At 47.1% G+C, this 57,671-nt stretch carries 59 protein-coding genes and 1 riboswitch (2 of these 60 running past the window's edge); of the genes, 20 read left to right on the top strand and 39 right to left on the bottom strand.

Annotated features, from left to right (window positions below):
* The 15 genes from EGM68_RS23610 to EGM68_RS23680 form a co-directional block, all read right to left on the bottom strand.
* Positions 1–43 carry the beginning of a serine hydroxymethyltransferase gene (locus EGM68_RS23610; protein ID WP_016324828.1) on the bottom strand. Its footprint begins 1,208 nt before the window's first position, so only the first 43 of its 1,251 coding nucleotides appear in the window; the start codon lies at positions 41–43; the stop codon falls past the left edge of the window.
* Positions 44–164: 121 nt separating this feature from the next.
* The gene (locus EGM68_RS23615; protein WP_058711477.1) at positions 165–752 is read right to left on the bottom strand and encodes a TIGR01440 family protein; all 588 of its coding nucleotides are present in this window, start codon (positions 750–752) and stop codon (positions 165–167) included.
* A gap of 207 nt (positions 753–959) precedes the next feature.
* Positions 960–1,041: riboswitch (ZMP/ZTP riboswitch) on the bottom strand.
* A 78-nt stretch (positions 1,042–1,119) separates the two neighbouring features.
* Positions 1,120–1,704: a low molecular weight protein arginine phosphatase gene (locus EGM68_RS23620; protein WP_129550118.1), complete on the bottom strand. Its 585-nt coding sequence runs from the start codon at positions 1,702–1,704 to the stop codon at positions 1,120–1,122.
* A gap of 83 nt (positions 1,705–1,787) precedes the next feature.
* Positions 1,788–2,348: a manganese efflux pump MntP gene (locus EGM68_RS23625; protein WP_013373449.1), complete on the bottom strand. Its 561-nt coding sequence runs from the start codon at positions 2,346–2,348 to the stop codon at positions 1,788–1,790.
* A gap of 143 nt (positions 2,349–2,491) precedes the next feature.
* A complete protein-coding gene (locus EGM68_RS23630; RefSeq protein ID WP_129550119.1) occupies positions 2,492–3,775 on the bottom strand; it encodes an L-threonylcarbamoyladenylate synthase in 1,284 nt (427 codons plus the stop codon).
* 180 nt (positions 3,776–3,955) lie between these two features.
* Positions 3,956–4,648: a stage II sporulation protein R gene (spoIIR, locus tag EGM68_RS23635; protein WP_129550120.1), complete on the bottom strand. Its 693-nt coding sequence runs from the start codon at positions 4,646–4,648 to the stop codon at positions 3,956–3,958.
* Positions 4,649–4,862: 214 nt separating this feature from the next.
* Positions 4,863–6,056 carry an FtsW/RodA/SpoVE family cell cycle protein gene (locus tag EGM68_RS23640; RefSeq protein WP_040102696.1) on the bottom strand — a complete coding sequence of 398 codons (1,194 nt, stop codon included), beginning with the start codon at positions 6,054–6,056 and terminating at the stop codon, positions 4,863–4,865.
* 75 nt (positions 6,057–6,131) lie between these two features.
* Positions 6,132–7,031 carry a peptide chain release factor N(5)-glutamine methyltransferase gene (gene prmC, locus EGM68_RS23645; protein ID WP_129550121.1) on the bottom strand — a complete coding sequence of 300 codons (900 nt, stop codon included), beginning with the start codon at positions 7,029–7,031 and terminating at the stop codon, positions 6,132–6,134.
* Between the two features lie 3 nt (positions 7,032–7,034).
* Positions 7,035–8,102 carry a peptide chain release factor 1 gene (gene prfA / locus EGM68_RS23650; protein WP_013373454.1) on the bottom strand — a complete coding sequence of 356 codons (1,068 nt, stop codon included), beginning with the start codon at positions 8,100–8,102 and terminating at the stop codon, positions 7,035–7,037.
* A 336-nt stretch (positions 8,103–8,438) separates the two neighbouring features.
* The gene (gene ychF, locus EGM68_RS23655; RefSeq protein ID WP_013373455.1) at positions 8,439–9,539 is read right to left on the bottom strand and encodes a redox-regulated ATPase YchF; all 1,101 of its coding nucleotides are present in this window, start codon (positions 9,537–9,539) and stop codon (positions 8,439–8,441) included.
* A 146-nt stretch (positions 9,540–9,685) separates the two neighbouring features.
* On the bottom strand, positions 9,686–10,177 hold the full coding sequence (locus EGM68_RS23660; protein ID WP_129550122.1) for a GNAT family N-acetyltransferase: 492 nt from the start codon (positions 10,175–10,177) through the stop codon (positions 9,686–9,688).
* On the bottom strand, positions 10,174–11,274 hold the full coding sequence (gene fni, locus EGM68_RS23665) for a type 2 isopentenyl-diphosphate Delta-isomerase (RefSeq protein WP_129550123.1): 1,101 nt from the start codon (positions 11,272–11,274) through the stop codon (positions 10,174–10,176). Before fni ends, EGM68_RS23660 begins: the two co-directional genes overlap by 4 nt.
* Before the next feature lie 307 nt (positions 11,275–11,581).
* Complete coding sequence (locus EGM68_RS23670; protein ID WP_129550124.1) at positions 11,582–12,073, bottom strand: DMT family transporter; 492 nt, start codon at positions 12,071–12,073, stop codon at positions 11,582–11,584.
* Between the two features lie 51 nt (positions 12,074–12,124).
* A complete protein-coding gene (locus tag EGM68_RS23675; protein WP_129550125.1) occupies positions 12,125–12,835 on the bottom strand; it encodes a Crp/Fnr family transcriptional regulator in 711 nt (236 codons plus the stop codon).
* A gap of 56 nt (positions 12,836–12,891) precedes the next feature.
* Complete coding sequence (locus EGM68_RS23680) at positions 12,892–13,317, bottom strand: DMT family transporter (protein WP_013373460.1); 426 nt, start codon at positions 13,315–13,317, stop codon at positions 12,892–12,894.
* Positions 13,318–13,553: 236 nt separating this feature from the next.
* Here EGM68_RS23680 and EGM68_RS23685 point away from each other — a divergent pair, with 236 nt between their 5' ends.
* A complete protein-coding gene (locus EGM68_RS23685; RefSeq protein ID WP_064961662.1) occupies positions 13,554–15,050 on the top strand; it encodes a phospholipase D family protein in 1,497 nt (498 codons plus the stop codon).
* Between the two features lie 42 nt (positions 15,051–15,092).
* Here the strand turns inward: EGM68_RS23685 and cls are convergent, their stop codons facing one another.
* The gene (gene cls / locus EGM68_RS23690) at positions 15,093–16,604 is read right to left on the bottom strand and encodes a cardiolipin synthase (RefSeq protein ID WP_129550126.1); all 1,512 of its coding nucleotides are present in this window, start codon (positions 16,602–16,604) and stop codon (positions 15,093–15,095) included.
* Between the two features lie 196 nt (positions 16,605–16,800).
* Between cls and EGM68_RS23695 the strand changes: the two genes are divergently transcribed.
* From EGM68_RS23695 to EGM68_RS23710, 4 genes are read left to right on the top strand one after another with little or no spacing between them, the layout of a single operon-like run.
* A complete protein-coding gene (locus EGM68_RS23695; protein WP_013373463.1) occupies positions 16,801–17,394 on the top strand; it encodes a TetR/AcrR family transcriptional regulator in 594 nt (197 codons plus the stop codon).
* Positions 17,395–17,440: 46 nt separating this feature from the next.
* Positions 17,441–17,782, top strand: coding sequence for a DMT family transporter (locus EGM68_RS23700; RefSeq protein ID WP_016822861.1), 342 nt, complete (start codon positions 17,441–17,443; stop codon positions 17,780–17,782).
* Positions 17,782–18,096, top strand: coding sequence for a DMT family transporter (locus EGM68_RS23705; RefSeq protein ID WP_013373465.1), 315 nt, complete (start codon positions 17,782–17,784; stop codon positions 18,094–18,096). The genes EGM68_RS23700 and EGM68_RS23705 overlap by 1 nt, the downstream gene beginning before the upstream one ends.
* Positions 18,097–18,109: 13 nt before the next feature.
* Positions 18,110–19,042 (top strand): 1-phosphofructokinase family hexose kinase, encoded by a 933-nt coding sequence (locus tag EGM68_RS23710; RefSeq protein WP_129550127.1) that lies wholly within the window; start codon positions 18,110–18,112, stop codon positions 19,040–19,042.
* A gap of 99 nt (positions 19,043–19,141) precedes the next feature.
* Here EGM68_RS23710 and EGM68_RS23715 read toward each other — a convergent pair whose 3' ends face one another.
* Positions 19,142–19,576, bottom strand: coding sequence for an Lrp/AsnC family transcriptional regulator (locus EGM68_RS23715; protein ID WP_013373467.1), 435 nt, complete (start codon positions 19,574–19,576; stop codon positions 19,142–19,144).
* Positions 19,577–19,921: 345 nt separating this feature from the next.
* On the opposite strand from EGM68_RS23715, the gene EGM68_RS23720 reads away from it, so the two are divergent.
* Entirely contained in the window at positions 19,922–20,386 is a 465-nt protein-coding gene (locus EGM68_RS23720) for a DUF3592 domain-containing protein (RefSeq protein WP_013373469.1), read from the top strand.
* Positions 20,387–20,397: 11 nt separating this feature from the next.
* Here EGM68_RS23720 and EGM68_RS23725 read toward each other — a convergent pair whose 3' ends face one another.
* Positions 20,398–21,012: a LysE/ArgO family amino acid transporter gene (locus EGM68_RS23725; RefSeq protein ID WP_013373470.1), complete on the bottom strand. Its 615-nt coding sequence runs from the start codon at positions 21,010–21,012 to the stop codon at positions 20,398–20,400.
* Positions 21,013–21,058: 46 nt separating this feature from the next.
* Positions 21,059–21,688, bottom strand: a complete 630-nt coding sequence (mobA, locus tag EGM68_RS23730) for a molybdenum cofactor guanylyltransferase (protein WP_013373471.1) — start codon at positions 21,686–21,688, stop codon at positions 21,059–21,061.
* A gap of 194 nt (positions 21,689–21,882) precedes the next feature.
* On the opposite strand from mobA, the gene EGM68_RS23735 reads away from it, so the two are divergent.
* Entirely contained in the window at positions 21,883–23,115 is a 1,233-nt protein-coding gene (locus EGM68_RS23735; RefSeq protein ID WP_013373472.1) for an MFS transporter, read from the top strand.
* Positions 23,116–23,241: 126 nt separating this feature from the next.
* Here the strand turns inward: EGM68_RS23735 and EGM68_RS23740 are convergent, their stop codons facing one another.
* The gene (locus EGM68_RS23740; RefSeq protein WP_013373473.1) at positions 23,242–24,921 is read right to left on the bottom strand and encodes a glutamine--tRNA ligase/YqeY domain fusion protein; all 1,680 of its coding nucleotides are present in this window, start codon (positions 24,919–24,921) and stop codon (positions 23,242–23,244) included.
* 206 nt (positions 24,922–25,127) lie between these two features.
* Between EGM68_RS23740 and EGM68_RS23745 the strand changes: the two genes are divergently transcribed.
* Entirely contained in the window at positions 25,128–25,853 is a 726-nt protein-coding gene (locus tag EGM68_RS23745; protein WP_064961654.1) for a hypothetical protein, read from the top strand.
* An 84-nt stretch (positions 25,854–25,937) separates the two neighbouring features.
* The gene (locus tag EGM68_RS23750; protein WP_013373475.1) at positions 25,938–26,486 is read left to right on the top strand and encodes a GNAT family N-acetyltransferase; all 549 of its coding nucleotides are present in this window, start codon (positions 25,938–25,940) and stop codon (positions 26,484–26,486) included.
* Positions 26,487–26,592: 106 nt separating this feature from the next.
* Here the strand turns inward: EGM68_RS23750 and EGM68_RS23755 are convergent, their stop codons facing one another.
* From EGM68_RS23755 to EGM68_RS23810, 12 genes are all read right to left on the bottom strand, one after another.
* A complete protein-coding gene (locus EGM68_RS23755) occupies positions 26,593–27,087 on the bottom strand; it encodes a GNAT family N-acetyltransferase (RefSeq protein WP_016822850.1) in 495 nt (164 codons plus the stop codon).
* A gap of 125 nt (positions 27,088–27,212) precedes the next feature.
* Complete coding sequence (locus EGM68_RS23760) at positions 27,213–28,442, bottom strand: MFS transporter (protein WP_129550128.1); 1,230 nt, start codon at positions 28,440–28,442, stop codon at positions 27,213–27,215.
* 46 nt (positions 28,443–28,488) lie between these two features.
* Complete coding sequence (locus EGM68_RS23765) at positions 28,489–30,621, bottom strand: molybdopterin-containing oxidoreductase family protein (RefSeq protein WP_129550129.1); 2,133 nt, start codon at positions 30,619–30,621, stop codon at positions 28,489–28,491.
* A gap of 356 nt (positions 30,622–30,977) precedes the next feature.
* Positions 30,978–31,823 (bottom strand): formate/nitrite transporter family protein, encoded by an 846-nt coding sequence (locus EGM68_RS23770; protein WP_025677556.1) that lies wholly within the window; start codon positions 31,821–31,823, stop codon positions 30,978–30,980.
* A gap of 384 nt (positions 31,824–32,207) precedes the next feature.
* The gene (locus EGM68_RS23775; protein ID WP_129550130.1) at positions 32,208–33,569 is read right to left on the bottom strand and encodes an FAD-dependent oxidoreductase; all 1,362 of its coding nucleotides are present in this window, start codon (positions 33,567–33,569) and stop codon (positions 32,208–32,210) included.
* Positions 33,570–33,961: 392 nt separating this feature from the next.
* On the bottom strand, positions 33,962–34,438 hold the full coding sequence (locus tag EGM68_RS23780; protein ID WP_129550131.1) for a glutathione peroxidase: 477 nt from the start codon (positions 34,436–34,438) through the stop codon (positions 33,962–33,964).
* A 116-nt stretch (positions 34,439–34,554) separates the two neighbouring features.
* Entirely contained in the window at positions 34,555–35,448 is an 894-nt protein-coding gene (locus tag EGM68_RS23785) for an ABC transporter ATP-binding protein (protein ID WP_129550132.1), read from the bottom strand.
* Between the two features lie 227 nt (positions 35,449–35,675).
* Complete coding sequence (locus EGM68_RS23790; RefSeq protein ID WP_129550133.1) at positions 35,676–36,695, bottom strand: LLM class flavin-dependent oxidoreductase; 1,020 nt, start codon at positions 36,693–36,695, stop codon at positions 35,676–35,678.
* A 137-nt stretch (positions 36,696–36,832) separates the two neighbouring features.
* Positions 36,833–37,978, bottom strand: a complete 1,146-nt coding sequence (locus tag EGM68_RS23795; RefSeq protein WP_016822839.1) for an AI-2E family transporter — start codon at positions 37,976–37,978, stop codon at positions 36,833–36,835.
* A gap of 150 nt (positions 37,979–38,128) precedes the next feature.
* Positions 38,129–39,142: an LCP family protein gene (locus EGM68_RS23800; RefSeq protein WP_129550134.1), complete on the bottom strand. Its 1,014-nt coding sequence runs from the start codon at positions 39,140–39,142 to the stop codon at positions 38,129–38,131.
* A 113-nt stretch (positions 39,143–39,255) separates the two neighbouring features.
* Positions 39,256–40,200: a cation diffusion facilitator family transporter gene (locus EGM68_RS23805; protein WP_129550135.1), complete on the bottom strand. Its 945-nt coding sequence runs from the start codon at positions 40,198–40,200 to the stop codon at positions 39,256–39,258.
* Between the two features lie 203 nt (positions 40,201–40,403).
* Positions 40,404–41,981, bottom strand: a complete 1,578-nt coding sequence (locus tag EGM68_RS23810) for a DEAD/DEAH box helicase (protein ID WP_129550136.1) — start codon at positions 41,979–41,981, stop codon at positions 40,404–40,406.
* Between the two features lie 323 nt (positions 41,982–42,304).
* Between EGM68_RS23810 and EGM68_RS23815 the strand changes: the two genes are divergently transcribed.
* The 7 genes from EGM68_RS23815 to EGM68_RS23845 are packed head-to-tail and all read left to right on the top strand — an operon-like array spanning position 42,305 to position 46,248.
* Entirely contained in the window at positions 42,305–42,922 is a 618-nt protein-coding gene (locus tag EGM68_RS23815) for a hypothetical protein (protein WP_129550137.1), read from the top strand.
* 39 nt (positions 42,923–42,961) lie between these two features.
* Positions 42,962–43,606, top strand: a complete 645-nt coding sequence (locus EGM68_RS23820; protein ID WP_129550138.1) for an immunity 50 family protein — start codon at positions 42,962–42,964, stop codon at positions 43,604–43,606.
* The gene (locus tag EGM68_RS23825) at positions 43,599–44,006 is read left to right on the top strand and encodes a hypothetical protein (protein ID WP_025677547.1); all 408 of its coding nucleotides are present in this window, start codon (positions 43,599–43,601) and stop codon (positions 44,004–44,006) included. Before EGM68_RS23820 ends, EGM68_RS23825 begins: the two co-directional genes overlap by 8 nt.
* Before the next feature lie 49 nt (positions 44,007–44,055).
* Complete coding sequence (locus tag EGM68_RS23830) at positions 44,056–44,562, top strand: HEAT repeat domain-containing protein (RefSeq protein WP_129550139.1); 507 nt, start codon at positions 44,056–44,058, stop codon at positions 44,560–44,562.
* 29 nt (positions 44,563–44,591) lie between these two features.
* On the top strand, positions 44,592–45,221 hold the full coding sequence (locus EGM68_RS23835) for a hypothetical protein (protein ID WP_064961643.1): 630 nt from the start codon (positions 44,592–44,594) through the stop codon (positions 45,219–45,221).
* Between the two features lie 29 nt (positions 45,222–45,250).
* Positions 45,251–45,811 (top strand): hypothetical protein, encoded by a 561-nt coding sequence (locus EGM68_RS23840; RefSeq protein ID WP_064961642.1) that lies wholly within the window; start codon positions 45,251–45,253, stop codon positions 45,809–45,811.
* A gap of 2 nt (positions 45,812–45,813) precedes the next feature.
* The gene (locus EGM68_RS23845) at positions 45,814–46,248 is read left to right on the top strand and encodes an immunity 26/phosphotriesterase HocA family protein (RefSeq protein ID WP_013373496.1); all 435 of its coding nucleotides are present in this window, start codon (positions 45,814–45,816) and stop codon (positions 46,246–46,248) included.
* Between the two features lie 68 nt (positions 46,249–46,316).
* On the opposite strand, the gene EGM68_RS23850 is transcribed toward EGM68_RS23845, so the two are convergent.
* The gene (locus tag EGM68_RS23850) at positions 46,317–46,856 is read right to left on the bottom strand and encodes an SMI1/KNR4 family protein (RefSeq protein ID WP_129550140.1); all 540 of its coding nucleotides are present in this window, start codon (positions 46,854–46,856) and stop codon (positions 46,317–46,319) included.
* 368 nt (positions 46,857–47,224) lie between these two features.
* On the opposite strand from EGM68_RS23850, the gene EGM68_RS23855 reads away from it, so the two are divergent.
* A complete protein-coding gene (locus EGM68_RS23855) occupies positions 47,225–47,884 on the top strand; it encodes a hypothetical protein (RefSeq protein WP_129550141.1) in 660 nt (219 codons plus the stop codon).
* A 165-nt stretch (positions 47,885–48,049) separates the two neighbouring features.
* Here the strand turns inward: EGM68_RS23855 and EGM68_RS23865 are convergent, their stop codons facing one another.
* Positions 48,050–49,684, bottom strand: a complete 1,635-nt coding sequence (locus tag EGM68_RS23865) for a DUF6138 family protein (RefSeq protein WP_129550142.1) — start codon at positions 49,682–49,684, stop codon at positions 48,050–48,052.
* Positions 49,685–49,842: 158 nt separating this feature from the next.
* Between EGM68_RS23865 and EGM68_RS23870 the strand changes: the two genes are divergently transcribed.
* Together EGM68_RS23870 and EGM68_RS23875 are read left to right on the top strand one after the other, a co-directional pair.
* Positions 49,843–50,619: a hypothetical protein gene (locus EGM68_RS23870; protein ID WP_040102675.1), complete on the top strand. Its 777-nt coding sequence runs from the start codon at positions 49,843–49,845 to the stop codon at positions 50,617–50,619.
* 17 nt (positions 50,620–50,636) lie between these two features.
* The gene (locus tag EGM68_RS23875) at positions 50,637–52,055 is read left to right on the top strand and encodes an SMI1/KNR4 family protein (protein WP_129550143.1); all 1,419 of its coding nucleotides are present in this window, start codon (positions 50,637–50,639) and stop codon (positions 52,053–52,055) included.
* 65 nt (positions 52,056–52,120) lie between these two features.
* Here the strand turns inward: EGM68_RS23875 and EGM68_RS23880 are convergent, their stop codons facing one another.
* Positions 52,121–52,735, bottom strand: coding sequence for a TetR/AcrR family transcriptional regulator (locus EGM68_RS23880; RefSeq protein WP_013373502.1), 615 nt, complete (start codon positions 52,733–52,735; stop codon positions 52,121–52,123).
* Positions 52,736–52,760: 25 nt separating this feature from the next.
* Positions 52,761–54,245, bottom strand: coding sequence for a phytoene desaturase family protein (locus EGM68_RS23885; RefSeq protein ID WP_129550144.1), 1,485 nt, complete (start codon positions 54,243–54,245; stop codon positions 52,761–52,763).
* Between the two features lie 409 nt (positions 54,246–54,654).
* Between EGM68_RS23885 and EGM68_RS23890 the strand changes: the two genes are divergently transcribed.
* Entirely contained in the window at positions 54,655–55,890 is a 1,236-nt protein-coding gene (locus EGM68_RS23890) for a PHB depolymerase family esterase (RefSeq protein ID WP_129550145.1), read from the top strand.
* A gap of 114 nt (positions 55,891–56,004) precedes the next feature.
* Here EGM68_RS23890 and EGM68_RS25840 read toward each other — a convergent pair whose 3' ends face one another.
* From EGM68_RS25840 to EGM68_RS23900, 3 genes are all read right to left on the bottom strand, one after another.
* Complete coding sequence (locus tag EGM68_RS25840) at positions 56,005–56,112, bottom strand: putative metal homeostasis protein (protein WP_016822819.1); 108 nt, start codon at positions 56,110–56,112, stop codon at positions 56,005–56,007.
* A 240-nt stretch (positions 56,113–56,352) separates the two neighbouring features.
* Positions 56,353–57,228, bottom strand: a complete 876-nt coding sequence (locus EGM68_RS23895; protein ID WP_090737900.1) for a cysteine ABC transporter substrate-binding protein — start codon at positions 57,226–57,228, stop codon at positions 56,353–56,355.
* A gap of 18 nt (positions 57,229–57,246) precedes the next feature.
* Positions 57,247–57,671 carry the 3' portion of an amino acid ABC transporter ATP-binding protein gene (locus tag EGM68_RS23900; protein ID WP_090737898.1) on the bottom strand. 331 nt of this gene lie beyond the right edge of the window, so the window shows 425 of its 756 coding nt (coding positions 332–756); its start codon lies off the right edge, out of view; the stop codon is at positions 57,247–57,249.

Consider the following 57,671-nt stretch of genomic DNA (forward strand, 5'->3'; position numbering starts at 1 on the left):
CTTCCATCACTGCCGGGTCACTTTTACGCAGATGTTCCATCATGATTGATTACTCCCTCTCCATGGTCAAATTGTTGGGTATACAAGCAAATGCCTGTTCCTCTGTTGGGTACCTCATCATTAATGCAAAAAAGATCAGTACTAACATGCCGACATGACAAATGCTAATCGCAGTTTCCGCCGGCTTCTTGTTCCAGACTGTACACTGCCCGTTGTCCGCCAATAAGTGGAGGACGAGTGAACGCAGCTGTCACACGTGCTTCACCAATCCAGCGAAGGCTTGGGCGAAACGGAACGGCAATTGGGCGCAGATGCATGCCAATCAGCGTTTCGCCGATGTCTATCCCGGCATGAGCCTGCACGTTCGCCGCCAGACATGCATCATCCATAGAGCGATAGGCAACGGTAGCCATAGAGCCTCCTGCTGTACGAATAGGAACAGCCGCAACCTCCATCAGTCCTAATCGCTCCAGTAGAGAACGCTCAACGACCAGTGCTCGGTTCAAGTGCTCACAGCATTGAAACGCCACATCAAAGCCATACTCTCTGCGAACGGATTCTACTCCAGACAGCACTTGCTGAGCCACATCGAGCGCTCCTGCTGTGCCGATCCGACTTCCAGCCACTTCACTCGTGCTTGCGCCAATAACCAGCAGGCGACCAGCTTTGAGACTGGCCGCTTCTGCAATTTCCCGCACGACAGAAGCGGTCTGTGCTTCGAGTGAAATCTCATGATCCAATTGTTCTACCATTGGAACCTCCTTTGGTTGAACAGCCTCTCAGAGACTAGGCACGGTTTCATGCCCCAAGTTCAACACACTCTCTCCTGATCACAATCTGACTATATTATAGCCGATGTTTCAGATTTCGAGCAGAAAAAATGGAAGAACAAGAAGGCAGCAGAAGATCTGCTGTAGCTTGTATACGAAAAAAGAGCAGTCCACACCTATGTGGAATTGCTCTTTTGCCCAGGCGACCGGCCGTATATCCGATGCTCCATCGTGGTTGATCCCACTTTTGTCGCCAGTTACACCGGATTCTCATTTTTCCACCTTATCTTAACGGATTAATCGTCGAAAATCAACAGATTCCGTACAAAATAGAGGAACGGTACCGATTTTATTCGGAAGAATCTTTTAGCTTGTCCAACAACTTATGCAAAGCCGTACGGATTTCTGCCGCTGTGACATCGTAGTCCTCACGCGAACCACCAAATGGATCTGAGATATCGAAGCCCGGAATCCGTTGGTGTAATTCAATCATTCGTTCACGCTCCTGCGTCGATAGCTCTTGTCCGAGTGAAGCCATCAACTGCTGTGAAGCATACAAGCCATCTAACTCCTGTACGTCATTCAGCACTGCGTCCCGGTCCTCCACATATTCCTTCAGCGTAAATACTTTGCCTGCCGTTTGGGGGAACCGCTGTACGACATGCTGTTTATGTCCTTGTGTCAAGGTTAAGATCAGATGTGCCCACTCGGCAAGCCCGTCGCTTAAAGGAGTTGAAGTGATCTGATCGGATATATCGTGATCACGCAGAACCGCCTCTGCATGTCGGGATATCGGCGTGCCGTCCATCGCAGCTACTCCAGCGGAACGCACGTCCAGTTCCAGACCATGCTCAGCAGCCAGCTTACGCAGCATTCCCTCAGCCATTGGACTGCGACAGGTGTTCCCTGTGCATACAAATAAAATATTCTTCAACGTCTTCACCCCCCGTATGTTGAAAATATATAAACAGAGGATTACTCAAATCCTGTATTTATTTTACACTGTCTACGTTAAAATCAAAACATAAACATAAAGCCGAATGCCAGCAAAATAGCACCGCCCACTGCTTCTCCATAATCCCCAAGATTACGGCTGACCTTGCGCCCCAGTAACAGCCCCAGCATCGCCATCGCTCCCCCGCAAAAACCAAAGGCCAGAACAGTCAGCACCAGGTCACTCTGGAACATTCCCAGTGACACTCCCACAGAAAATGAGTCAATGCTCACCCCAAGCGCAAACAGCAAAAGACCCAAAGGCGACCGATGATCCAAAACGTGTACGCCGTCCCCCTTGAAGGAATTATATACCATATGCCCGCCCAAAAGGATGAGTAATCCCCCTGCGAAGTAGGTCGTCACATGGCCTAATAAAGAACTCATATAATGGCCTGTGAACATTCCCAGCAATGGCATCAGGATGTGAAAAAAACCAATCACAGTGCTGATGCGCAGCACGTCTCGCAGGCGTATCCCCTTCATACCGATCCCTACGCCCAGCGATAGCGCATCCATCCCTAGCGCTACCGCCATGATCAGAATCGTTACAACCTGCCCAGCATCGGCAGAGGCTGCCAGCATACTCCATCCCTCCATTATCCGTCTGTTCTTGTACACGTTATGCGGACAAGGGGCAAATCAGTACAAGCAGGCACTGAAAATACCCAAAACAGAGATAAGGAGCGAGGAGAAATTAAAATAAGAGACTCAATTCTTTACAGAAGCTACAGACGGATGATTCGATGACCTGCCGCTTTAAGCAGTCGATTCATGACGGCGTCTCCCAATCCTTTCGGCGGACAGGCTTCCGCCAAAATGTAGGTGACGCCGTCCTCATCGCAGCGGCGCAGTACGCTGTATAGGCGCTGCGCCGCCTCATGAAGCGCGTCCAGCTTGCCCAGCGTGTAGACTCGTTCTCCGGCGTAGCTGGCGGCATGGTCGTCGAACGCGAGCACCGCCGTGCGCTCCCCGCGCGCGGTAGCCTCCGCCAACGCGGTGCGAATCCAGCCCGTCACTTCACCAGACGACGGGCCTTGTACCACACTCAAGCGCCCTCGTGGCGCATAGTGCGTATACTTCATGCCCGGCGAGCGTGGCGCCAGGCTATCGGCGTCCTGCCCGGGTGTGTCAGCCAGCGCCGGGTCCAGTACGACAGAGCGAGCAACCGTAGCGAGCTGTTCAGCAGTCACACCGCCTGGGCGCAGAATGGTGACGGTTCCGTCGTCACCGACTTGTACTACCGTGGACTCCAGCCCCACGCCCGTGGGACCTCCGTCCAAAATGCCGCCGATGCGGCCCTCCAGGTCCTCCAGCACATGCTGTGCTAGGGTCGGACTAGGTCTTCCCGAGCGGTTGGCGCTTGGTGCAGCCAGCGGACAACCAGCTTCTGCGATTAAGCGTAGCGCTATCGGATGATCCGGCATGCGCACACCGACCGTGTCCAGTCCTGCGGTCACACGCGATGAAAGTGCCTGCGACACTACTGGCAGTACGAGAGTCAGCGGTCCTGGCCAAAATGTATTCATCAGCGCTCGGGCTGTATCGTTTATTTCCGCTACCATGCCTTTTAATTGAGCAGCATCGGAAATATGTACAATGAGCGGATTATCGGACGGACGCCCTTTAGCAGCGAATACCGCCTCTACCGCTTTAGTGCTGCGCGCATCGGCCCCCAGTCCGTACACGGTTTCCGTAGGAAAGGCTACCGTCTCTCCAGCCTGGAGAAGTACGGCGGCCTCCCGTATGCCCTTTTCCGCAGTGATTAGAGCCTGTCCAGCTGAAAGCTCGTCAGGATCATCCCCGTCTGTGTTGTTCACAGAACCAACGGGAGCCGCTTTTTCCACCTCAAAAGACGAGGTAGCAGGTATAGTCGTGTCCTCATCAGGAACCAGACATCTTACATCCCACCAGTGTGTGTGAGAAGGCTGTAATGCCTGCTCCTGCCCTGCTCTCTCTTTTTTCACAAAACCTGCGTGCAAGTCATGCATTTGGTTCACTTTATCGCTCATATCAGATCATCCCATATCTTATTGTCATACAGGCCATTTCATTGCCCTGATCTCCAAAAACCCACTTTAACAAATCAGATCAATTTGGCTCTGCTATCTGCATATCTATCGTAAGTTCCATTATAACATATGGGGAAACTTACACTCGTTGTTCTCTTTTCCATAGCTCTAACGAGACGTTTAGGCAAACAAACCACTCACCCAGCTCCACAGACCCGTAAGGGCATCCCACAGGAAAAAACGTACTTCCGGCTCTTTGTCAGCAGCATTCGTTCGATTGTCTTCATGACTTGTTTTTGCCGATACAGTTTGTGCTGCTGCTTCACCGCTACCTGCATCAATAAAGCACAACGGCGGGAACAGCACACACCACCAATTTTGTCCTTTCCCTTGCCCCAGTGTAACTCGAAGCGCCTCATAATTCCCTGCTGGGTAAACAAGGCCACCGTACATTTTCGTCGGAAAAGGTACACTTGCCAGTTCCACCTGATGATCATACGCTATACCGCGTCGAGCCAGTTCCGCACCTACCAAGCGATCAATTTCAGGCAAATGTGCATCAATCAACACTCTGGCTTGATTTAGGCTTTGTGGATTATCCAGCTCACCCACCCACGCATTCATCTGCTGCACAATGGCATCCCGTATTTCGCGCTTAACCAACTGATCCTCTGGACGATCCGAATTAGCCAAAATGCGCAGTCGGATGGAATCGTGCGGAATTACCTTCAACCCTGTGGTGGCCACTCCAGACGCTAAAGTCCCTCTTGCTCCCGTGGTCATCGCAGCGTCCGTTTTTTGACCTTCCCAAGACATCATTAATATCGATATACAAAAGAGTATCATTGCAGCTTGCTTCATCCAACTTCTCATTTTCGTCCCCCCAAACCCAAACTCTATCATGTCTATCAGTCTGTCCGGTTTGGGAGAGTTTAAACCTATGAATCTCGTAAAAAATTCAGGCTATTGCAAGCTTGATCGTCACCTAGGAATATAAAAAAGCCCAGATTTCACAATCTGGACTCTTTCGTCGCACCGTTTCAACTCGCACAAATAACCATCAATATTTAGTCACAATCCGCCTGTACTAGGCTTTTTTCGCCTTCGTCAAGCTTACTCTGGAAGGCTGCGGCAGGTCATCCTCTAACTCCTGGCCATGCACCTTAATACTCATAACCAAGCCAATACTAGCCATGTTAATAAGCAACGAGGTACCGCCATAGCTTATGAATGGAAGCGTAATCCCTGTAAGTGGCATAATGCCCAGAAACGCACCAATGTTCTCAAAAATCTGATACAGCAACATGGACACAATCCCGACAATTATATACGGGCCAGCCCGATCCCGACATTCCAGCGAAATCAGGATCATTCGGTGAATCAAAATAAAATATAGCAATAGTAGCATTGAAGAGCCTACAAACCCAAACTCCTCTGCTACAACTACAAAAATAGAATCCGCATACGTATAGGGAACACGCCCGGACTGTACCGAGGTTCCTTGCAAAAAGCCCTTGCCCATCATCCCGCCAGAAGCTATTGCCAGTTTGGCATTTTTCGTATGATAAGATGCCTTCGCGGTTGCTTCTTCCGGTACCAGCCAAGGGTCCAAACGCTCTACCCAGTGACTACGGCCAATACCTTTCATAAAGGAATCAATCTCATCGTGAAACGAGATATACGCTTTGATCCCTCCACCAACGGCGACTGCAAATACGATAAATCCGATTAGCGCATGGGATGCCTTCACATTACCAATCCATAGCATACCAATGACGATGACAATGTAACCGAGCGCATTACCCAAGTCATTTTGTGCCATGACCATGGCAAACGGGACAAAGCTCACCAGAGCAACTGGAAGAACATCTTGAATAAAATACAGCTTGCTCTTGCGCTTTTTAATCAGCATATACGCCAAAAAAATGATAAGAACCAGCTTGAATACCTCGGCAGGCTGAAGATTTAAGCCACCAATTTTCAAAAAGCCTTGAGAGTTATTAACCGTCCCGCCAAAAAAGCCGAGAATCAACAGGAATATCCCGCCTCCATATACATACAAGGCTTTTTTAATGAATATCCGAAAATCGACTATCGCTAAACCCAAGATCGCTACAAAGCCCAATATATAATACCCGATCATCTTCTGGTAGTCGTTGCCGTGCTCTGCCAAGTTCGTAGGACCCCTACCAGCACTGTATACCGTTATGATACTAATCGCCATGAGCAAAACCAGAATAAAAATAACCGGACCATCAATTTTTTTCAATTTCTGAAGCATGATTTCCCCCTGAGCCGTTTCTCGGTCATACTCCTCTTATTCTAAAGGAAAGACTCGCAAAAAGAAAATGCAGCACTACTCCGAGACGCCTAGGACATGTCGCTCGATCCCCGCAAGGTCAGGAATGATTAGAATGTTCTTCCAATGACCTGCCTGTTCCAGCAGGCCAGCCACGTCTCTGGCCTGTCCCATCCCCAGCTCAAACCCGATTAGCCGGGGTGGGGCCTGAAGGAGCCCCAGCTGCTCCAGCATTGCCCGATACGGGCCAAGCCCGTCAGGACCTCCATCCAGCGCCATCCGCGGCTCATGGTCGCGCACCTCCGGCTGCAAGCCAGCGATGTCAGCAGCTGGAATATATGGCGGGTTGGACACGAGGATGTCCACCACTGTTCCCGTAAACGGCGCCAGTAGATCGCCCTCGCGGAATTCTACGGCTGCGCCGTTTGCGGCAGCGTTCTGGGCCGCCATTTCGAGCGCAGCGGCAGAAATATCCCCCGCCGCCACGTGCCAGCGCGGCCGCTCAGCCGCCAGTGTCACGGCAATCGCGCCGCTGCCCGTACCGATGTCGAGCGCGTGCGGAGCACCGCTCGGCCACAGCCGGTCGCCGTGCTGGAGTATCGCCTCGACGAGCAGTTCCGTCTCGGGGCGCGGAATCAGCACCGACGGTGAAACCGCGAACGGGCGGCCGTAAAATTCCTGCTGTCCGATAATATACTGCGCCGGTTCACCCGCAGCTTTGCGGGCGATGATCCGTTCCCATGTGTCCTTGACGGAGGAAGGGAACGGATCGCCCAGAGCGGCGTAAAACCTCGTACCTTCCAGTCCAAGCACATGTTCCAGCAGCAAGCGGGCATTATGCTGCGGCTCCAACACGCCGCAACTTCCTAAAAAAGAAGAAGCCTCAACTAAGGCTTCTCTGACACTCATGTTCCGTTCCGGCGGCATCCGATACACACAATCGCGTTCGTTCCCCAAAACTTAAACCTCTTGTTCCATCAAATCAGCCTGCTCTGCAATCGTGAGTGCTGATACGATTTCTTCGATCTCTCCGTTCATCACCTGGTCCAGCTTGTGCATGGTTAAACCAATGCGATGATCCGTTACACGGCTTTGCGGGAAGTTGTAAGTACGTATACGCTCACTGCGGTCTCCAGTACCTACTTTGCTCTTACGCTCGCCTGCATATTTGGCTTCCTCTTCCTGGCGCATCATATCCGAAATACGGGCACGTAAAACTTGCAGCGCCTTCTCCTTGTTGGAGTTTTGGGACTTGCCGTCCTGGCAGGTTGCCACAATACCTGTTGGCATATGCGTTACACGCACCGCCGACTTGGTTGTATTAACGGACTGACCGCCCGCACCGCTGGAGCAGAAAGTATCCACGCGGATATCCTTGTCTAAAATTTCGATATCCACTTCCTCTGCCTCAGGCATCACGGACACCGTGGAGGTAGACGTATGAATACGTCCGCCAGATTCAGTTGTCGGAATCCGCTGTACACGGTGCGCGCCACTTTCGAATTTCATTTTGCTGTATGCACCGCGTCCGTTAATCATGAAAATAACCTCTTTAAAGCCTCCAAGGTCATTCATGTTTGCATCCATCAGCTCTACACGCCAGCCTTGGGTATCTGCATAACGCGTGTACATCCGGTACAAGTCCGCTGCAAACAGCGCGGCCTCGTCCCCACCCGCAGCACCACGAATTTCGATAATAACGTTCTTATCATCGTTCGGGTCCTTCGGCAGCAGCAAAATACGAATTTTCTCGTCCAGCTCCCGCTTACGGGCACTCAGCTCTTCAATCTCCATTTTGACCATTTCACGCATCTCGTCGTCCAGCTTTTCTGCCTGCATGGCTTTAGCAGCGTCCAGCTCCTCAACGACAGTTTTATATTCGGTATATGCTTCATAAGCAGGCTGTAAATCAGACTGTTCTTTGGAATAATCTCTAAGTTTTTTGCTATCGTTCGCCACATCCGGATCGCAGAGCAGTTCGCTCAGTTTATCGTAGCGGTCCGCCAATGATTGCAATCGGTCCAACAAGCGATTCACCTCTTCAGTTAAATTAATATGAAACCAGCTTTAAATTCACTGGCTACAGCTCTTTATTATAACAACTATTCGATTAATTAGCTACATAAAATACTTGCTAATTTAGGATTTTGCAAAAATCCGCAAATCAATTGAAGTCGAATAAACAAAATCTCGCTAAAGAGTTGAATAACAAACTCTCAACTAATAAAAGAAATGCGAATCAAATATAAAAAGCCGCCGCCCGGGACAGGCAGCGACTACGTAATTGGTACATGCAGGCAACACATATATCATTACTTAATATGTTTGTATATAAACTCTGTTTGTTATACGCCGAGATGCATACTAAACATTAAAACGGAAATGCATTACGTCTCCGTCCTGCACCACATATTCCTTGCCTTCCAAACGAAGCTGACCACGTTCCTTGGCCCCGTTCATAGATCCAGCAGCGACCAAATCATCATAGGATACAACCTCAGCGCGAATAAATCCGCGTTCAAAATCCGAGTGGATTACGCCCGCAGCGCCAGGTGCTTTTGTTCCTTTGTGAATAGTCCATGCGCGTACTTCCTGCACACCTGCTGTGAAATACGTATACAGTCCCAACAAGCGGTAAGCTGCTTTGATCAGACGGTTCAGACCGGATTCAGCCAGCCCCAGCTCCTCAAGGAACATTGCCTTGTCTTCGCCTTCCAGCTCAGCAATTTCAGCCTCTACTTTGGCGCTGATCGGTACCACTTCAGCATTTTCCGCCACTGCAAATTCACGTACCTTTTGCACATATGGATTGCTATCAGCTTCCGTTACACCATCTTCGCTGACATTAGCCGCGTACAATACAGGCTTCATTGTAAGCAAATGAAGGTCGCGTATAATCAACTTTTCGTCTTCTGACAATTCTACGCTACGTGCAGGTTTGTCAGCATACAGCGATTCCTTGATCCGTTCCAGTACTTCAACCTCTTGGGCATACTGCTTGTTGCCGCCCTTCATGTTTTTGCGGGAACGTTCAATGCGCTTGTCTACACTTTCGATATCCGCCAGAATCAATTCCAGATTAATCGTCTGAATATCGCTGATCGGATCAATTTTGCCGTCCACATGGGTAATATTCTCATCTTCAAAGCAGCGTACCACATGAACAATGGCATCTACTTCACGAATATGAGCCAAAAACTTGTTGCCCAAACCCTCGCCTTTGCTGGCACCTCGTACAAGTCCTGCAATATCAACAAATTCAAAAGCCGTTGGTACCGTTTTGTTCGGTACTACCAGTTCAGTCAGCTTATCCAGCCGCTCGTCCGGTACTTCAACGACCCCTACATTAGGGTCAATTGTACAAAATGGATAGTTTGCGGATTCCGCCCCCGCCTGCGTTATTGCGTTAAACAGTGTTGATTTGCCCACGTTCGGCAGACCTACGATCCCCGCTTTTAAAGCCATAATCAGAACAACTCCCGTTTATATAAAATATGCGTTATACCATCTGTTAGTTTACCAACCCACATTATATAGGAGAACCTATACATGCGGCAAGCATATGACTGTGAATTTAGGGTTTTGCTGCATCCCTATTTAGATTTCTTTATTTAGATTTCCTTGCTCATCTGGATATCCGTAACCCGATAACCAGACTTGCGATATACATGTAAAGCCCGCTCATTATGCCCAAATACATGCAGACCGATGCGAACCGCACCCAGCCTCCGAGCTTCTTGTTCCAACGCCTGCATCGTCAACGTACCCAGGCCTTGCCCCTGATATGAATCGTAAACGAGAATATCCAGCAAAAAAGCTTCTTTGCCTTGCGCACTTTCTGTAATGTTGAACCATATATATCCCGCTTCCTCGGGGCACTGCCCCGCACTACCCGAATACTCAAGCATGTACAGGTGAGCGTGGGGTGTATCCAGTCTTTGCGGCAAAAATGTTGCAAAGCTTTCCTTTGCCCGTTCCGGTGCCTCTTCCACCGTCCACGCGCCTGCCTGGATTTTCTCCTCCGCATAATCCGCGAGTGAGCGTTGCTCAAAGCGTTCATACTGCTCTGCGTTCATCGGAACCAACTTAATGAACCCACTCATCCGTTCGCCTTCTTTCTTAGTCTGGTCGTGTCTTTAAGACCTTCGATCCCAGCAACTCCGATGCCAAACATGACTGTGCGCAATTCCAGCTCTACTTGCTCCAATCGCGCTTCCAACGCCTCGCTGGAGGTGACCGCCGAGCCAAGCAAAGAGCGACCGAAGCCTGCCATGTCGGCGCCCAAAGCAAGTGCCTTCGCAGCATCGACACCGTTTTTCAGTCCACCGCTACCGATCAGAGTGCCATTAGGCTGGGCTGCTCTAACCTCCACGATACAATCAGCGGTCGAATTGCCCCAATCCGCAAACGCCTCCGCCGCTGCACGGCGCACAGGATCAGGATTACGAAATTTCTCCACTTGGCTCCAGCTTGTCCCGCCTGCACCAGCGACATCAATAAAAGCGGCGCCTGCATCATATAATCTCGATGCCGTCTCACCATCTATGCCCCAGCCTACTTCCTTCACGCCTACTGGCACCGAAAGACGATGACACAACTCTTCGATGCGCTCAAGTAGCCCGCTGAAATCCAAATTCCCTTCAGGTTGGAATATCTCCTGCAATCCGTTCAAATGCAGCACCAACATATCCGCTCCGGCAATTTCCACTGCACGTTGGCAATCATCCACGCCAAATCCGTAGTTCAGCTGCACTGCACCCAGATTAGCAAGGATCGGGATGCTGGGTGCCAGACGGCGAACCGCAAAAGTTGAGGCCAATTCTTCTTTTTCCACCGCAGCTCGTACCGAGCCGACACCCAGCGCCCAGCCACGTCTCTCTGCTGTCTCTGCTAATCGCTCATTAATCGCTCCTGTCTCGGCGCTGCCGCCTGTCATCGAACTGATGAGCAGCGGTGTCCGTACAGTACGTCCCATAAATTTGGTATCCAGACGCACCTCGTCAAAGTGTAGCTCCGGCAATGCGCAATGCTTAAAGCTATATCGCTCCAGCCCACTGGTGATACCATGTCCGGCCACATCTTCTTGCAGACAAAGGCGGACATGCTCAATCTTCCGTTCACCTGTCTGTGCGGCAGGTAACAAAGAGCCGGATCTGTTCGAGCCGTCAGGTGATCCTTTTTTATTTTCTGTATTACTCATCTATGTTCCACCTCATCCAAAGTCACTCTGTTTACTCCATCAGGTTCGTGAAGCACAAATAAGACCGTTCCCGAACACGGTAACCGATCTATTTATCGTCTCATATATCAAATATCTAAGCCCTTAAAGCACTATTTTAAGATATTTTCATTGTATCATGGATGGAAAAATATATACATGACTGTGAACATTTTTTCTTGCCTATGGGATGAAAAGCAGCACCTGCTTAAGATGCAGCTTTTCTACAAAATGCCCCTGCGAAAGCGGGACCCCAATCATAGCAGGATAAAGGTCATCACAACCTCCTTTAGCTCTTCATCGAATCAGGTATAGGTGTAATATTTTCTTGTGGCTCCTTCGTCCGCCCATGTCCAAATTTGAAAACGAGAATACCGCCAATAATGACGATTACACCGATCAACTTATTGAAGGTAAACGGAATCTTTTCTAATCCCAGCCATCCTAACGAATCCCACAACAGAGCGGTACCTAATTGTGCCGTCAATACGATGGAAATCGCATAGGTTGGGCCCAGTCGCTTCATTCCTTGCACCAGACAGAACACAACGCCAACACCAATCATGCCACTGAACCAATACCATAGCTGCATATGATGTAAAACAAATGTATTTTTCCCTTCAAAAATAAGACTCCCGAGCAAGGAAGCCAAGAAGCCCGTTCCCAGTACCAATGTCGTTGTGGCCCATGAACCTGTCCGCTCATTCACCTTATTATTGAATATCGTTTGCAGACTGACCAAAGCACCTGCGATAACTGCCAATATGAGCCCTAATAACATGTTTACCTCTCCCTTGATAGTCCCTTTATTGTGCTGCTCTACTTCAAAGCACTATGATTGCAACGATTCATAAATATTATGGCCTGCAAGTTCACTCAAACCTTTTCTGTCCTTAATGACAATATAGCCTTTTGCCCGTTCAACCAATCCCTCTTCAATCATTTTGCGAATGACACGGTTAAGGTGTCTGTAACTGGTTCCGATCAAATTCGCCACATCCACCAGACTGGATGCCCGTAGTTCCTCATGAAAGGCAGAATTGGATTCGTCAAAAGAAACAGATAGCAGGTAGCTCGCCAGCCTGACTTCCACCGGATACATAAGGTTGAAACTGGAGAAATCAGAGTCCAGACAAAACTTTCGCGTGACAATATCCAAAAGAAATTGCAGCAAAGGAGCATAATCTCTGCCGTACTTATTCATCCATTGGTGATGGACACCAATCACATAGATCGGCGACACTGCCTCTACTGTATTGATGACGTGACTATTACGAATATATTCAACATCTCCTATGACCTCGATCGGGGTTTTGAAGCAAAGGATCAGAGTCTTCCCTTCTGTAGAGCTGGTAAAAATTTTGACCTTGCCCTGCACCAGAATATACAGATGTTCAATGGCGTCTCCCTGCGAACAGAGTTTTTCCCCTTGCTCCAAACGATACAGCGACAAATAGGGATGTAGTGGCTCGTAGAGTATGGATTCCAACTGATGCAGATGCAAAAAATACTTTAGCTGCTCTTGATCCTGTATTTCCCTCATTCCTCAGTTCACCTTCAATTCTACGTTCTAAGCTTTTTCTATAATAAAGTTTTATTTTAGAGCTTTAGAATAATGACACCCGCGATCATCATACCAATACCTATAAATTGTGGCAGCTTCATCTTTTGCTTCACGATGCCAAACCATCCCTTGATGTCTACCAGAAATGTTAAGCATAACTGAGCAATCAACAGCGCCGAGATCGTGAACGTAACCCCAATATGTTGAATGGCGGTGACTTCACTAAATATAATGATAGCCGCAAAAGCACCACCCCAAAGATACATCGGCTTTACCTGTTTCATTTCAGACACACGGCCATCCTTTGTAAACATCCAAACTAATGCAGCCAAAATAAAACCTATTAGCTGAGTAACGGCAGCCGCCTGCCATGTCCCGATATCCTGACTAATCCGTGTATTCGCTACCCCCTGTAGCGTAATACAAGCGCCTCCCAGAAAAGCAAACAAGATTCCTCTCATAAATCGTTATTCTCCCCATGTAAATGACTTTTGTATCTATTTAAGTATAGGTCAGCCTGCCTATAAAGGACATATGTCCTCAATTAATTAATAAAACGTTCTCCATTTCATTCTGTTCAGCATTCCGCTTCAATCCTGTGGACTTGCGGTAATAATTAAACAGTATCTATTTCATAATCTGCATGTTCGGACACGATAAGATGAATGCAGCATTTAATTAAGGAGCTGATCGTCGTATGACTAAACAAAATCCGCTGCATTCTGTGCCGGAATATCAAAGAAAAACCGTGCACAAGGGCCGTGCTCTTAAAATCGCTATTCTGCTGCTTATCCTCTGGCTGATTGGCGTCATGCTGTATCAGACTCATAAACCCTTGCCTCCGTTCGTCTCTTATGAAAGTCAGGAGTATTCAACAAACGAGGTAAACTTTTGGACGGATTTGACCTACCCTACTGGGGTTGGAAGCACTGTACAACATGAAGGGCAAATTTTGAATCGTATGCTCGGCATCATTGATGAAGCCCAGCAATTTATCGTCATTGACCTGTTTCTGTTCAACGATTATAAGCATAAAGGCCAGCATTTCCCCGAAGTTAGCGCACAAATGACTAATCATCTTATCGCCAAAAAGAAAGCTTATCCTGAGATGCCTATCTTTTTCATTACAGATGAAGTCAATACCAACTATAATTCTGCTCCCAATCCTTTGTTGGAGAATATGAAGCAAGTAGGAATTCAGGTCGTACAGACCGATGTAGACCCGTTGCGGGACTCCACGCCTATCTATTCAGCGGTGTGGCGTACCTTTTTCCAGTGGTTCGGGCAGCATGGCACAGGCTGGATTCCCAATCTGATGGCCAGTGACGGACCTGACGTTACGGCTCGCTCTTATTTAAAGCTGTTAAACGTCAAGGCCAATCACCGAAAATTGGTTGCCAACGAGCAAACTGCTCTCATTTCTACAGGTAATGTTCACGATGCAAGTGCCTATCATTCCAATGTTGCCCTAGAAGTGAAGGGACCGATCATCGGAGATATTTTACAAACAGAGCAGGCGGTATTGGACTTCTCGGGCGGAGGGCAACTTCCTGTCTACACACCTCAAGCAGAGCCCCTAGTCCCATCAGGTAAGGACAGCTACCGGATCAAATATCTCACTGAAGGCAAAGTGTATGCCTCCGTTCTGAATGGCATTAAGCAGACGAAGCAAGGTGACAGCATTCATATGGGCATGTTTTATTTGGCTGATCGCAAAATATTGAATAGCCTGCTGGATGCCTCGGCACGCGGCGTAAACATCCAATTGCTGCTAGACCCCAATGAAAACGCGTTCGGGCAGGAAAAAATAGGCATCCCTAATCGTCCTGTTGCCCAAGAGTTGTCCGATAAATCGGATGGAAACATTCAAATTCGTTGGTATCATACTACCCATGAGCAATTCCATACGAAGCTGATTTATATTGCCAAGGCACAAGGAGAGCATTTGATTTGGGGGGGCTCTACCAATTTGACTCCCCGTAATTTGGATGATTTAAATCTGGAGAATGAACTGTGGGTGGCCGCTCCGGCGGACAGCAAGCTGACCCGACAGGTGGCGGCCTATTTTGATAAGCTGTGGAATAACCGGGGAGCTGAATACAGTCTGGATCTGGCGGCTTACGAGGATCATTCAACATTTTGGAAAGATATTGTATACCGTCTCCAGGATATTTTGGGCTTTACTACATTTTGACTATAGGATCTGCTACCTTATCCACAGCTCTTCATTTGTGCATTACAGCAGCGGTGAAAGCAGCCGAGCCAGCGATTCCATCAAACGTTTGAACAGACGTTTTTTCATGAATTCCTCGCGTACGATCAAACTGGCATTCTGCAAATCTCGCTCATAGTCGGTCACCATCTGCTGCACACTGTGTGTTTGAATCAACAGAGCGTTCACTTCAAAATTCAGATGGAAGCTGCGCATATCCATATTGGCTGTCCCAATAGTCGCAACTTCCCCGTCAATAATGAGAAGCTTGGAGTGAAGAAATCCTTTTTCATATTCATATACCTTGACTCCCACCTCCAGCAACGATTGGAAATACGAGTGGGATGCGAGAAAAGGCAGCCATTTATCCGGTTTCGCGGGAAATAGAATACGCACATCCAACCCGGATAGAGCAGCCATCCGTAAAGCAGTCAGGATATCTTCATCCGGGATAAAATAAGGAGTGGCAATCCAGACGGATTTTCGAGCGGATGTGATCATGGAGAAGAATAGATTTTTAAGCACTCTCCGCTCATTGTCTGGTCCGCTGGCAATAATCTGTACGCCGCCATCCGTGATCGGTTCAATATCGGGAGACAGATATTCGCTATCCAGTACCGATTCACCCGTCATATGAAGCCAATCCTGTAAAAATATAAGTTGCAACGTCCGCACAGCTTCGCCCTTCACAATCATATGCGTGTCACGCCAAAAGCCGTAGGCTTTGTTGCGGCTGAGATACTCATCTCCCACATTTAGGCCACCGATTAATCCAATATTACCGTCGATAACTACAATTTTACGGTGATTACGGTAGTTTACCCGACTGGAGAAGAACAAAATCCGAGCGCCTCCGTATGCAACAACCTCTACTCCTGCATCTTTCATTTCCTTCAAAAATGCCTTCGATAACTGAATACTACCGACTGCATCGTACATAAACCGAACCTTAACACCCGCTTTAGCCTTTTCAATCAAAATTTTCTGAATGCTGGTACCGATATCATCCGAGCGGAAAATGTAATATTCCATATGGATATGATGCTGCGCCTTGCGCAGTTCTTCGAGCAGCGTGGAGAAGGTTTCCTCTCCATTATTCAGAATCTGGGTTTCTGTCGCAAAATAAATCGGGGAGCGGGCCAATCTCCGGGCCAGGCGCATTAACTGCTGCTGCTCATCTGTAAAGCAGGTCAGATCTCGTTTGACCCGCAAAGCATCCTTTTCGATACGCTCATACGCCTGTTGGTCACGCAATGCCTTTTTGTCATACTTGCGGCGCTTGAATACATTTTGCCCAAATAAAAAATAAAGAGGAAGTCCAACGACTGGCAACAACGCCAGCAGCAAAATCCATGACATGGTGGTGGAAGGATTACGATTCTCCGTGAAAATAATCAGACTTATGGAAATAACCGTCAGAGTAGAGAAAATACTGATGACAGTTCCTTCATTTTTACCGATGTAATTAAACAAGCCAAAATAATAAATAATAAACACCATAGCCGCGATCAATACGGCCAGTAAGCTTCGCCTCATAACTAACCTCACTTCCAATGGACTGCATTTGAACAGATATTCCTCATTATATTGTACATGAGCCCCTTATTTCTTCCCACTTTTTTATTTAAATGTTGAATAAAAAAATCCAGAGTACATAACGAAATGTCGATGGGTTGACACTTACTTTTTTTCATGTGAAAATAAACTAACGAACGTTAGGTAGGTGATGATAATGGGAATGGAAGAGATTCGAAAGGCCGCTCTTTTCCAATTTGCCGCCAATGGGTATGAGGGAGCATCCTTGAGCAGTATTGCCGCCGAGGTTGGAATCCGAAAACCGTCTATATATGCGCATTTTCAGGGTAAGGAGGATTTGTTTTTGCAGGTGGCAAGTTACGCGTTTCAAGAGCAGAATTTACGTATTTTTGAATACTTTACGGAACGCAAAGAACAGTCGCTGGAGCATACACTGCATAATTTCTTGTTCTGGATGGAACAGGAATATGAGGGCAACAACTCAGCCAAGTTTATGCTTCGTTTTTCCTTTTTTCCACCTGTATCTTTATATAACGAGGTACTGAATATTGTGAATCCTTTCCTGGAACAAATGGAGCGAAAATTAACTCGTCGCCTCCGAAATGTACGGGATCGGGAACCCTTTGGACATATGAAGCCAGCGGATGTGGCTTTAGCCTACATGACGCTGGTGGATGGAATCATGGTAGAGCTGCTGTACAGCGGAAGCACCAACTACCACCGAAGGCTAAACGCTGCATGGCCTATTTTTTGGCGTGGAATTACGTTAACTTCACCTCGTGAAAGGTGAAGTTAATGTAATTGTAAAATTATACTAAATTGAGGAGAAATTCATCATGAATCGCAGTTGGATTTACGTTTTTGTTGGAGGCCTGATTGAGGTCGTATGGGTATCAGGCTTGAAGCATGCAGATTCTGTACTCACCTGGGCTGTAACTGTGCTGGCTGTGGTGGCCAGCTTTTATTTAATCATGAAGGCTGCAAAGCGTCTGCCTGTAGGCACGGTGTATGCTGTATTTACCGGATTGGGCACAGGGGGAACCGTCGTAGGTGAAATGCTGCTATTCGGGGAGCCGTTTCAATGGTCCAAAACACTGTTAATCGCCCTTTTGCTAGCGGGTGTGATCGGCTTGAAGTTAGTTACCGATCGTGATGCTCAGGAAGGGAGCGGTGCATAATGGCTTGGATTGCATTGGTTATCGCGGGATGCTCGGAAGTGCTTGGAGTCATCGGCATGAAGGGAGTTACGGTCGGCAAAGGGTGGAAGGCTTTAGCACTTATGATCTTATCCTTTATTCTTAGCTTCTCTCTGCTCAGCTACGCCATGAATAGTTTGCCTATGGGAACTTCCTATGCCGTATGGACAGGCATTGGGACCGTCGGCAGTACGATTACAGGCATGTTCCTGTATGGCGAGCAAAAAAGCGTACTGCGTGTTTTGTTCATCGCCATGATTCTTGCCGCAGCATTGGGCTTAAAGCTGATTTCTTAAGGAGTGATGCCTTGTGATTACCACCGTAACACTTAACGCGGCAGTAGATAAAATCTACACGGTTGCAGGCTTTGGATTGAATGCCGTCCACCGCATTGAAGGCGGCCTGACGGTGCCAGGCGGCAAGGGCGTGAATGCCGCTCGTGTCATTCGCACACTAGGTCAGCCTGTACGAGCGACCGGATTTGTGGCCGGACACACCGGACGGCTGCTCATCGACGGCTTGAGCGCGGAAGGCGTAAACGCCGATTTCATCGAAACGGCACACGGGGAAACCCGTCTCGCCATAACCGTGCTCGACCCGGCTGCCCGCACGCAGACCGAGCTAATTGAGAGCGGCCCGACCGTGGGGCCGTTTGAACTAGCCGCGCTGCGGCGCAAAATCGCGACCCTTGCCGAGGATTCGGCTTGGGTCGTTCTCTCCGGCAGCCTGCCACCCGGCTGCCCGCCCAATCTATATGCCGAGCTGTGCACGCTGGCGAAGTCGCGCGGCGCGCGGGTGGCGCTGGACGCGAGCGGCGAGGCGCTGCGCTTGGGGCTGCGCGGAAAGCCCGACCTCGTGAAGCCTAACGAGGACGAGGCCGCCCGCTTCGCGGGAATCGACGCAGCGCGCCCAGATGCCGCTGAAGCGGCAGCATCGCAGCTGCTGGAAGCAGGAGCGCAGCTGGCCGTCATCTCGCTCGGCGCGCGCGGGGCGCTGGCGGTAACGCGCGATGCGCGCTACCGTGTGAGCCTGCCGGAGGCGGACATTGTCAGCGCACTCGGCAGCGGTGACGCCATGGTCGCCGGAATGGTTACCGGCGCGGCGGCGGGGCTGGATCTCCCTGCCATGCTGCGGCAGGGAGCGGCCTGCGGCACAGCGGCGGCTCTGCACGCCATGGCCGGCAAGATCGAGCTCCAGGACGTGGAGCGTCTGGAGCAGGGAATTACGGTGACGCTGGTGTAATTCAGCGTCACTTTTTTCATCCAACCATTCACCTAATTTAATGTCACGAATAACAGCTTTACTGAATGTTTTGTTCCAAATATGCGTTTCTCTGCTGACCTACAACAAAACCCTGTTTTCCAGTATATTTTTCATACAAATATGCGATTTCGAGGGGCCCAGCTTAACTAGAGAATCCTGAAACTCTGCAATTTCCTCTACAGACGAACTTTGTACCTTAATGAGATAATTAAATTCCCCACTGATGCGGAATAAATCGGTAACTTCCTTCGCCGCCTTACAAAAATCAATCAGCTCTTGGCAATGTTCTGTCTTTACCAGAATAAACGTTGTTGTCCCCCGATTCAGTTCCCGTAAATTAAATACAGCATTATATCCAGAAATAATCCCTCGTTCTTCAAGCTTGGTCATTCTTTCTTTAACGGACGGCTGTGACATTGAAATTTCTTTACTGATTTGGGAAATCGTTATTCGGGCATCATGCTGTAGCAATTTCATGATTTTGTGGTCTATATCGTCCATCTGATGCTGCATATCAAGCACCTCCTGATCGAATTTAAAAAGTAATGCTTTTCATCCAAATTAGCTTTTATTTAATAACTAATATCGTATAAAAATCTTATTTTAAATATATATGTAGCACATAATAATTCATATAATAAGGTTATCGAGGATATTGATTTTGATATGTCTCTATTGAGCAATAAGTAGTCCAAGTAGCTATTGAAAAGATCCACTTCCCTGGAAAGTGGATCTTTTTTGTATTCCATTCCTCTGCGCCTTATTCCCTATGGAAAAATTAAACTATTCGTAAGTATATCCGATATATTGTTTATCGCTTGGTTAAAGGAGTAGATTATCATTTCAATTGATTTCAATGTGTACTGGTTTCATTTTAGCTCCGATCTGCTCATGCCGTTGTTTAGCTTGATCGGTCTGTTGTTCATCTATTTTGGATTCAAAACGATCCGTCGCCATCGTTATCGTAAACGCCACTGGGTCCGTACCAAAGGGCAAATCGTTGACGCGCATATCGAAGTAGATATCGATGTCGTTCCCTTTGACCGTGATGATCCGGTAGATACCAGCTACACCCGCCGATTAAAGGTACGCTTCTATACAGCTTCAGGTGAAGTCGTGGAATTCTGGAATCCTTATAGTACCAATCTCAGCCTTAACCGGGTTGGCAGCAAGACTAAGGTATTATACAATCCGGCTAACCCTCGGGACGCCCGAATTGCAGGCGGCGTAAATGGTGCAGGCTGCCTGGCCTTTATGTTGTTTTTGATTGGTGTCCCCTTTGCTTTGAGCGGGGTATTCGCTTTATTGAAGTTTTTCTTCTAACAAGGATCGGGTCACATACTGGTCATAAAATTTATCGCCATATAAATGGCCAGACCCAAAATAATCAGTGCCGATATTTTGTTGAGCACAGTACCAAACTTTCCTTCTGAATCCATACGTCCTACAAGGCGTCCCGCCGTTGCCAGACCCACAAACCATATCCACGATACTGACACAGCGGCCAGACCGAAGGCCCAACGTTCCACGCCGTTATATTGCAGGGAGCTGGTTCCAATTACACCAACCGTGTCGAGTATAGCATGTGGATTCAGTAGTGATACCGAGGCGGCAAAAATCATCTGGCGTTTCGGCAGCATCGGCTGACTTTCTCCCGAGGAAGCAGCCTTCGATCTCCAAAGAGTCCAAGCCATATACAGCAAGAACAAACAGCCCGCCGCATAAAGCACATTCGTGAGCCATAGAAATTGCTGCAAAACAAGGGACACACCTCCGACAGCAAGCGTGATCAGAATGGTGTCACAGACACCCGCTGTAATGACAGCAGGCAGTGCATTGCGAAACCGCGACTGGGACGCCCCCTGATTAAACACAAATACATTTTGTACCCCTAAAGGCAAAATCAATCCCAATGCCAATAAAACGGCATGTATAATAGCTTCCAGCATGTTATGTACTCCCCCAAATTCATTGCTTAATATTCTCTAAATGCTTCTAATCCTTCCGGAACTGCTCTAACACAAACTTGTAATCCTGAGGATTATTCATGTTGAACACGGCATTGTGCCATATATTCTCAGTCACTCCCGGCATATCCGCTATGGTTGCATACCGAACATTCAACGTTTCCAACCATTCGGTGAGACGAAGCCGTTTATTCCGCAAACGTTCCTCAGCAGATGGCAATACGCTCCGATGATACACTCCCAGCAAAGGGTGCATACGTCCGGCCACAGAAGCAATTACCGCTTGCAGTGGTGATTCCGCTGCTCCTTTGGATGCCGCCCACTTCTCAGTTAAAACAAGCAAGGCTTGCAGCACTTCCAGCTGTACAAAAGGCATATCACAGGCCACGACTATTCCCCATTCCGTAGTAGATGCAGATAATCCTGCATGAATACCACTCAAGGGCCCCATACCCGGATAGATATCAGATACAGCTTCCATACTGTCCTGTTCATATCCTTGATCGTCACGGGTGACTACTATCACCCGTTGGGTCGCCTGCTGCAATGTAATATATGTCCGTTCAAGCATAGTAGCTCCTTCAATCTCTAGCAGAGCCTTATCCTGTCCCATTCGGCTGGAACGTCCTCCTGCGATGATAATACCAGTCACTTCCATTAAAAACTCCTCCTTTTTTTAAAAAACAATCACATATATGCATATGGAATTTTGGACAAAATTGAAATTTACATAATTGTAATTTTATTGGTTTGTTAACCCTTTCAACACATGATACATTGGAATAAAGAACATTCCCACAGATCGACATCGGTGCGTAGTTCTCTATCGGGCTAAGAAAGGAATGGCTTGTCTTGCAAAAGAGAGAAATTCAAGAGACTCCCCTATATTCCCTAAAGCTATATAACTTTTTTCTATATGGAGCTATGGTCATCTTTTCCAGCTTCTTCCCGTTGTATTTGCAAGATATTGGTATGGACAAGCTGGAAATCGGGAGTCTGATGGCCATCGGACCTTTTGTATCTGTATTCGCGAACCCTTTTTGGGGATATACAAGCGACCGGAGCCGAAATCTCCGACGTATTCTACTATTTATGATTATAGGTACACTGTTACTGCTACAAGCTTTATTTCATGTTCACACGTATGTCATGATTTATGTGTCGATGATTGGCTTTTACTTTTTTCAAAGTCCGTTATTTGCCCAAAGCAATACCCTGATTCTCAGTTATATTGAGGGCACAGACCGGAAATTTGGTTCATTTCGCATATGGGGTTCCTTCGGTTGGGCTGTGACTGCGGCAGTTGCCGGCATCGTTGTTGACCACACAGGAGTATCCAGTATATCCACCATCTTTACGATACTTCTTCTGGCTGCATTGATCTGCACTTTGGCAATTCCACCACTGAAAAGCACTGTGGAGACGGCAACCATTCATTTACGTGGCTTTGGCAGTATTTTATTAAACGGATACTTTATATCCTTCATTTTGTTAGGCATCCTTGTATCGATTCCTAATTCAATCAACGGCGCCTTTATGTCCTTGTACATCACCGAACTGGGTGGGTCCAAGCTGATGCTTGGTTTTGCCGTTTTTATGTCATCGGTATTTGAAATTATTGTCTTTTTAATGTTTGATCGCTTCTTGAAGAAAAAAATGACCGTGATGGTCGGCTGTTTGGCACTCGTCAGTTTGCTGTTTGCCTTACGTTGGGAACTCATGGCGCTGGCTACAGATCCGATTCAGATCGTGTTCATTCAAGCACTTCATTGCGTCACCTTCGGTGGATATTTCTATGTAGGCACCCAGTTGACCGTCCTGTTCACGCCTGCAGCATATCGATCATCCGGACAGGCCGTATATACCTTGACCTGGAGTGGTATATCCGGTATCGTAGCAGGTTTTGCGGGAGGTTGGCTATTCCAGAACTTCGGTGGTGAAATGATGTACCATGCAGGTGTCTTCTTCGCCCTGCTTGGCTCCGCGGGATTTGCTATCATGTGGTATATGCTGTACAAGAACGGTTACCAGCCAGGACATGGCGGCGAGCACAAACCAATAGATGAAGCACCACAACGACAATAGAGTGTCTTCACGTCAATGGTCATGTTCTGAAGAACGGGTATGCGTAAAATAAAGGAGTCTGCCGTTGGCAGACTCCTTTTTCACTTGGCCGCACGAAGCAACCATCCGTCCCACTTTTCCAACATCTTATTGCTTAGGCAATTGGAAAGAGCTTTTCAATGATACCACACGGTTAAATACAGGCTCACCCGGTTTGGAAAGCTTCGGATCTACACTGAAATAACCATGACGGAAAAATTGGAACTTGTCCTGCGATTGTGCTTCTTTCATATTCCGCTCCACATAGCCATGAGCAATTTCCAAAGAGTTCGGATTTAATTGATCAAGGAATGTTTTTTCCGATCCATCCTCTTCCAGCACTTCTGGTTCCTCTGCGTTAATCAATGGCTCATACAAACGGAATTCGGCCGGAACAGCCTGAGTAGCCTCTACCCAATGGATTGTCCCTTTCACTTTACGTCCCGTAAAGCCTGATCCGCTCTTGGTTTCTATATCGTAGGTACAGTGAATCTCCGTTACATTACCTTCCGCATCCTTAATGACATCGTTGCATTTAATGAAGTAAGCATGCTTGAGACGCACTTCATTACCAGGGAATAAACGGAAGTATTTGCTCGGCGGATTCTCCATGAAGTCCTCACGCTCGATATAAATTTCACGAGAAAACGGAATTTGGCGTGTTCCAAGTTCCGGATTTTCTGTATTGTTCTCCGCCTCCAGCATTTCCACTTGTCCTTCAGGATAGTTCGTAATGACCACTTTCAGCGGATCTATAACTGCCATCGTACGGGGTGCCTTAAGCTTCAGATCCTCACGTGCAAAATGCTCCAGCACCTGCAAATCAATGACTCCGTAGGCTTTGGAAATGCCTGTTTCATATACAAAACTGCGAATGGCCTCTGGCGTATAGCCGCGACGACGCAAACCAGAAATGGTCGGCATCCGCGGATCGTCCCAGCCGTCTACGTGTTTTTCATCAACCAGAAGCTTGAGCTTACGTTTGCTGGTTACCGTTTGAGCTAGATTTAGCCGTCCAAATTCATATTGATGAGGTACGTTTTCCATCTCGCATTCAGCTACAACCCAATCGTACAGTGGGCGTTGATCTTCGAACTCCAGCGAACAAAGCGAATGCGTTACGCCCTCAATTGCATCTTCCAGCGGATGAGCATAGGAATACATCGGATAGATACACCAGGTATCGCCTGTATTGTGATGGGCTGTGTGTGAAATGCGGTAAATAACCGGGTCACGCAAATTGATGTTTGGCGAAGCCATATCAATCTTGGCACGCAGCACCTTTTCACCATTCTGGTATTTGCCTGCACGCATCTCTTCAAACAGCTTCAAATTGTCTTCCACGCTGCGATCCCGATAGGGGCTGTTTTGTCCCGGTTCTGTCAGTGTTCCGCGTGTTTCACGAATTTGGTCCGCGCTTTGGTCATCTACGTAGGCTTTCCCCTTTTGAATCAGCAGGATAGCACGCTTGTACATCTCTTCAAAGTAATTGGAGGCAAAATGTTTTTCCTCCCATTCATAACCAAGCCACTTCACGTCCTCCTGAATGGAGTTAACGTATTCCGTGTCTTCCTTCGCCGGATTGGTGTCATCAAAACGCAGGTTCGTGCGTCCTCCGAATTCATCTCCCAACGAGAAATTGATCCAGATGGCTTTAGCATGTCCAATATGCAAATATCCGTTTGGTTCAGGTGGAAAGCGTGTAACAACTTCCTTTACCTTACCCGTACGTAAATCCTCTTCAATAACATTTTTAATAAAATTGGGGGGAGTAATCGGCTTCTCCACGCTAATCAACCTTTCTTCCGTATAATCTGTGTATAACCTGTTCCCTTAAATATACCCTTTCACACCGCATAACTCAATAAAATGAAAATCGGGATGCTCTCTTCAGCAAAAAAAGATGCAAGTTATGAAAAAGAGTTAACATTTTCGGCAAATAAATTCGTTATAGTGTATATATCTTTTATTTTACCGGAAAAGGAGACCCACCCGTGTTTAAGCTGTTGATCGTCATCCTGCTGTCTATGCTGCTGTCCTCTTCCGTTATGACTTCCGATCATCCTTCTTCAAGCATGGTGACCGAAACTGCATTATCTCATGCGCTGGCTAGCGCACCAGAAGACTCAACTGTCCGCCTATACGCCGTGAGCCCTTCCCAGGGACTCTTTCATTCAGCCGTACTGGAAATCGGCCAGCAGCGCCGCACATTCCAGTGGTCGGGCTCGGCGGATATTTCCACCGCACCACAGTTATTTTACAGAGATGTAAACGAAGATGGGATCCGTGAAGCCGTTGTAATTCTCACACGTGCCTCGGGAACGGGTGTGGAATTGCAGGAGTTGCATATTGTTAACGTACAAACAATGGAGGAATATGCAGTTGAATCAGCAGCAAATGCTGTATCTCAGCGAGTACATAGCTCCGTGGAGCTACGTGACCACAACCGCCAGGTGCATATCGCTGTTATGATTGACGGTACTACACACACGATGGACCCCAAAGCGTCCGTATTTTATGATGATCCAGCCCAATTTACAAAGCATCTCGATTTTAGCTCTGTTGTAATGTATGACGCCGAACAGTTCCCACTGCATGCCACAGTGTCTGGTAGCGTATCGCCAAGCGAATTTGTAGGGGATTTGGATCTGAAATATGTATATGAGCAGGGGCGGTTCCGGGTGGGACCTATAAAATTTGAAGCTTCCTCTCCCTTTTGACGACTCTCGCAGAATAAGGTAGCATGGGATTAAATGCTAGACTGGCTGGTTTAGCGATTTTCCGAGTGAAAGAGGGGATTAATCATGTTTACATATGCGTTGGACGAACGCACAGTCCTTCGGCCGCTCACCAAGGAGCATGTGCAGCCTCTGTTTGAGCTGATCGAAATGTCCCGTGACCGCCTGCGTCAATGGCTTCCATGGGTAGACTCCACCACGGAAATCAGCCATACAGAGCAGTTCGTGCAAGGCGCCTTGAAACAAGCCGCAGAGAACGGTAGCCTGACCGCTGGAATTTGGATAGACAACGAGCTCGCTGGCATCATCAGCTACCATGAGATCAATTGGGCCCACCGGTCGGTTAGCATCGGATACTGGCTTGGGCACGGTTACGAAGGACAGGGTCTCATGACCAGTGCCTGCCGCGTATTCGTCGAATATGCGTTGATGGAGTTGGACTTGCATCGGGTCGAAATCCGTTGTGCAACGACGAACCGCCGCAGCCGCGGTATTCCAGAACGCCTGGGCTTTGTGCTCGAAGGCATTGTACGCGAAGCAGAGTTGCTGCCAGATGGCTATATGAACCACGCAGTGTATGGTATGCTCCAGAATGAATGGAAGCAACTTCGATAACATAGTACTGCACAACAACGCCGCAGGCCTGATCAGGTCTGCGGCGTTGTTGGTTATGAGCTGGACATCACATCCGAAATGTTGCTGCCTGTCTGTAGCCTCCGGTCTATTTTAAGAAATAGGCCATTAGAACATCATCCACGAATTGGCCTGCGATATAAAACTCCTCATGCAGGCGCCCTTCAATTGCAAAACCGCACTTTTCATAAAACATAAGGGCTTCCGTGTTACAGGAGAGTACACGCAAACTTAACTTGCGTATGCCCTCCGCAGCTGCAATCTCCTTCATGGAGTTCATGAGCGCCGTCCCAATACCTTTGCGATGATAGTCTGGACGTACAGCTATATTTATTTCGAGTACATGACAATTACTAGCCAACAGCGTTGGAGGACGAAATCCAATATACCCGCAGAGCACTTCCTGTTCGATGGCGACCAGTTGAGAGCCTGGAGGCGTATTGCGCAGAAACTCTCCGCGCGACTTCCATGACAGCGAAGCAGGAGCCGTGCGTTCATTCCATACCAGTTCATCCAGCGCAATCAGATCAGGAGCATCCTTCATCTCCGAATGACGTATCGTCAAGGGTTGACTTGTAAACAATTCCTTTCAATCCTTCCTGTGAAGGCTTTCCTGAAGCAATAACTGCAACCAGCTGTCACCTATTGTACCATAATAAAAGCTCATTACTGAACTTTTATTGGGACTTAAGGACTGGGAACATCCACCTAAGAAGGAGTAGTATCCAAATTATCCAAATCATGCCGAAAACGGTTCGACCAGCTATGCAGAATGAAAAACAGAATGGATAATACGGCTACGCCTAATGCCAGCCAAAGTGTGGGCGGTAACCCACCGCCATCATATAACTTCCCCATAATATAAGGTCCCATCACCCGTCCGGCTGCGCCAATGCCCCCTACAAGTCCAATGTAAAAAGGTGCACCCCGACCTCCATGATCAGACAGGAATGCTGGAACCGCAGGTGCGATCAGCATTTCTCCCAGAGTCGCCAGTACCATAGCGAATATCATCCCAGTATAGTTCTGTGTGCCCAGTATGACAATATAAGCTGCCAAATAAAATCCTCCAGCCCATGTCATTTGTGCCGAAGCGTGATGAGCGTACAGCCGTTTGATCCAGAAAATAATAGGTTGTGCGGCAAAAATAAGAATACCATTCAACGTCCATAGTAGCCCATACATCGTTTTAGGCAAGCCCTGCTCAATAATATAGGGAGAGACTCCCGTATTCCAGATCGAATTACCGAACCACAAAAAAAGTGAACCTAACCCCACAAAGAGATACAGCCTGGTATCACGAAACAGCAATCGAGCTGGTATTTCTTCTCTTTTCATCACAGACTTGCTGAGCTGAACTTCCCCCTCTTCCCGATCTACCCTGCTTAGATACGACCAGAAGAATCCGGCAAATACCGCAGAAGTCACCCCGTTCATGACAAAGCTGAGCTGATAGGAAAGGTCGGCCAGAACGCCGCTCAGTCCCGTTCCGAGTGCCACCCCAATATTGTTCGCGACATAAATGATATTAAACAGCTCTCCACGTCGGTCAGAAAAACGAAAACCTACAAAGGCCTGAATCGCAGGCACAGATACCACATTAAAAAAGCCGATAAAGCCCATCATGATGACAAAAGCTACCCAATGACCACTGGTAAATGGAAGCGAGAGAAGTCCCAACGCATTCATGGCCAGTGAGCCGACAATCAGTTTCTTGGCTCCAATACGATGATAAAGGGCTCCGCCCAGCACTTGACCAAAAATCCCGCCTAAAGACTGCACTAAAATCGCAATCCCCGCATCTCCCATACTACGGTTTAGTTCGTCGAATACATACATGCTAACGAGCGGCCACATGAGGGAACTTCCAGCGGAATTAATCAGGCTGGCAATGAGAAATACTTTTACTTCTTTCGGATAAGACTCCAACCATTTCATATGTTTTGCTTCTCCTTTTGCACCTGACGCCATTAAAGGCATATTCTCATTGGCGCTTCACATTCACCACCGTTGAGAAAAAAGTAGCCCCCTGCCCCATATCCGACAGCCGGTCAGAGGTTAACGCATTGGCACGCTGTCTGCGTCCTTTGCCTTTCCACCATAATCCTTGGCTAATCACCGTGCCGGGCAGCATCAGATCGGTGACCTTGGCTTTCAATTCATACATTCCCCTGTCATTCCAGACGGTAACCGGATCACCATCTGCGATGTCTCTTGCCTGAGCATCCTCCGGGTGGATTTGCAGCAAAGGCTCCCGCTCCAATCGCTGATGCTTGGGCAAATTAGCAAATGTAGAATTCAAAAAATTATGGTTTGGCGGTGAAACAAACATCAATGGAAAACGGTCATCCGCTTGCGGCCGATGCTCTCCGTCATACCCTTCGATCAGTGGTACATAGGAGGGCAATGCAGGCAGACCTGCTTGTTTCATTTTTTCCGAATACAACTCAATCTTGCCTGAAGGCGTAGTTAGACGCTCCAAATAAGTAGCCTTTGGCGTCATATCAAGCTTTACAAAAGGCGACTTTTTTAAGGCATCCAAGGTTACACCATTGAGATAAGGGTTCGTTGGATTATCAAGCGCGCCTGCGATCATATCCTCTTCACTTTCTGTAAAGGCAGCTTCATCAAAGCCCATTGCCTGTCCGAGCAGGCTAAATAGCTCATAATTGCTTTTGCTTTCCCCAAGCGGATCAATGACGGGCTTCTGCATCTGGATATAGTGGTGCCAGTACGATTTGTATAAGTCTGTTCCTTCAAAAGAAGACGCAGCAGGCAGCACAATATCTGCATAGCAGGCCGTATCGGTAAGGAATAGGTCATGAACAACCGTAAACAGATCCTCTCGTTCAAATCCCTCCGTCACCCGTTCCGAATCGGGTGCTACAACTACCGGGTTACTACAATATACAAATAACGCCTTAATCGGTTGTTCCTTCTGTAGCAGCGCCTCTCCAATCCGGTTCATGTTGATCACCCGGGCATCCGGGTTCTGTCGCAGATCAGGACGCTCCAGATGGGCGCTGTTAATCTTGGCATAAGCACCATTGGAGCGCGAAGCTCCCCCGCCGTGTTTCAACCATTGTCCAGTGAGTGCAGGCAAGCATGTAACTGCACGTACGTTCATACCGCCATTATCATGATGCTGAAGCCCATTTCCGATATTGATATAGGCCGCTCGCGCCTTCCCGTACATTTCCGCCAAACGGATAATATCCTCTTCCGGCACGCCGGTGATCCGCGACACCCGTTCTGGTGTATAATTCTTAACATGCTCGCGCAGTTCCTCGTGACCTACGGTATAGCGACGTAAAAATTCGTCGTCTGTCAGCCCCTGATCAAACAGCACATGCATAACCCCCAGCGCAAGCGCCGTATCCGTTCCCGGATATAAGGGAATGAACCAATCCGCCCATTGCGCCGTCCGGTTGCGATGAACATCAATAACGACCACCTTAGCACCTTTTTTACGTGCTTTCTCAGCCAATACGACCTGATGCATGTTGGTGCTGATGACGTTTCCGCCCCATACAATAATGAGCTCTGCATCCTCTGTGTCCTCCGGGCTTGTGCCGCCCTTAAATCCCATAACGGATGCCCAGCCTTCATTCCCAGCCACACTGCAAATCGTCTGATCCAGTTGGCTTGAACCCAGCGCATTGAAAAAGCGACGATCCATTCCATCCACACTCAATACACCCATATTGCCATAGAAGCTGTAGGGGAGAATGGATTCCGGTCCATCCGTACGTATCAGCTCCTTGAACCGACCTGTAATGGTATCGACCGCCTCCTCCCAGCTAATTCGTTCAAACTTCCCTTCCCCTTTGGCGCCTACACGCTTCAACGGATAAAGCACCCGATCCGGATCATATACTCGCTCGGTCATATTCCGTACTTTGTTGCATATAGCCCCTTTGGTAATGGGATGATCCGGATTACCAGTCACCTTGACTATCTTTCCATTTTCCTTGTGAAGCAGGAGCCCACACGTATCCGGGCAATCCAACGGGCATACGGCCGGAAAAATACCGTTCTGCTGCTCCGTCATCCGCTGTCCTCTGTGTAAGTTGTGTTGAAGTGTGGCCTCAAGAGGCGCGCTATTGCGATGATCCATGGTGTTAATGCTCCTTTCCGTTACCGTTTCCAAAAATTACACTGTTCTTATCATATCTACAGCTTTGGCCTATGGCAAGAGAAGGATTTTACCACACAGCATCTCTCCAAAATATATAAAAATCCGCCTGCTGTTTAGAGCAAAACGGATTTTAAAAATCATAATTATTTTTTTATCATCCTGTTTCATCATTACATACCCAGGGTAAAAGAGATCAAGGCATTATGGACGAGAGCACACTCATCCTCCATGCCAAATCATGGACCACTCCCAAAAAAATCCGCCATGACAGGTTTCGTTCCCCCGGGCCCGTCATGGCGGATTTGCTTTGTTCATTGCTTCATAAAGTAACGTGATTATGCATGATCACTCAACGGATTGGATGCAACGGAAGGAGTAATTTGAGATTCATTCACGGAATGTGTGTTGGTTTGAGTTTTTTTCAGATAGGCCAGCCAGTAGGCTCCAGCCACAAACAGACTGCCTCCTACCAAATTCCCCAACCAGACCGGAATGAAATTCATAACATACGCTGCCCACGAAAAATGACCTGCAAAAATAGCCGCCGGAATGAGAAACATATTGGCTACAACGTGCTGAAATCCGATAGCAACAAAGGCCATGGTCGGGAACCAAATTCCCATAATTTTGCCGCCGATGGAGTCTGTGCTATAAGCCATCCATACAGCCAGTGCTACGAGCCAGTTACATCCTATACCTGATATAAAAGACTGCAAAAAGCTTTCATGCAGCTTATGCCCTGCCATATCCACCACTTTATCCAGGTAAGGACCCGTTTCGGTCAAGCCCAGAACATGCCCGAAGAAAAATGCAACAAATAATGCACCTGCAAAATTACTGAGCGTAATAATCGCCAAATTACGAAGCATGGCTCCTGTCTTAATTCGTCCTGCCCATCTCGCCAAAGGCACTGCCATCATATTACCGGTCAGCAATTCCCCACCAGCGATCAAAACTAACACCAGACCTACAGGGAACACCGCAGCTCCAATAAAGGTAGCAATGCTTCCCCATTCTTTAGGTGCACTTGCAATAACGCGTATATCCAGCAAAAACCCGAGTGCAATAAATGCACCTGCCAAAAATCCCAATACTACCGCCACAGTCCACGGGTTGTTCGCCTTGGCCACTCCTGTTTCCACCGTCTTTTCGGCAATTTGCCCCGGTTTATAGCTTGCCATCTGCCCCCGCTCCTTTAATATCTTTTAAACAAAATATTCTTCTTTTATATTTTATTTAAAATCAGTGATTTTGTTTGTGAAAAAAATCACTTTCTAAAGTATAAAAAACAGCCCTTGGATAAAGGACTGTTTTTCTATTTTATTACATCTACTGCGCTACTACGCGCTTTACATTTAATTGTATTCTTCCTTTTCAACAGCTCTCAAGAACCAAAGAACCCCGCCCAAACCGACGGCTGCAACAACTACAAGAAAAAGGATATAAAACAAATCCATTATAAAGTCTCCCCCTAATCCTTATGCTCTCTATATTGTACTATAAGGATTCATCCGTACGCTTCAGATTGTTGACAAACTTATGAACAATGTCACAGACAAATCGAATTATACAGTAACTGGGTTCCGTTCGGATATTGTAGGCAATGCTTGCAAACCTGCCGCGTTCAGGAAATTCCAAGGCTTGTTATAGTGCGGCTGGAAGAAGAAATCGACAAAAGCCAACTGGTCAATGATCATATGATTTTGAATGGCTACAGACAGCGTGTTAATGGATTGCGTCAAATCGACCTTCGACATAATTTGTGCCCCAACAATTCTCCGTGTCTCCTGCTCATATACAACCTTCAGCAATACCTTTTCAGAGGTTGGCATAAACTCAGGACGGTAGCTATCCTCAATGGTTACAGCTTCTACAGTCATCCCCTCGTCGGTTGCTGCGGCTTCTGTCATTCCTGTTCCCGCAATATTATCTTCGTAAATTTTGATACCTGAGGTTCCTTGTGTTCCCATGTAGGCAATGGTCGGCTGTACCAGATTGCGTGCCACCAGCGTCCCCATTCGAACCGCATTCGTCGCCAATGGGATATAAGCTGTTTTGCCAGTCGGATTATAACGAATTGCACAACTGTCGCCTGCTGCAAACACATCCGGGCAGCTACTTTGCATATAATTGTCCACAATGATCGCACCGTTAGGCAACATATCTACCTGACCTTTGAGCAGATCCGTTTGAGGTCGGAAACCGATACAGAGTATAACAAGCTCTGTTTCATACTCTCCTTTGGAGGTCACGACCTTACTTACTTTACCGTTAGTCCCCTCAAAACGACTTACTGTCTCGCCAAGTACCAGCTTAATGCCATGTTCTCTCAGGGAATTCTCAATCCGGTCTGTATACTCATGGTCTAAATACTTATTCAATATACGATCAGCACTGTCGATCAGCGTTACGTTCTTACCGTTCATTTGAAAAGCTTCTACCAGTTCAACACCAATGTATCCAGCTCCGACGACTGTAATGTTCTGTACGTGCTGGGCTTTCTCAATGATTTCATTCGAATGATTATAGTTTTTGCAGAGCAAAATATGATCAAGTTCAATGCCTTCCAGCTTCGGAATAATTGGCCACGATCCAGTAGTCACAATCAATTTATCAAATGTGTCCGTAAATTCCTCACCTGTTTGGAGATTACGTGCATGCAGCGTTTTGCCGGCTGTATCCACACTCGTTACCTCATGAAGCATCTTGGTCACTACACCCATATCAGCCAGTTGATCTGGGGACGAATAAAACAATCCGTGCGGATCTTTGACGACACCACCTACGTACAGTGCAATACCACAAGATAAAAATGAAATATTGTCATTACGCTCATAAACCGTAATTTCGGCATCTGGATAACATTTAGCTGTGTTGACTATGGCTGCTGTACCTGCGTGTGTACATCCGATAACTGCTACTTTCATGTTGAATTCCTCCTTGGTGTGTGGGCATAAAATGTATAATAATTGTGAATACTTTCACTTAGGTAACTCGTTACTTCTTGTGATTTATTTCACTTCATGCGCTTATTATAGTGTGATATTTTTCACATTACAATAGCTTTTTATGATATTCACAGTTTGTCCACATTTAAAAAGGTAAGGATGTCTGAGATCAGCCGTTTGCTGAAATCTTTTTTTGCTCCATTCAGTTTTCCCTGTCTGCCCCCTGATTATGCCCTTGGAACAGACTTTCCACACGATGCGTCAATTCTTAGGTAAATGCTCATTTAGAGAATAAAAAAAGGTCTGTTTCCCCTGAGACAGGCAGAAATCAGACCTTGTTTATACATATACTTTGGAATTACACGAAGCTATTATAACAACTGCTCAATGGCAGCTTTCATCGCTTCCGGTGACTCCTTAGGCTCAAAACGCCCCACAGGCACACCTTCACGATTCACAATGAATTTCGTAAAATTCCACTGAATTGTACCATCTTCCTGTTCTCCAGGCTGCTGCTTCTTCAAATATTCAAACAGAGCTGCTGTATCCGGTCCGTTCACATCCACTTTGGCGAATACCGGGAAATTAACCCCGTAATTCAATTGGCAAAATTCAGCCGCTTCCTCGCTGCTGCCCGGCTCCTGACCGCCAAATTGGTTGCAAGGGAAGCCTAAAACAACGAGTCCCCGATCCTTATATTCGTCATAAAGCTTCTGCAAATCCCCATATTGCGGGGTAAGTCCGCACTTACTGGCGGTATTCGCAATAACCAGCACTTTACCTGTGTAAGTTTCCAGAGAAACCTCCTGATTGGCTGGTGTTACGGCATTATATGAATAGACAGACATACAGCATCCTCCTTCATGTCGCTTGGTTTAGGTTCTTAACCTATTTTACCCAAAACGTGACGGACATGCCAATATCCACAGACCCTTTACCGCTGATGCTGCCACTTGATGACCCTCTAACCTCTTGCTGCTACTTGTGGTCTAGCATCACGCCGCTCGGCAACAGAACCCACCGTTTGCTTCTCTTCTATATTCATTCCCTTTACTGCTTGGCTTACCGCAGGCTGACCAGCCAAAGCATACGGAAGACAGAGTGGTACCCCTGTACGAGGATCAGTAACAATATCCGCCTCGATCCCGAACACCTCACGCAGCACATCGGGGGTCATAACCTCAGTCGGGGCTCCTACCGCCTTCGCTTTCCCTTTTTTGATCGCAATCATATGCTGAGCATACCGGGCTGCATGGTTCAAGTCATGCACGACCATAACAATAGTGCGTTCTGCCGAAGTATTCAGATACTCTAACAGATGCAGCACTTCCAGTTGATGCGCCATATCTAAAAATGTAGTCGGCTCATCCAAAAACAATATATCCGTATCTTGCGCAAGCGCCATAGCAATCCAGGCACGCTGACGCTGACCACCAGAAAGCTGATCAATCGGACGATCGTGAAATTCGCTCATTCCCGTTACTTGTATTGCCCACTCTACCATTTTGCGATCTTCCGCTTTCATGGAACCAAAACCTTTTTGATAGGGGAAACGTCCGTAAGATACCAGTTCCGTCACGGTCAACCCTTCCGGCGCAGTCGGATTCTGCGGCAAAATAGCCAACTGCTTGGCTACCTCCCGGGTGGATTGCTTATGAATGGATTTACCATCCAACAGAACGCTACCGCCTTTAGGATTCATGATGCGAGCCATCGTTTTCAGAATGGTCGACTTACCAGAGCCATTTGCACCCACCAATGCTGTGATTTTCCCTTGCGGTATTTCTACGTTCAGATCTTCTACTATCAATCGATCTTCATAAGCAATATCCAGATTTGCCGTTTTCAGACGAAACATTTGGAATCATTCCTTTCCCTAATCCAATATATATAGTCACGGGCTTAACGCACGACATTCATCAAAACTTCATTCTATCTTTATATAATAAAGATATTGATAATCATTATCAAGTGTTAACTGGCATATTCCTTCTAATTTACAATGCGTAACGTTCAATATTTCCTCAAAAATCAAAAAAAGATCACAGCCCTAAAGCTGTGATCTTTTAATTCTGGCCATTCGCATTAAGCCTGTACAGAGGACAGTCCAAATGCCTCAGCCATGAGGCGTATAGATTTCATTTTGGCATCAAAGTCGTGAATGATGCTCGCAACCATGATCTCCTGTGCATTATAGTCCTTGCATAATTGCTCAAGCTGACGCTTGACCTGTTCGGGTGAACCGACCACCATACGCTTGCGATTCTCACGAATGCGCATCCGGTCATATGGCGTATACGGATACGCAAGCGCCTTTTCGACGGAAGGTGTTCCTGCGGTACGCGTGCCCTGTTCTAAAAGCACCAGGGACAAGTCCATGCTGGATGCCAAACGATTGGCCTCCTCTTCGGTATCCGCGCAGATCGCAAATACGGCAACAAGCGAACGCGGTTGCTCACTATGCTGGGAAGGCTGGAAGCTTTCCTGATATCCCTTCATAGCACCTGTGCCGCCTTCACCATTAATAAACTGCGCGAACGCAAAGCCTACGCCACGCTCGGCGGCCAGACCGGCGCTATCACCGCTGGAGCCAAGCAGCCACATTTCCGGCACGGTCTCTACGAGCGGCATCGCCTGTAGCGAACCGAAGCGATGCTGGTTTCCTGTGCTATCGTGCAAATAGGCTAGCAGATCATCTAGCTGCTCGGGGTACAGATCAACGCCGCCCCGCATTTTCCCCTCCTGCAAAGCTCTGGTAGCAATCGGCATTCCTCCGGGTGCTCGCCCCAGACCCAGATCAATGCGTCCTGGATACAATCCCTCCAGTACCCGGAAGTTTTCCGCTACTTTATAAGCGCTATAATGAGGCAGCATCACACCACCCGACCCCACTCGAATGGTAGAGGTACGGGCGGCCAGGTGTGAAATCAATACCTCCGGGCTGGAGCCTGCAAGGTTAGAGGCTGCATGATGCTCGGATACCCAGAAGCGATGATAACCCAGGCGTTCCGCCTCTATAGCAAGCTCAGCAGTCTTTTGTAATGCCTGTGCATGCGTCATGCCTTCCGATACCGGAGATTGGTCAAGAATGCTGAGTTTTATCATAAAAAGTCTGACCTTTCTATTTTGGAATACGAATAGGCATTAATTATAGCACGTAAAGCCACAGTTAACCAAGAGGGGCAAAATAGCAGATTTACCGCACCAATTAGCCATGTTTACTTTTTATAGAGACTTGCTTTTTACTTTACTTTATCTGCTTCATAAAGATGTGAACGCTTTTGAAAAAAACTAAACAGATGGGTCACGATTACTTTCAAGACGGCATAACCTGGAACAGCCAGTACAATTCCTACCACACCAAACAAATTGCCAGCTGTCAAAATAACAAAGATAATCGTGATCGGATGTACTCGAAGAGATTTACCCATAATTTGTGGTGAAATAAATTTACCCTCAATAAGCTGGACGACTGTCCATACGATAACCATTTTGAGCAACATGATCGGTGAGGTAACAATAGCTACGATTAACGCGGGTGTAATGGCAATTACAGGACCTAAGTAGGGAACCACGCTCGTAAAGGACGCAATGACCGCAAGCGTTAAAGAGTAGTCCAATCCAATAATCAGATAACCAATATACAGCAGCACTCCAATACAGAAGCTGACAATAATCTGTCCACGAATGTACGAGCTGACCTGATGATTCATTTCGGTCATGATACGATCTGTCTCTTTACGAAACATAGGTGGAAGCATTTTTAGAATCCACTGCGGCAGCTTGTGTCCATCTTTCAGCAAATAGAACAGAATGAACGGAACCGTAGCGATCGCAAGCACAGTTTCCGTAATCACACCCAAAAAGCTTCCCACACCCGTCCATGCATTATTGATAAAGCCAGATAACTTTTCAGAAGCTTTGGAGGCCAGTTCAGATGGATCTATTTGAATGGTGTTCTGGAACTGGTTGACAAAGTTACTGCCAATCAGTCGCTCAAACTGTTGTTTGACTTGCTCGGTATAGGCAGGAACATTTTGGATAAGGCCCTGTATCTGATCACGGATCACAGGTACCACCGATGTAACCACAATAGCGATAATCCCTATAATGAGCAAAAACAGGACAACAATGGAGTATACCCGCTTTACCTTATTCCGCTCCAGTACATCTACCAACGGATTGAGCAGATAGTACAATACACCGGACAAAATGACCGGGAGAATGATCGTTTTCAGCAACACGATGACAGGCGTAAATATGTATGAAATTTTGGTAAGCACTAAGATATTCAAGCCGATCAGCAGCAATACCAACAGGAATAACACAAACTTATTGTTCAGAAAAAACTTCTTAAACCGGTCTTTCCATGCCGGAGTTATCTCCACATGACATTCCCCTTCTCTTTAGACAGATGAGTATACGTTCTTCATAATTACGATATATTTTTGCAACAAAATATACAAGGTTATACCCAAATAAACACAAAAGCAAACAAAGTTGTACGTTATTGTACGAACTTCGCTTGCTTTAAATAGTTATGGAGTATCATTTGTCGTGGTGGCAGCCTCCACCGTCGTAGTCACCGGTTTGTTTTCTTGTTCAAAAAGATTCTGTATGAATCGCTTGAGCTTCCGCTCGTCCACACCCAACACCTGTGCGCCCTTGATGGTTTCCCCGCGCACCAGTTCGTTTGGCGGGATTTGCTGCTTCGCTACTGTTTTAGCATCGATATTAAAACCCAATGAAGCCAACTGCAGCATTTCCGTTGTACTTAGATTCGTTTCAATATAAGGAGAAATGCTATTTAAAATACTTGGCAGTTTAATGAGCGACGAGGTCGATTGTATTTTACTGCCCAGTTCGGTAATGAATTTGCGCTGTCGCTCCGTACGTGTAAAATCCGAAGTCGCATCATGACGGAAACGTACATATTGCAGTGCTGTTTTGCCGTCCATGTGCTGCATTCCCTTTTTCAAGTCAATATCAAACTGGTGTTTGTCTGCCTTGGACGTATAATGCATATCTTTTTCGACATCCAGGTCAATACCACCTACAGAATCAACCAACGCAATGAAACCATTAAAATCAGTATATACATAATATTGAATCGGTATCCCCAGAAGGTCGCTCACAGTCTGTCTGGTCAAATCAGGCCCACCGTAGGAAAAGGCTGCATTCAATCGACTTTCCCCATGACCCGGGATCTTGACGTACGTATCACGAAGAATCGACATCAGGGTGGCCTTTTTCGTAACCGGATCAACAGAAGCAACCATAACCGAGTCAGAGCGCCCTGAATCTTCTCCACGAGAATCGCCGCCAAGCAGCAGAATATTCACTCTCTCTGTTCCATCCCATTTTGGTGGGAGTGATACCTCTACAGGTTGTACATTGGTTGATGTTTGGGTTTGCGGTTTAAATTTCGAGTCCTGGCCGGAAGCAACCGAAATTTGATTCGTAAAATGATATATAGAATAAGCATAATATCCGCCCACTAAAAGGACTGTAGCAGTCACAGAAATACCTAGCCATTTTAAAAATTTTCGCATATTTTCGGGTAACCTCGCTTTTATTCATCATCGTTCGGCTTTTAAAAGCATACCCTTCCGGCAAGTTATCTGTCAATTCGAGGCGTTTGTTCTAGGGGCGTTATTCGTATCGGTTACACCTTATCTTCAGGTTCTTTTTGTGTTGATTTTACAGCATGGAGGTCGTCTGCATACCACGGATTCAAATGGACAAGCACCTCATAAACCCGTGGCTCCCGCTGCATGACGGCCCTCTTGATCAGCCGGATAATATCGTGTCCCTGCTGAATCGTCAAAAAGGCATCCACTGAAGCTCGGATATCTACAATAATATAATGACCGTGCTCACGGGCACGGATACGGTCAATACGCTGAACCTCGGCTACACTCAGTGCGGCTGCTGCGTAGCTTTCGATTTCCTCGGTTGCAATAGCCTTCTCCATGAGCACATCTATGGATTCGCGGCCCATTTCCCACGCCAATTTCAGAACCAGCAACGCCACTACAAACCCCGCAATGGGGTCGCCGTAAGATAAAATCGGAATATCCCAGTGTTCCCCGATCAGTCCTAATCCGATGCCCAGTACAGCGGCTCCAGAGGCATACACATCAGCGAGGTGATCTTTTCCCGTCGCAATGAGGCCCTGACTATTGGCCGCTCTGCCAATACGAATTGTGTAGATATACAGCCACTGTTTCCAGAGCAAGGAAATAATGGCTGCCACTAAGGCTAGTATATGCTCCTGTGGCATCGGTTCGAACAGCGCAGCAATGGAATGATAGCCGATAAATATACCTGCCCCGAACAATATGACCGCCACCACACTAGCACCAATGACTTCTGCCTTGCCGTGACCATAAGGATGATCCTCATCCGGAGGCTGGCTGGATATTCTCATCGCTCCCAGTGCGGTTGCAGAAGCAATCACGTCCCCGGCGTTATGCACACCATCGGCCACCAGCACCTTACTGTTGAACATGAGTCCTGCGATGATTTTGATGCCGGTTAAGAGGATGTTGCTAATCAGGCTGATCCATGCTGAGACCATGGCACGCTTGCCCATATCCTGTTCCTGCATGATGTATAACCCCTCCAAATTATCTTTTAAAAATGCCCTACCCGCTATTCGGTTATCTCAAGGCATCTTTCGTTGCTCTTTATCTTATGATGCTATTCTTGCAGCGGCATAGTTGAAGATTACAATAGCCCCGGAAGATGAGCCTCCCCGGGGCTATTATGATAACCATAGTAGAGCATTCTATGAGAATACCCCCATTTTATCTACCTGGACCGTCCGCGTCGGCCTCCTTGACCTTGACCACCACGCGGACCACCTTTGGCTTGTCCACCGCGTCCACCTTGGCCTCCACGTGCGGAACCGCCGCCGTTGCGGTCATACCCGCCGCGTCCGCTGCTTTGTCCTGCCGAGCGGCCTTGACCTTCGCGTGCAGAACTACCGCTGCTGCGATCATACCCGCCGCGTCCGCTGCTTTGCCCCGCCGAGCGGCCTTGACCTCCGCGTGTGGAACCGCCGTTGCTGCGATCGCGATCATATCCGCCGCGTTCACTACTGCTCCGGTTGGAGCGACGCTCGCCGCTTGCGCCGTCACGACGACCGGACTGTTCGCGGCCGCTACGGCGTCCACCGCCAGCATCGTTGCCGCCAAAGGAACGGCGGTCGTTTCTGCCTGAGCGGTCGTTTCTACCCTGCCGCTCAGCCGTATCGGGAGCAGGTCTACGCTGCCCGCCGCCCTCACTGCTGGTGAATGTGACACCAGCAACTCTTTGGATGTTCCGAAGCTCCGGAACATCCCTCGGCGTGGCGAGCGTCACCGCAACGCCTTTGCCTCCGGCACGACCGGTACGCCCGATGCGGTGGATGTAGCTTTCGGCATCCTGCGGCATGTCATAGTTGAAGACATGCGTGACGCCTTCTACATCCAAGCCGCGTGCGGCTACATCTGTCGCTACGAGCAATTGAAGTTTCGCCTCACGGAACGCCTTCATCACTTGCTCCCGCTTGTTCTGGGACAAGTCCCCGTGCAGCTCACCGCTCTCGAACCCCATCTCCTGGAGCTCCTCATTCAGTTTGGAAGCCCGACGCTTAGTACGGCAGAAAATAACAGCCAAATACGGACGATCCGTATTCAGCATATCTACCAATGCCTGTTGCTTACCACGGTCTGTTGTTTGTACAACGACCTGACGGATTTGGCTCACTGGAACGGAAGAAGCCGATTTCACTTTGACATCAACGGGTTCGTTCATATAGACACGAGCCAGCTTACGAATACCTGCTGGCATCGTAGCGGAAAACAGCATTGTTTGTCTCCGGTAAGGAACCTCCTGCAGAATCGTCTCCACATCGTTCAAGAAGCCCATATGCAACATTTGGTCAGCCTCATCCAGGACCAGCATTTTAATACCGCCTAGATCGAGCGTGCCACGTCTCAGGTGATCCAGCAGTCGCCCAGGTGTACCAATAATCAGTTGTGCGCCGCCTTTTAGTTTACGAAGCTGACGCTCCACGTCCTGTCCTCCGTAAACAGCTAGTAGAGATAAACTCGGCTCCGCAGCAGCCAAGCATTTTGCTTCCTCTGTAATCTGGAGTGCCAATTCACGCGTAGGTGCAATCACAAGCGCCTGCGGGTGCCGCTTGTCCAAATTCAGCTTTTGTAAAATCGGTAGTAAAAACGCAAGCGTCTTCCCTGTCCCCGTATGTGCCTCGGCAATCACATCCTGACCTTCCATCAACAGTGGAATGGACTCCTGCTGTACAGGTGTTGGCGCTGAGATGCCCTGCTCTTTCAAGGCTTCTACCCAATGTTGCTCCACGCCTAATGCTGTAAAATTCTTCAAGTTGTATTCACTTCCCTTATCTGTATTCAATATGTGTCACGTAAAATAGGTTCATGTGCCATATGACATCTATCGTTCCATAGTTCAGAATTCCCATTTTTGTATCGGTTCTCATTCTCCCCTTTTCAGGAAGGGAGCATATCCGTTATCGTTGAATCTGTTCATGTAACTCAACATACGGCCGCAAGGCGGCTCAGGCCGTTCCATATATGACTTTCCTAGTATACGCGAAGTTGAACTGGTTTCCAAACGATTTTAACGAATAACGCAAAAGGTGAATTCAATCACCATGTCATATATTATGGTAGGAGAATTGGTAATTCATGAATAAAGGATGGATGCTTGTGGTTAACAATCTACATTATAATTTCATAATGACAGGTTCCTTATCGGAGAAGCACACTTTGTTTGCCGAAGAGTGCTTTACTAACCTGTTCGATTGTTTTGAAACGCTCCTGAACATATCAGGAATCCGCAATACCCGTGTGTCTGTCTATCAATCCAAGAAAGCCAAACACGGTAAGATCCGCTGGGACAAGCAGGAGTTGCTCCGCATTGTAACCGATAATGAATTGACTCCATTGATGCTGGTTATCGAGGCTCCCAGTATCAAATCGTCCTATAACAAAGGGACAACGCCGGAAGTCTACATTCTTTTGTCCAATGACCCTATGGGTCAATCCCCCAACAATTGCGGGATGCTTGTTTCGATCCGTCAGGACATTTATGAACGTATCGACCAAACAATCGTCGAAGACGTTATGATGCAGCTGAGCCAGTGGATAAAGGCAACCAAACTGTTACACAGCTCGCGCAACTTTTATGCTAGTAGTAAAGCACGTGCCATTATGGATATTCTTCCATTTATGCTCGAAAAGAATACTCCGGATATGAAGTATGTTTTTCAATCGTGGACTCCGTATCCTTTACCACACACTTAAACAATCCGTCATCCCATTAACCCTAGGAGGCTGCAATTTATGCAAATTCAAGTTCAAAAGGCTGAAAAAAAAGAAAACGAATATCTCATTCATTATCAAGCGGGAGGAGCTCTGCCGTTCGTTCCGCATGATGTTGTTCTGATCCATGGCAAACAGTATTTTATAGGTACGATTTTGAAGGTAGAGTCGGAACAGGTCCATATCCGTATCAATCCAGAATATGAAGACCAACTGACAGGGTCCATCGGACTGGAACTGGCTTTCTCTCCAACCGTTTCTATTCAAGGTGCAGACAGCATTGTAGAAAAGCTCGGCTATTTTCCACCTTTTCACTATGACCGAATCACGGCTGCCAATATGACGAAAGACCAGATTACACTGACAATTGAGCTATCCCCCGCTAGCGTGCTGGTTCCTAAATCACCGGATCTGGAACCTTCGGCTGAGGCACCAGTGATCCCTGAGGCTCCAGCCAAAGATATTCCACGCTATGCAGTGACTTTTACATTTCTGGAAACCAAAGAGCATGTATTAACCCCTGTAGAAACAGAAAATATCATCTTGCAGCTCGATTTCCGCTATGAAGAAGCAGACATGGTCGTTGACATCGATGCCTTGTCAGGGCTGTCAGGCAGCTTTCTGTGCAGAGGTATCCGTGCAGAGATTACGGAACTTCATGAATAAACAAGAAGCCCGTGAGCTGTTGCACTGTCATTCTTTTATTCATGATGATCTGGAGCATCCCAAAATGCGAAGCGGATTTCTAGGGATGCTTCGTCCCTTCCAGGGAGAACTGATCGAGGATAATTTTCATGAGCTCATGACTATCATTGAAGTTCTGGCAGATGAGTTGGAGAAACCGTCCGTAGAACGGGAGCTTATATCCGCTCTGTGGGGGATTTGCCAATATACACGGGCATGGGCGTTGCATCCTGATGGTATGCTGCAGCGAAATCACCTGCTGACCGTAGAGCAGATTAGTACGCTTGACGATTGGATTGATACAATTTCCTATGCGGTTATGGTGCTGCTAGAGGGTGGCGGAACGGAAGAAGCTTTATCGAACTACAGACAACGAGAGTAGGTAATACACAATGTCAAAAAGTAATCTGGCTAAGAAATGAGGGGGGTATATGTCCATACAAACTGATGATGACGGAAAAACGTTCTTATCTATTTTCCCTACACTATCGTATGAAGATCAATTGGTCTCATTACGCGAATTAACAGCTATACCCCAGCCCATGGGGGACACCATCGCATTCCTTTTGCAGCTTGTGCAGCAATCATCTGAGGATGATCTGCTTCGTATAGAAGCGCTGAAGGTCATCGGGCTATATGCGGATCAGAGCCAGCAGCCGATGATCATGCGAGGAATTCGCGAGCTGCTGTCCAAGCCTGATGAAGATGATGATGTACGGAACGCAGCTTTACAAACTTTGGCATGGATGCCTTGTTCAGAAGCAGAGCTACATATAGCTTTGGACTTAATCCGCAGTGATACATATATCTTAGTCAAGGGGGCCGCTTTTGCACTGCTCCGCGCACATAAAGCCCACCCTTTCGCACAACATGCGCTGAAGCAATTATTGCAACATGAGGAATTCGGTGCATCTGCCCAGCGTGAGCTGTCCACATAATCGACAACCAAAGGAGAATCACTCTACTTATGCGTGTAAGAATATTTATATTCATATTGATTATCGGAATTATTTGTGTGCCTGCCTATTTCATTATGAGCAGCTTTGGATTATTCCAAAATGAGAAGGTGCTTGTACATTACAAGCTGGCCCTTGAGGTAAAGGGTAAAAAATATGATGCCTGGCCTTTAATCAGCAGTTATACCGCAATAGATAAAAATGGGGACCATCGTCAGCTCTACTATCAGGCAGAGGGCTCAGGCATAGAGTATCTGTTTCAGCTAGCCTATGGACAGTATGAACTCAAGCCCTCCAAAGAAAATCCTTTTCTGGATGGGGGAATCCACTATACCATGGACCATCCTGAGTATGTACGTGAGGAAAAACAGTATGAGAACGCCAACGACTATACGGAGTTAACCCATTATTACAACCAACAGGAACAGGTTATTTATACTTACAATCCTGATGCCAGCCTCGACAAAACCTACGTGCGCTCTATCATCACCGCTGGAATGACTCGCACCACTGGTAATTCAAGTAGGCCGGTGAAGGATGATTATATTAATATCAGTAAGCTGTTTAAGGACAAGCTCGGAGTAAATGTGAAGGTAGATGTGGATGAGGACAACAAAATCGTTACCCTGTCCATGTCATAATAAAACGAAAAGAAAGGAAGACGCTATAAATGACAGAAACACAGCATACTAAATTAGGGCCTGCTTATTTGGAGGATTGGGTTGTACCCGAAAACCCGGAGGCATGGGTTGAACAAGAATGGACAGGTAAGCTCCGTTCACAGGCCGGAAATACGAAATTCCACATTTTTTACTATGGAGAATTCATGGATGAGTTGATCGCTGTAACAGAGTTTGCGCCCCAGCTCATTATTGCAGAAGATGCAGTCACAGGTGAGCAGATCGTCATTTTTGATGGAACTCGCCATGGTTACGATGCACTACTGTGTGAAGTATATACAGAAGAACAGCAGAACAATCGCACTCCCCTGCTACCTTATCTGGACGATGACGGTGAGGATACCTTTGAGGTGACCGTGACTGCTTTTTATAATGTTGATTGGGATGACGAGTTTGCAGATGATGTGGACGAGAACGGACAGCTGGAGATGATCAGCGGCGAACGGTGTGATTTTGAAGAGGCCAAGCGAAACGGTTTTGATGCGATTAGCATTACAATTACCAGCGCTAAAGGTCTAAAAACAGAGATCCTTCAGGAAGAGCTGGCCTGACGATGGTATTTAAGAGAATCAAACATCAGGAAGGCGATATTTTTGTTATCCCTCTGCATGACGGCCGATTTGCGGTATGTCAGGTGATCTGCGCACTGTATGGTCGATTCAAAAAAGCGTTCTCCTTTGGTGTTCTATCCATAGGTCAGAATCAAGCGTACGAGGGTGAAGCTACATATCTCTCATTCACAGATTACCGGGGCAGGTTCGAGGTTATATTCACCGCCACCCAAAATCTGACGAAGGGAGTATGGCCCATTATCGATCATCGCCTTCTATCTGAGGAACAACAGCAGCTAAAATATTTTAATTGCGCGGGCCATCTGTATTACGGAGATGAATATGTACGCAACCTGGAACTAAAAGAATATAATCAATATCCTGTAATGGGCGTGGCTGGATATGAACTGGTACAGCAATATTTAGCCCAAGCATAAAGAACAAAAAGAATAGCAACTTAAAGAGCCACCTTAAAGTTCGAAAACCAGGGTGGCTCTTTAACGATTTAAAAGGGTTCAAATGTATAAGGGAATGGTGTACGATGTGTTCCCAAAATCGACTTTACGCGTTCTCTATCCAGCAGCGCTTCGACGAAGCTATACAAATCCGGGGCTGCATACCGAAAGTTGCCCCATGTGCGCAGATTCAAAGCATAAATCGGGAATTCCCCCCGTTTATCAGGCGATTGAATATCCCAGACCAGCAGGTCATCCTCTTCACTGGAAGCGAAGGGAACGGCATGTTCCAATAATTCCGGGAAACCATCTGGCTCCAACGCCGCTTCTTGTAAGACCTCCTCCGATTCCAGTACATCATCAAACCAAGCTCGCCAGTCATGGTAACGATGAAGCCATGAATCCGGATGATCCCCGAGAGGAATATGGATGTTCCATACGCCACATAACCGCCCGTAGCCAAGAGTCTTGACGTAATCTATATAGGAAGGCGGAAAGCCCCTACCATTTTCAAAACGATGCTCTATAAGAAATTCTTCATCATAATAAGCCTGAATCTGCAAACGTTGCAGCCCTGTAAAAATACTCATGCTCGCCCTCTCCTTTTGCACATCCTATTCGCCTTTTCACCCTTCGGCACATTGAAAAGGCCATTTTCAAGTGTTAAAATGGGAATAAGATGTATATTCTAAAAAAGAGTGAAGATGCGTCAACATCCTCACTCTTTGGTAACAGCCGCTTTTAAGGGCGGTGGCTGCAAGTTCACGGTATTCGAAATAGACCGGTTCCTACCACGGGCGGTCTATTTCTTTTTATGGAAGGAAAGAATCAGGGCCTCACCTCCTTTACAGGAGACTAGCCGACCGCCCATCTAAGCCATTCTGTTGTTAAGGAATATTATAACATACGATATATAAAAAGTACGTTTTTACGCTCTTTCCGAAAAGGAGGAACGAACATGGAGCAAAAACGCTTCAAAGATGAATATGGATATAAATATGACTTTGCCGCCGTGATCTGGAGAGGAGAACAGGTAGCTGTTCACTGTCCTCGCTGTCAGGGCCAAGCTTTTATTTCCAAATCAAAAGAAGACTGTTATTACGCTGTTCGCTGCTCTCATTGTTACTACACATTTCAGCAGCCAGAATCGTATAAATTCTATGCACGCGGTGTATGCAGCCATTGCGAGCGATATTTTAATATTGAAATCCATGATGACCGAACGGTTACTCATAAAAATACGAATATACACTGTCCGCACTGTGAGACACGTAATCAAGTTCCGGTGCATCGTATGCAGTCACGTGAATGGCATACGGACGTGATCCAAAATGGGAAAGATCCTATTTTCCAGCTCCAGCTGTATTTCCTTGATTACTATCGTGGGAAACCGGTGTGGGCTCTTAACCGGATACACCTGAATTATTTGCTCTCCTATATCTCTGCCGAGTTGCGGGAAAAACCCACATCCGGTATGATGCGCACGGCTTCCCATTCCATTCCAAAGTACATTAAGGATGCGAAAAATCGCCAGGCCATCTTAAAAATATTACAAAAACTACAGCATAAACAAGCGTCTAAGGGTGAGCATTCCAAACATGAGTATACAAACTTTTGACAGCCTAGAAGCACTGGTCCAGGCCGTCTGTCAGACCACCACGTGCAATCTCGGCTGGAGATAGCGACTGTACAGATGTTATTGAAGTACTGCGCCGCAGTGGAAGCGAGCCGGATGTTCAACGCATTGCGCAGGGACTGCAATATGATCATGAATACGATGCTTTTATGGAATAAGCGTCTCCAGTATCTCTTTTACCTCAGGGACAGCCTGCTTCAGGCTGTTTTTTAGTTTCTTTGCACCACCCCATATACGATAAACGATCATCTCTTGTTCGTAGTCTTCCAACTTCTCAAGTACATCTACTAGCGCCTTCGCCTGTTCTGCACTTTCAATGCCAGCCGATTTCAGAGGTTTGGCAGAATCATTACCTGCCAAAAGAATCCTCGCCCATACGGGAATCGTATCCGGTGTCAGTCCATGTGCCTCAGCAAACACAGCGGCGTAACCGTCCTGCACCGACTGGTGCTCACTATCCACTAGCTTCATATAACGACTCACTAACGGAAAATATTCCATTCCTTTAAGTCCTAATCCCATCACCGCATAGGTTCCCGGCATTGCTGACTTCTCCCCCGGCTCTACATCGTTGTACCACTTGAATTCTTCCATCACAGTCTCGGCATATTCCGCCAGCAACGGGTGCAGCGAAGGGTATTCAAGTGCATTGGCAAAGAAACGATGTAATGCAGATTTGGCTAACTTGGGTACGGGTAGATAGTTTTTCACTTTGCTTTTGAACTTCATCCCATATTCCTTAGTAAAGCCTTTTCGTAATATATCACATAGATATACGAGTGCTTCTCTATAGCTCTCTTCTTCCTCAGAACGAATCTGAACCTCCAGTGTTTGCAAAATATCATTCGCTTGGCAGGTGACTCGTTCACTTGTATATGACGCTGGAATGCTACCTGATCCACTCTTAAGCCACTCGGCTGCCTGATTTGAACCCAGTTGTGCAGCAATCTCCAAATAACTCTGCCGTGCATCGGCATCGGTCGAACCCACACGCATCGCGGTGAGCAGGAACATCTCCATGGCGGGGGCAGGAATATCTGAAGGAAGAATATCGGGCCTCACCGTATACTCCAGCCCGTAGTTTTTTTCCCGATCTGCGTATTTGGCCAAAAATTCATCTTCAGCCCAATGCATTAAGCCTCTGCTCAGCTGATGCCTCCATGCTTCTTCTCGCTTACGGCTAACCTGCACTTTTGCATCCATTCGATTCAACAGCTCATTCACCCGCTGGGCGTCTATAGGGTACAAATGAGGATCAAGCAAGTGCCTTACTAAGAAAAAATCGTCCTCTTCCTTCGGGATAGCTTTACTGGCAGGGTCAAGCTTTTGCTCCACAAACTGTTCGATAGTGGCTAACAGATGCTGCCGCTTATCTTCGTTCAACAGCGAGAATGTAAAATGACTGGCCTTATTCTCCAAGACCACCTCTAGATGAAATTCCAGCCGATAACGAAAAAACATAGGACTAAATTCTTCTGAATTATACAGGGCCGCTATCCGTTCTTTGAACACAGGCATCCATTCATCCTGCACCTGCTGGAGCGTCACTCCTTCCGTAAAACCAGGAATATCCATATCTGGTCTACGATGATCCCAATCAAACGGTTCGTAGGTATCCACCCATAACCCGTCGCTCTTACAGGTAACTTTTAAGTATTCATGAATCCCTTCGTGAAGGACGCTTTTGGTCTTGAATTCCGCGATGCGTTTTTGCTCAGAAGCGTATCTCTGGTCAATCTCCTCAAAAATTGGATCTATGTAGGCCTGTACCCCCGATGTCATACGATGTGCTCCCCTTTCATACCCTCACAAATTGTAGTTCTTACATAATTGAGATAGACTAATATTTAACTATTTTATTTCCTAATTATAGCATATCTCTCATTTACATTTGGACTCCATCCCTATAGATAGAGTGCCAGAAAGCAGGTGTATTCTACATGTATTGGGTTTCCACACAGCACACGCCAGTAGCTGCCGATGAACTGACAAATTTCGAACATACCTATGGCATAACTTTACCAATTCCCTATGCTTCATTTCTCACCCAATACGGGCCAGGTACCTATTGCGGCCTGCTGGTGATTGAACGACCTGATCCTCAACTTTTGCAATCCTATGCGGATTACGAACTGTGGACGCATAATGATAACTGTCCGATCACCGCGCAACAGCTGGGCGAGTGCGTGTTCATCGGCAGCTCCATAGATGGTGATTTTCTAGCGGTGCATCCTCAGGTCGAAGGCTTGCTTTGGCTACCGCGACATTCGGAGGTCATTACTATGAAGCCATTAGATGTTCAAGCCCCATTTATAGATACACTAGAGCATATACTACGGGATGAATTCGGAAGAATAGAGCCATTCCCCCGTTATTTCGAGCCTGTCAGTCTGGATAGAGTTGCAACATTTCTACAATTTAATCCACCGGAGACGGCGGAAGCTTACGGTTCAGCCAATCCGAACGATCAAGCCTTGCAAGTAGCTCCAGCATCTATACAGGTATTGGCTCAGCGTTTTAAACAGCATTTTGACATAAATCTATGGATTGAAAACGAGCATATCTGTTTGGCTTTTCTTCAGTCTCTTGGCGGATACGTACGTTTCAATTATGCATATGGACGCGAAGTGGCGATCATTTATGAATCTAAAGCGATAGCACTTCATGATGAAGTTCTATCATTCCTGCAAAAAGAACATTGCCAGGTTGTAGAGTAAGAGGAGGACGAATACAAATGAGAGTACATTTTACACATATCTTAGAAAAGCTCGGAGGGATCGCTGAGCGCCTGAGACAAGGTGGGATGCCTGACGTAGTATACCAATGGACGAAGGGGATTTCCGAAGAGGAACTGACTGAGTTGGAGGAACGGCTGCAAATCCCTTTGCCTGCCTCCCTGTCTGAATTGATAAAGCGGTGTGGCAGCTTACATTTGCTATGGTGCCTCCCTCAACACTGTATTGTAGCCGATGAACCGGCTTGTTCATATGAAAGCAGTAATGGCCTTAAACAAAAACCGAATATCCTTGACGATATTACAGGAGAATTTGGCTGGAATCATGAGTATATAAGCTATTTTACATCCTATGGAGAAAACACCGACTCAGCAGCGGACGAACAACGATATCTAATTTTAAACTATAACGGTGCCGGTGATCCGATCCTGCTTGATAGAGCGACATCCGCAACAGAGCCAGCAGTGTTCTGTTATGAGCATGAGTTGGACCGGTTCATGCTGCTCGCAGAAAGTCTACCTACCTATATAGAAACCATGCTTACCTTACACGGGTTATGGCTGTGGGATTGGTCTAACGTGTCAGATGAGCTTGGTATTCAACTAGACAGCCCACCGCTGCAGTTGTGGCAGCGCTGGTTGAACACGTTCTGTACGATGAAGCTGGAGGATGCCGCCTGGTCGCTGGAAACACTGATCCATTACACCACCATGCATGGCGCAGATCATCCTGCTGTACTGCAGGCTTTTCAGGCCTATGATCCAAAGGATATTTTTCTTGCCTGGGAGCAGCGCATTCAGCGTAACCCGGCCCAATTCGCTACATGGGCATTTTTTATTGGGGAGACCGCAGGTATTGGGGCTGCTGACTGGGTTCGCTCCTTATGGGAGCCGGACACGGATATCACGCAAGCATGGAATTCATCCGCTTCAAATAACATACATGCTGAGAGAGCATTTGTCTCGACACGTGCCTATCTATCCGCCCGCTGTCTGCCCGAACAGGAAGGATTAGAAAATGTTTATAATGATCTGATGCAGCATACGGCAAAGGATGGAAAATTAGAAGGATACACCGTTAGCGGGCAGTTACAGCATTTTCATTCACCGCAGGTCATTGACTGGATGCGGGATAAGGTCAATCATCCGGTCGATGGCTGGGCAGTACTTTTCGCCTACTCTCGTCCTACAGCTGAGCAGGTGATTGAATGGCTATCCAGTAGCGAGCTTCATCAGAAAATTGTAACCGAGGCGCTGGATATCATGATTCAGCGCGATCTTCTGCCCGGTCTAGAAGCAGACGTTTGGGCTAGCATCTCAAACCTGCTTCATGCTTCTTTACAACTCGTGATGCTCAAAAAAGATAAACGTCGCATTGAAGCCGTGCTGGAGCAGCTTTCAGATTTGAAACTTCGTTAACACAGGAGCCGGCGTATGCAGACTTGCCTGTACGGGGTGGGAGCACAAAAAAATGAGCCGCTGCATCAGCGGCTTAATCCTCGAAAAAAAGTATCTATAGTAAATGAAATCAATTCATTATTTGCTTTGGCCATAGGAAGCTCAAAATTCAGGAGAAGAGAAGTTAGTCCGTGTAACATACTCCATACGGATCTAGCCATCAGGTGCTCATCCCCTTGAATGATGCCCCCTTCCTCCATAGCGACTTTGAGTCCGCCCTCAAGCAACTCAAACCCTTTAAAACTCCCACTGTCTATAAGGCTAACCGAGCTTACAGATTCAAGGTTGCTGATAAACAGGATGTTGTAGTATTCGGGATTAGCCATGCCAAAACGGACATAAGCATCGGACACTGTTTTCAGTGTGTCCAGAGCGTTCAGTCCGGCTGCCTGTGCTTCATCCACGCGCTGCTGAAGAGCCTTCAGGAACAAAGCATTCCCTTCTAACAGCAGTTCACGGACAACTGCTTCCTTATTGGAAAAATAATGATAAATTGTTGTTGGTGAATATTCGATCTGATCCGCAATTTTACGCATAGAGACTTCAGCATACCCTTGGTTCAAGAAGAGCGATCGGGCGGCCTCAATGATTTTGCGGCGAATCTCACTGCTTTCACGTTCTCGGCGTTTGATATGTTTCATGAATAGAAATACGTGCCCTTTCTGCCTATCTCAATTTGGCGGTGATACGATCAGCTTCCATTATACCCGAGTTCATAGCTCCTTGAAACCCGCCCCCAGGCTGTGTCCAGGCCCCTACCAATGACAGACGGTTCACTGCTGATTTGTGCTTCAGTCTGTGTATACCGGACTGCCGCACCGTTTGCGCAAAGCCGTAAACAGCCCCGCCGGGATTAGCGGTATACCGCTGCATTGTGCGTGGTGTGCCCAACTCTGCCACTACCACTTTACTGCTAAAACCAGGGTATAGCTGTTCAAGGCGTTCCAGTATCTGCTGTTTTACTGCTTCTTTTTTGGCTTTATATTCGGGACGTGCGCTAGGCCAGTTCTCCAATCTGTCCAAAAATGTAACGGTGATGACACCCTTTCCCGCTTCATTGAGTGTAGGGTCCATGGCGTTATAATTTGTGAGCATCCAGTTGCCTTTCGTATACTGGCCGCTCATCATGACTTCATAATCCGTCTCCGAATCCGGCTCGTTACATAGGATTAAGTCTTCTTCGGTGATCCCAAGCTCGCGAGGCTCGCATGATAGCCCTAGGTATAGCTGAGTAAGAGATGTGCCAGTCTCCATTTTGGTGACAGCCTCCAGCTCACGACGGGCGGCATTATGATTTTCCAGCAGACGACCATAGGTATGATGAGGACTGATACCAGACACAACCCAGTTGGCTTTATATACATCCCCTTTGTTCAGACGTACACCAGCTGCTTTACCGCGTTCAAGTATGATTTCAGACACCTGACTGCGTAGGTGAACTTCTCCTCCAGCTGATTGAATAGCTTCGACCAGCGCATTGGACAAGGCCTGTGCACCTCCCTGAATGTAATACGTCCCCTCCAGATGATAGCCCATCCAAGGAATAAAAAAATACAAGGCCGCAAGCCGCTTCGGGGGCAAACCATAATAAGCCCATAGGGCGGTGAAAAATTCCGTGAATCGGTCAGACAAGCCAAACTGGCTTACAGCCTCCCAGGTAGTCATTTGCGTCCAGCGGAAGAAGGTGCCTGCTTTGAGCAGGCCCGCCATCTTACGCCAGGAAGTACGGGAAGAAAAAGCAGAAAAGCCTGCCTCAAAACGGCGAATACCTGCGAAAAGCTTGTCAATGGCTGCTGTCTCAGCAGGAAACATGCCTTTGAGGAGCTGCGTGTACTCCCGCACATCAGATGGGATATCAATGGTCTGTCCTTCCCAGCGAATGGAGTAAGGATGCTTTTTGCGTAGAGGAACGATTTGCTGGTCCACATGGCAGTCCTTTAACATCCGGCCGAAGCTGCCTTCTTCGAGTCCGCCGACGCCGTGCAAGGAGACATCAAAGGTATATCCCTTTCTTGTGAATTCAGTAGCAAAGCCGCCAGCCAAAGTATGACTTTCAAACACAGCTGTCCGGTAACCCAACGCAGAAAGTCTGGCCGCACAAGACAAACCACCCAGCCCGGCACCAATGACAATAACATCATATTGGTTCATGATTTCATCTCCCTTGTTAACGTCGTTATATAAGTTAACAGTGTTAAGTTAGGGAGATTATATACTACCGTATCTCCGTTGAAAAGCTCTATTTTCTTGTTTCCTGCTATAGAACAATGAGCACAATCTTCATATTGCTCAGCACAAGTCACTCATTTGATTTTAGTAGTCTCCCGTTGCGAAGGTAAATATATATTATAAAAACATCCAGAATTGTAGCGCTTTCACTTGTCAGATTCCAAGGAGGATGCTATTCTTCAAGTGGGATTGTTACTGAAAAGGCAAAACCCGAGTACACTTGTGTACCCGGAGTTTGCCTTTTTTTGATTTGTATGAGTTCCACAGCATACAGTCAAGCATCCTGAGCATATAGTAAGCGCTTTAAAAAAACACCAAAGGAGATTATCTTATGCAAAAAAGACGTTTCGCCCTTGTTCTACTATCTTTCGTGCTCTTGCTTACGATCTTTTATCCATCCTCCAGCTCTGCCGCGGCAGCAGCCGATGTTCCAGCACCACAGGCTACTCTGCTTACTCAAGTACAGCCTCTGGGTGAGGTTGTTTCTGCCGTTGTACTGAAATACAGCACCAATATTGACGGAGCATCCCTGTCCACATCCAGCTTTCAGGTTCAATCTGTACTCAATGATGTATACACGGACAGAACCGTGACCGGCGTATATACCAACGATACTGGCGCCATCACCAACCGCAGTACTCATGGCAAATATGTCGTGATCGAGCTGGATGCGCAGGACAAAAATGCAAGCACTCTCACTTACGATTCCACAAGCGCAGTCAACCGCATCAATCCATTGAACTATTACATTAGCCAAAAGAAAGATATTGCAACTTCAAAGAAAACAGTCATTCCAGCTTCTACACAGACTGTAAAAGCAACCGATAAAGTGACACCCATTGTAGACGATTTCCAAAAAAACACCTTTGAAAATAAAGATGGCTTCAAACTGAACTACTTTACATTTGAACCTAAAGTAGAGCCTGGCAAAACCTACCCATTGGTTGTATTCCTACACGGAAACGGCGAACGTGGTGATGGAAATGGAGTCAACCTGTTAGCAAATGCTGGTGCTGTCACTTGGGCTTCTCCTGAGCAGCAAGCCAAACACCCATCCTTCGTCATCGCTCCTCAAAGCCCAATTGACTTGGAGCATAAATTTATTTGGGCAGATGAACCACGCAACAGCGCTGTTGCCGATTTGGTACGTGAAACGGCCTTGAAATATCCGATCGACACCAACCGCATCTATATCTTAGGTATTTCTCAAGGTGCCATGGGGACATGGAGATTGTTAGAAAAAAATCTTGATCTGTTCGCTGCGGGCGTGCCGATTGCCGGTCTGACCAACTATGAAAAAGCTGTTAACATGTATGCTCCTGTTGACCCTGCACACGTTGAAGTGTTGAAAAATGTTCCGATTTGGGCCTTCCATGCTGCAGACGATACGACAGTAAGTCCTAAGAACTCGCAGGAAATGGTCGCTGCCATTAAAGCACAGAACGGAAACCTCATTCATTTCACTGAATACGAAGCAGGGATTATCAAACCTACAGGACACTTCTCCTGGGTTCCGGCTCTACAAAATCAGGATATGATTGAATGGCTATTTGCACAAAAGAAATAAAAAAAGGGCACCTGCCTTCCTGTGTACCACCATCAGGAAAGCAGGTGCAATATCAAAACGAGGAGACTAAAAATTTTGACACTGGTATTGCATTTGCAGTTAACTTGAAGCTTGTTACTTCGCGCGCTTCGCAGCTTTGATCGTTCTCAAAGCCCGTCTGCGCGTTACCTTGTTCGGACTGCTGAGCTGTCTTCTGGCAGTAGCCACATCCGTTTTAGCCATGTGTAAAGCACCATCCTATTCACTTAGGCTCATATTGGGAGTCTGCGCCTAAAGACTTAAATGATAATGAGAATCATAATCATTTAAAATTATATAATGAAATCTATGAGCATGCAAGAGATTTTGGGGAAGTATTATCTTGATAAGAAGTTGTCAAAGCTCCCTTTTCCCCAAATTAAAGAAGCGTTGGGACAGCAAGCCCAACGCTTCTTTATGCTTAATAAGTAACTTATACGATGATTAATTAACCTTTCCGCCCTCTACAACCAATTGATCCGTAAAGCCTTCTCCGTAAACGGAGGTCAGTGTATCCTTATAGGCTTGATGGACAAAATTCTCCTTGCCCAACGTAGCCAGTTCGTTGTTGATCCAGTCCAACAGTTCCTTATTTCCCTTCGCTACTGCGGGAGCAATCGTATCTTGACCACCGAAGGCTGGAATGCTTACGGTGAAGCCGGGATTGGCCTTGGCCCAAGCGATCAGCTCTGTATTATCATTCGCAATGGCGGCACCGCGTTTGTCTTTGAGAGCTGAAAAGATTTCGGTGTACTGGTCGAATTTGAGCAGCTTGATGTCAGGATAATTTTTTGTGAAATAAGTTTCAGCCGTCGTTCCCTTGGCAACAATCAGCTTTTGATCCGAACCCTTCAATTGGTCGATCGTGGTGATTGGAGCGCTGTCGGGTGACACAATACCAAAGGATAATTTCATATACGGGTTAGCAAAATCGACTTTTTCTTTACGCTCATCGGTCACAGTAAAGTTAGCCATGATGATATCTACCTTGTTCGACTCCAAATAGGCAACCCGGCTGGCGGCATCCACCAGAACGAATTCCACCTTGGACTCGTCGCCCAAGAGATCTTTGGCAAATCGTTTCGCGATATACACATCAAAGCCCTGATTCTTCCCTTCAGAATCCACGTAGCCAAAAGGCGGCTTATCCGCAAAAACACCGATTCTAATCTTGCCATTCTTTTTAATGTCCTCAATTGAGGCGAATTTAGCCGAACCCGAACTACCATTGGTGTTTCCAGCTCCTGCACATCCTGCCAAGCCGATGAGCAGCAAGCTCAGAGCCAGTAATAACGTTGTGAACTTCATTCCTTTTCTCATCTGTATTCATCCCCCTGTTTATATCGTTTCGTACTGAAATATATCCAGAAAGTGCTGAGCACGCTCTGTTTCCGGTTGGGTAAAAAATTGCTGTGGTGTAGTCATTTCACATATCTGTCCTTGATCCATAAAAACGATACGATCTCCTACCGACTTGGCAAATCCCATTTCATGCGTCACGATAATCATCGTCATCCCCTGTTGGGCCAGCTCCCGCATGACATCCAGCACCTCTCGGACCATTTCCGGGTCCAAGGATGCGGTGACTTCATCAAAAAGCATAATTTCAGGGTTCATACACAGGGCGCGCACAATCGCAATCCGTTGCTTTTGCCCGCCTGATAATTGTCTCGGATACGCATCCTTGCGATCCAGCAGACCGACTCGCTCCAATAGCTGCTCCGCTTGCGCAAGTGCCTCCTGCTTGTTTCTCCGCTGAACTT

Origin of the sequence: Paenibacillus sp. M-152 (assembly GCF_003856555.1) — a bacterium.
Taxonomy (GTDB): domain Bacteria; phylum Bacillota; class Bacilli; order Paenibacillales; family Paenibacillaceae; genus Paenibacillus; species Paenibacillus polymyxa_C.

Coding starts and splice junctions, on each gene's coding strand:
- EGM68_RS23840 (WP_064961642.1), top strand. CDS start 45,251: ATGACAGAAACACAGCATACTAAATTAGGGCCTGCTTATTTGGAGGAT.
- EGM68_RS23775 (WP_129550130.1), bottom strand. CDS start 33,569: ATGAAAGTAGCAGTTATCGGATGTACACACGCAGGTACAGCAGCCATA.
- EGM68_RS23705 (WP_013373465.1), top strand. CDS start 17,782: ATGGCTTGGATTGCATTGGTTATCGCGGGATGCTCGGAAGTGCTTGGA.
- EGM68_RS23675 (WP_129550125.1), bottom strand. CDS start 12,835: ATGAGGGAAATACAGGATCAAGAGCAGCTAAAGTATTTTTTGCATCTG.
- EGM68_RS23685 (WP_064961662.1), top strand. CDS start 13,554: ATGACTAAACAAAATCCGCTGCATTCTGTGCCGGAATATCAAAGAAAA.
- EGM68_RS23780 (WP_129550131.1), bottom strand. CDS start 34,438: ATGTCTGTCTATTCATATAATGCCGTAACACCAGCCAATCAGGAGGTT.
- EGM68_RS23680 (WP_013373460.1), bottom strand. CDS start 13,317: ATGAGAGGAATCTTGTTTGCTTTTCTGGGAGGCGCTTGTATTACGCTA.
- EGM68_RS23870 (WP_040102675.1), top strand. CDS start 49,843: ATGTATTGGGTTTCCACACAGCACACGCCAGTAGCTGCCGATGAACTG.
- EGM68_RS23625 (WP_013373449.1), bottom strand. CDS start 2,348: ATGCTGGCAGCCTCTGCCGATGCTGGGCAGGTTGTAACGATTCTGATC.
- EGM68_RS23695 (WP_013373463.1), top strand. CDS start 16,801: ATGGGAATGGAAGAGATTCGAAAGGCCGCTCTTTTCCAATTTGCCGCC.
- EGM68_RS23660 (WP_129550122.1), bottom strand. CDS start 10,177: ATGAGTGGGTTCATTAAGTTGGTTCCGATGAACGCAGAGCAGTATGAA.
- EGM68_RS23770 (WP_025677556.1), bottom strand. CDS start 31,823: ATGGCAAGCTATAAACCGGGGCAAATTGCCGAAAAGACGGTGGAAACA.
- EGM68_RS23880 (WP_013373502.1), bottom strand. CDS start 52,735: ATGAAACATATCAAACGCCGAGAACGTGAAAGCAGTGAGATTCGCCGC.
- EGM68_RS23765 (WP_129550129.1), bottom strand. CDS start 30,621: ATGGATCATCGCAATAGCGCGCCTCTTGAGGCCACACTTCAACACAAC.
- EGM68_RS23850 (WP_129550140.1), bottom strand. CDS start 46,856: ATGAGTATTTTTACAGGGCTGCAACGTTTGCAGATTCAGGCTTATTAT.
- EGM68_RS23750 (WP_013373475.1), top strand. CDS start 25,938: ATGTTTACATATGCGTTGGACGAACGCACAGTCCTTCGGCCGCTCACC.
- EGM68_RS23855 (WP_129550141.1), top strand. CDS start 47,225: ATGGAGCAAAAACGCTTCAAAGATGAATATGGATATAAATATGACTTT.
- EGM68_RS23715 (WP_013373467.1), bottom strand. CDS start 19,576: ATGCAGCATCAGATGGACGATATAGACCACAAAATCATGAAATTGCTA.
- EGM68_RS23845 (WP_013373496.1), top strand. CDS start 45,814: ATGGTATTTAAGAGAATCAAACATCAGGAAGGCGATATTTTTGTTATC.
- EGM68_RS23615 (WP_058711477.1), bottom strand. CDS start 752: ATGGTAGAACAATTGGATCATGAGATTTCACTCGAAGCACAGACCGCT.
- EGM68_RS23885 (WP_129550144.1), bottom strand. CDS start 54,245: ATGAACCAATATGATGTTATTGTCATTGGTGCCGGGCTGGGTGGTTTG.
- EGM68_RS23700 (WP_016822861.1), top strand. CDS start 17,441: ATGAATCGCAGTTGGATTTACGTTTTTGTTGGAGGCCTGATTGAGGTC.
- EGM68_RS23835 (WP_064961643.1), top strand. CDS start 44,592: ATGCGTGTAAGAATATTTATATTCATATTGATTATCGGAATTATTTGT.
- fni (WP_129550123.1), bottom strand. CDS start 11,274: ATGAGTAATACAGAAAATAAAAAAGGATCACCTGACGGCTCGAACAGA.
- EGM68_RS23640 (WP_040102696.1), bottom strand. CDS start 6,056: ATGCTTCAGAAATTGAAAAAAATTGATGGTCCGGTTATTTTTATTCTG.
- cls (WP_129550126.1), bottom strand. CDS start 16,604: ATGAGGCGAAGCTTACTGGCCGTATTGATCGCGGCTATGGTGTTTATT.
- EGM68_RS23890 (WP_129550145.1), top strand. CDS start 54,655: ATGCAAAAAAGACGTTTCGCCCTTGTTCTACTATCTTTCGTGCTCTTG.
- EGM68_RS23865 (WP_129550142.1), bottom strand. CDS start 49,684: ATGACATCGGGGGTACAGGCCTACATAGATCCAATTTTTGAGGAGATT.
- ychF (WP_013373455.1), bottom strand. CDS start 9,539: ATGGCTTTAAAAGCGGGGATCGTAGGTCTGCCGAACGTGGGCAAATCA.
- EGM68_RS25840 (WP_016822819.1), bottom strand. CDS start 56,112: ATGGCTAAAACGGATGTGGCTACTGCCAGAAGACAGCTCAGCAGTCCG.
- EGM68_RS23805 (WP_129550135.1), bottom strand. CDS start 40,200: ATGCAGGAACAGGATATGGGCAAGCGTGCCATGGTCTCAGCATGGATC.
- EGM68_RS23785 (WP_129550132.1), bottom strand. CDS start 35,448: ATGTTTCGTCTGAAAACGGCAAATCTGGATATTGCTTATGAAGATCGA.
- EGM68_RS23630 (WP_129550119.1), bottom strand. CDS start 3,775: ATGAGCGATAAAGTGAACCAAATGCATGACTTGCACGCAGGTTTTGTG.
- EGM68_RS23815 (WP_129550137.1), top strand. CDS start 42,305: ATGAATAAAGGATGGATGCTTGTGGTTAACAATCTACATTATAATTTC.
- EGM68_RS23875 (WP_129550143.1), top strand. CDS start 50,637: ATGAGAGTACATTTTACACATATCTTAGAAAAGCTCGGAGGGATCGCT.
- EGM68_RS23895 (WP_090737900.1), bottom strand. CDS start 57,228: ATGAGAAAAGGAATGAAGTTCACAACGTTATTACTGGCTCTGAGCTTG.
- spoIIR (WP_129550120.1), bottom strand. CDS start 4,648: ATGAGAAGTTGGATGAAGCAAGCTGCAATGATACTCTTTTGTATATCG.
- EGM68_RS23820 (WP_129550138.1), top strand. CDS start 42,962: ATGCAAATTCAAGTTCAAAAGGCTGAAAAAAAAGAAAACGAATATCTC.
- mobA (WP_013373471.1), bottom strand. CDS start 21,688: ATGGAAGTGACTGGTATTATCATCGCAGGAGGACGTTCCAGCCGAATG.
- EGM68_RS23725 (WP_013373470.1), bottom strand. CDS start 21,012: ATGCTGGAAGCTATTATACATGCCGTTTTATTGGCATTGGGATTGATT.
- EGM68_RS23760 (WP_129550128.1), bottom strand. CDS start 28,442: ATGAAATGGTTGGAGTCTTATCCGAAAGAAGTAAAAGTATTTCTCATT.
- EGM68_RS23800 (WP_129550134.1), bottom strand. CDS start 39,142: ATGCGAAAATTTTTAAAATGGCTAGGTATTTCTGTGACTGCTACAGTC.
- EGM68_RS23790 (WP_129550133.1), bottom strand. CDS start 36,695: ATGATAAAACTCAGCATTCTTGACCAATCTCCGGTATCGGAAGGCATG.
- EGM68_RS23670 (WP_129550124.1), bottom strand. CDS start 12,073: ATGTTATTAGGGCTCATATTGGCAGTTATCGCAGGTGCTTTGGTCAGT.
- EGM68_RS23830 (WP_129550139.1), top strand. CDS start 44,056: ATGTCCATACAAACTGATGATGACGGAAAAACGTTCTTATCTATTTTC.
- EGM68_RS23825 (WP_025677547.1), top strand. CDS start 43,599: ATGAATAAACAAGAAGCCCGTGAGCTGTTGCACTGTCATTCTTTTATT.